Here is a 56,838-nt window from a genome sequence, read left to right as displayed (position 1 = left end):
GCGGCTTGCGGCTCGACGCTTGCAGCTTGCCTTCGATCGCATCCATCAGCAGGCCGCCGATGTCGGTGCCGAAGGCATTGTCGATTTCGCGGATGCAGGTCGGGCTGGTGACGTTGATTTCGGTAAGGTGCTCGCCGATCACGTCCAGGCCGACGAACAGCAGGCCTTTTTCGCGCAAGGTCGGGCCGACCTGGGCGGCGATCCAGCGATCCTTGTCGGTCAACGGACGAGCTTCGCCACGACCACCGGCCGCGAGGTTGCCACGGGTTTCGCCCTGGGCCGGAATCCGCGCCAGGCAGTAATCCACCGGCTCGCCGTCGATCATCAGGATGCGCTTGTCGCCGTCCTTGATCGCCGGCAGGTAGGCCTGACCCATGATCTGCTGGGCGCCGAGGGCGGTCAGGGTTTCCAGGATCACCGACAGGTTCGGATCGCCGGCGCGATGACGGAAGATCGAGGTGCCACCCATGCCGTCCAGCGGCTTGAGGATCACGTCGCCATGTTTGGCGGCGAATTCACGCAGCACGTCGGCGCGGCGGCTGACTACGGTCGGCGGCGTGCACTGCGGGAACAGGGTGGCGAACAGTTTTTCGTTGCAGTCGCGCAGGCTCTGCGGCTTGTTGACCACCAGCACCCCGGCGGCTTCGGCCTGTTCGAGCAGGTAGGTGGAGTAGACGAACTCCATGTCGAACGGCGGATCCTTGCGCATCAGGATCACGTTCAGGTCGCTCAGCAGCGAATCCTGTTCGGCCCCCAGTTCGAACCATTTTTCCGGGTTGGCGAAGACTTTCAGCGGCTTCATCCGCGCCCGTGCCTGGCCTTCACCCTGATAAAGGTCTTTCTGTTCCATATAGAACAGTTCCCAGCCGCGCTTTTGCGCCGCCAGCAGCATGGCCAGCGAGCTATCCTTTTTATAGGAAATGCTGGCGATAGGGTCCATGACAATCCCGACGCGAACGCTCATTGGGTTTTCCTCGAAAATTGGCTACCGGATCGGTATGAAAAAAGTGCCGCCAGAGTGGCGCCGGGCGGGTTTTCGGTCAAGGAAAAACCCGTCGATAGATTGCGTCTGGAGACTGTGCTAAAAAGGCTCCCAGCCGCGCTGGCCCTTGAGCATCAAGGGTTTCCAGCCATCAGTCATCGCAAAACGGACAAATTGATTCGCAAAGGCGACGGTAGAGCCCCCTTATGGAACAGCAGTCCAGCGCCTTGAAGGTCATGGTGATCGACGACTCGAAAACGATTCGTCGCACCGCCGAGACCCTGTTGAAAAATGCAGGGTGCGAAGTCATCACCGCGATCGACGGTTTTGACGCCCTGGCGAAGATCGCCGACCACCATCCCGGGATCATCTTTGTCGACATCATGATGCCGCGTCTGGATGGTTATCAGACCTGCGCTTTAATCAAGAACAACAATGCGTTCAAGGGCACGCCGGTGATCATGCTGTCGTCCCGGGACGGGCTGTTCGACAAGGCCAAGGGGCGGATTGTCGGTTCCGATCAATTTTTGACCAAGCCTTTCAGCAAGGAAGAACTGCTCGACGCGATTTCGGCCCATGTTCCGGGCTTCGCTGCCGCTTTGCCGCAGTAAGACACGCACAGAGACGCTCGGCCAGCGGGCCCGGTGTCGACAAGAAAAATGGGGAAGACCATGGCACGTATCCTGATCGTCGATGATTCGCCGACCGAAATGTACAAACTCACCGGCATGCTGGAAAAGCACGGGCACGAAGTGCTGAAAGCCGAAAACGGCGCCGACGGCGTGGCCCTGGCCCGTCAGGAAAAACCCGATGCGGTACTGATGGACATCGTCATGCCCGGCCTCAACGGCTTCCAGGCCACCCGTCAGTTGACCAAGGATGCGGAAACCAGCCACATCCCGGTGATCATCATTACTACCAAGGATCAGGAGACCGACAAGGTCTGGGGCACCCGCCAGGGCGCCAAGGACTACCTGACCAAACCGGTCGACGAAGACACGCTGATCAAGACCCTGAACAACGTGCTGGCCGGTTGATCGCGCCGCCATGAGCGAGTCGCTGACCGCGTTCGAACTGTTGTGGCAGATCGACCAGCGCTGTCGCCTGCTGGCGGCGGACCTGCCGTCGCAACCGGCGCGCCAGGATCGCTGGAGCGGCATCGGCTTTCGTCTGGGCGAGCACTGGTACGTCACGCCGATGGGCGAAGTCAGCGAAGTGCTGCCCGAACTGCGTGTCACCCAGTTGCCGGGCGTCAAGCCGTGGGTCAAGGGCGTGGCCAACCTGCGCGGACGGCTGCTGCCGGTCATGGACCTGTGCGGCTTCTTCGGCCATGAGCTGTCACCGATGCGCAAACAGCGGCGGGTACTGGTGGTAGAGCATCAGGACGTGTTTGCCGGGTTGCTGGTCGATGAAGTCTTCGGCCTGCAGCACTTCGAGCAGGACAGTTTCGAATCCGTCTCGATCAGTAAACGGCAAGGCTCCAAGGGCGAGTTCATCAAGGGCTATTTCCGGCGCGAGCAGAACTGGCGGGTGTTCAGCCTGTTTGCGCTGGCGCAGTCACCGAGTTTCATGCACGTCGCGGTTTAACAGGCGAGGACCGATGATCAAAGCAAAAACAGGCAAGCCCGCAGAAGGCTCGCGCAGCCGCTCACAGATCATCGTGCTGTTCATCGCACTGATCGTGTTCATCATGCTGCTGTTCGCCAACTTCGCTTACCTCAACACCCAGGCCAACTACGACAAGCAGTACATCGGCCACGCCGGCGAGCTGCGGGTGCTGTCGCAGCGGATCGCCAAAAACGCCACCGAGGCTGCCGCCGGCAAGGCCGCCGCGTTCAAGCTGTTGAGCGATGCGCGCAACGATTTTGCCCAGCGCTGGGGTTACCTGAAGAAAGGCGACCCGGCCACCGGCCTGCCGCCGGCTCCATCCGTCGTGCGCCCGGAAATGCGCGCCGTGCAGCTGGACTGGGAACGCCTGCTGAAAAACACCGACGCGATTCTCTCCAGCGAACAGACCGTGCTGTCCCTGCATCAGGTGGCCGCGACCCTGGCCGAAACCGTGCCGCAATTGCAGATCGAATACGAAAAGGTCGTGGAAATCCTCCTGCAACGCGGTGCGCCGGCGGCGCAGGTGGCGATGGCCCAGCGTCAGTCGCTGCTGGCCGAGCGGATTCTCGGCGCGGTGAACACCGTGCTTTCCGGCGATGAAAACTCCCAGCAGGCCGCCGATGCCTTCGGTCGCGATGCCGCACGCTTTGGTCAGGTGCTTAACGGCATGCTGCAGGGCAACCCGGCGCTGAAGATCAGCCAGGTCGAAGACCGCGACGCCCGCGCTCGCTTGAGCGAGATTTCCGAACTGTTCCAGTTTGTCTCCGGTTCGGTAGATGAAATCCTCGAAACCTCGCCGGAGCTGTTCAAGGTTCGTGAGTCCGCCACCAACATCTTCAGCCTGTCGCAGACCCTGCTTGACGAAGCCTCGCACCTGGCCAGCCGTTTCGAAAACCTCGCCGGCGGGCGCAATACCGACACCATTGGCGGTTATGTGCTGGGTCTGTTGGCGCTGGCTTCGATCATCCTGATCGGCATGGTCATGGTCCGGGAAACCAACCGTCAGTTGCGCGAGACCGCCGAGAAGAACGAGCGCAACCAGAACGCGATCATGCGCCTGCTCGACGAGATCGAAGACCTCGCCGACGGTGACCTGACCGTGACCGCCTCAGTGACCGAAGACTTCACCGGGACCATCGCCGACTCGATCAACTATTCGGTCGACCAGCTGCGCGATCTGGTCGCCACCATCAACCTCACTGCCGGCCAGGTGGCCGCTGCGGTGCAGGAAACCCAGGCCACCGCCATGCACCTGGCCCAGGCCTCGGAGCATCAGGCCCAGCAGATTTCCGAAGCCTCGACCGCGATCAGCGACATGGCCCAGTCGATCGATCAGGTGTCGGCCAACGCCGCTGAATCCTCGGCGGTTGCCGAGCGTTCGGTGGAGATCGCCAACAAGGGCAACGAGGTGGTGCACAACACCATCCACGGTATGGACAACATTCGCGAACAGATCCAGGACACCGCCAAGCGCATCAAGCGTCTGGGCGAGTCGTCCCAGGAAATCGGCGACATCGTCAGCCTGATCGACGACATCGCCGACCAGACCAACATCCTCGCCCTCAACGCGGCAATTCAGGCGTCGATGGCCGGTGACGCCGGGCGCGGTTTTGCCGTGGTTGCCGACGAAGTGCAACGGCTGGCCGAGCGCTCGTCCGCCGCGACCCGACAGATCGAAACGCTGGTGCGGGCGATCCAGACCGACACCAACGAAGCCGTGATTTCCATGGAGCAGACCACCACCGAAGTGGTGCGCGGCGCGCGGCTGGCGCAGGATGCCGGTGTGGCCCTGGAAGAAATCGAAGGCGTGTCCAAGACACTCGCGGCGCTGATCCAGAGCATTTCCAACGCGGCGCAGCAGCAGACGTCTTCGGCCGGGCAGATTTCCCTGACGATGAACGTGATCCAGCAGATCACCTCGCAGACTTCGTCCGGCTCCACGGCCACCGCCGAGAGCATCGGCAACCTGGCGAAAATGGCCAGCCAGTTGCGTCGCTCGGTGTCCGGGTTCACCTTGCCGGCGGCGCCTGCGCCCGTCGCGGACAAGGCGTGAGGCCTGCGGGCGAGGCAATGTCGAGCGGAGTGGTTATGGGTGACCGGCACGATTACGTGGCCCTCGAATGGGTCAAGGGTGAAATCGCCGAGACGCTGAGGCAGGCGCATCAGGCCATCGAAGCCGTGCTCGACGATCCGCAGTCGGTGCCCGGGCTGGACGAATGCCTGGCCTGCATCCATCAGGTGCACGGCAGCCTGCAGATGGTCGAGTTCTACGGCGCGGCATTGCTCGCCGAAGAAATGGAACACCTGGTCGAAGCGTTGCAGAACGACCGCGTCAGCCACCGCGACGAAGCGCTGCACTTGCTGTTGCAGGCGCTGGGTCAGTTGCCGATCTACCTCGACCGCGTGCAGGGCGCCCGCCGTGATCTGCCGCTGGTGGTGCTGCCGCTGATCAACGACTTGCGCAGCGCCCGGGGCGAAAGCCTGTTGTCGGAAACCAGCCTGTTCAGCCCGCAGTTGCCTGAGCTTGCGCCTTTGGGCGAGGAAACCCTGGCGCTGCTGGAACCGGCGGAGCTGCCGAACGTGCTGCGCAAATTGCGCCAGATGCTGCAAATGGCGCTGGTCGGATTGCTCCGCGAACAGGACGACCAGACGCACCTCGCTTATCTGGCCAAGGTGTTTACCCGGCTTGAAGCACTCAGCGATAACTCGCCGCTGAGCCCGTTGTGGCAGGTCGCTTCGGCGCTGGTCGAAGGCATGCGCGAAGGCCGGATCGCCAACAGCCCGGCCCTGCGCAGCCTGTTCAAGGACGCCGACAAGGAACTCAAGCGCCTGCTCGAACAGGGCATGCCCGGCCTCAACCAGCCGCCACCGCCTGAACTGCTGAAAAGCCTGCTGTTTTATATCGCCAAAGCCGAACATCCCACCGGGCAGATGCTGACCATGAAAGATCGCTACTCCCTGGACGACGCGCTGCCCGACAGCGCGATGGTCGATGAAGAACGCGCGCGCCTGGCCGGCCCCGACCGCGATGCCATGCGCTCGGTGCTCGCGGCGCTGTGCGAAGAGCTGGTGCGGGTCAAGGAGCGCCTCGACCTGTTCGTGCGCAGCGACCGCCAGCACGCTTCGGATCTGGACAGCCTGCTGGCGCCGCTGCGGCAGATCGCCGACACCCTCGCGGTGCTCGGTTTCGGCCAGCCGCGCAAGGTGATCATCGATCAACTGGCGGTGGTGCTGAGCCTTGCGCAGGGTCAGCGCGAGCCGAACGACGCCACGCTGATGGACGTCGCCGGCGCCTTGCTCTACGTCGAAGCGACCCTGGCGGGGATGGTCGGCACAGTCGAGCCGGAGAGCCCGGAAGACTCGCGCCTGCCGACCACCGACCTGACGCAGATCCATCAGATCGTGATCAAGGAAGCACGCATCTGCCTGCAACAGGCCAAGGACATGATCGTCGACTACATCGACGCCGACTGGGATCGCCAGCAACTGCAAAGCCTGCCGGCACTGCTGACCCAAGTTCGGGGCGCGCTGGCGATGATTCCGCTGGCGCGGGCGGCAAGTCTGCTCGAAGCCTGCAACGGATTTATCCGCGAGCATCTGTTGCTCGACCCGCACGAGCCGGGCTGGCAGCAACTCGACAGCCTCGCCGACGCCATCACCAGCCTTGAGTACTACCTCGAACGCCTGACCGACGACCCGCAGGCACCCAGCGAACACTTGCTGGATATCGCGCAGAAAAGCCTCGCCAGTCTCGGCTTCTTTCCTGACGAACAGCCCGGCGAGCCGCATGTGCCGGTGCTCGACGACGTGCTCAGCCCCAGCGAAGCGCTGGTGATGCAGGATTTGCAGGAGCTGGACGACCCGCAGATCGTGCAGTCGTTGGCCGAAGTGCTGGCCAGCCCGGTGTCGGCGGTCAACCCGCCGGCGCTGACCACGCCGGGCAGCCTGCTGCCGCCACCGGCCGATGAAGAACCGGTGGACGACGAGCTGCGCGAAGTGTTCCTCGAAGAGACCGGGGAAGTGCTCGAGGTGCTGAGCGAATACCTGCCGCGCTGGTCTGCCGAGCCCGATGACCGCGCCGCCCTCAGTGAGCTGCGCCGCGGCTTCCATACGCTGAAGGGCAGCGGCCGGATGGTGCGTGCGCTGGTCCTCGGCGAGCTGGCGTGGGCGGTGGAGAACCTGCTCAACCGCGTGCTGGAACACAGCGTCGAACCCGGCCCGGCGGTGCGCCAGTTGCTGGCCGACACGCTGCTGCTGTTGCCGGACCTGATCGCCGAATTCGCCACCAACGGCCAGCGTCAGCGCCACGATGTCGATCAACTGGCGGCCCGCGCCCACGCGCTGGCCAAGGGCGACACGCCGCTGCCGGCCGAAGACGTGGAAGACGTCGCGGCCCTCGATCCGCTGTTGCTGGAGATTTTCCGCAACGAAGCCGAAACCCACCTCGCCAGTCTCAACCGTTTTCTCGATCAGGCTGCCGAGCATGTGCCGTTACAGGCCAGCGACGAATTGCAGCGAGCGCTGCACACCCTCAAGGGCAGCGCCTCGATGGCGGGGGTGTCGCCGGTTGCCGAACTGGCGGCGCCGCTCGATAAGCTGGCCCGGGAATTCAAGGCCCATCAGCTGGCGCTGGATCTGGACGAAGTGGAACTGCTGCTCGAAGCCGAGGGCCTGTTCCGCGTCGGTCTGCGTCAGCTCAAACACGATCCACTGGCGCCGATTGTCGGTGCGCAGTCACTGATCAAACGCACCGAAACCCTGCTCGGCGAGCGTCTGGAATTGATCCTCAATGCCCCGAGCAGTGCGTTGCGGGTCAAGCGCGATCCGCAACTGATCAACAACTTCCTGGCCCAGGGCATGGACATCCTGCTCGACGCCGAAAACCTCTTGCAGCGCTGGCAGCAGCACCCCGGTGAACGTCAGGAACTCAGTGCATTGCTGGATGAGCTGACCACCCTGGGCGAAGGCGCGCACCTCGCAGATCTGCTGCCGGTGGATGTGTTGTGTGAAGCCTTGCTCGACCTGTACGGCGCCGTCGAAGAGAGCAGCCTGGCGGTCAGCGAGCGGTTTTTCCATGAAGCGCAGCAGGCCCACGAAGCGCTGATCAACATGCTCGACGAACTGGCGGCCGGCCAGGAAATCACCCCGCAACCGCAACGCATCCGCGCCTTGCACGAACTGCTCGACGAGAGCCTCGATCCGTCGGCCATGGGCCTGATCCGCAGCGACGGCAGCCGTACTTTGAGCATCCGCGAACTGGGCAGCGCCACTGCCGAACTGCAGCAACACAATGCCGACAGCGGGCCGGACGACGAGATCGTCGAGATCTTCCTCGAAGAGGCGGTCGACATTCTCGACAGCGCCGGGCAAGCCTTGCAGCGCTGGTTGAAGGATCCGGAAAACGGCGCACCGCTGTCGTCGCTGCAACGGGATTTACATACGCTCAAGGGCGGCGCGCGGATGGCCGAGGTGGCAGCCGTCGGTGATCTGGCCCATGAGCTGGAAGGCCTTTACCAAGGGCTGGTGGATCGGCGTTACAGCCACAGCGAAGCTCTGGGTCGGTTGTTGCGCCAGAGCCACGAGCGCCTGGCGCTGTTCCTCGAACAGTTGCAACGGCACCAGCCGCTGGATCCGGCGCAGGACCTGATCGAGGGGATCCGCCGCTTTCGCCAGGGTCCGAGCGCCAGTCCCGAAACGCCATCAGCCACTGTCACGCAGGACGGCCCCGGACACGATCCGGAGCTGCTGGAGATCTTCCTCGAGGAAGGTTTCGACATCATCGAAAACTCCGGTGCCGCGCTGCTGCGCTGGCAGGCCGAGCCCGGCAATCGCCAGGAAGTGGAAACCCTGCTGCGTGACCTGCATACCCTCAAGGGCGGCGCGCGGATGGTGGAAATCGGGCCGATTGGCGACCTCGCTCATGAGCTGGAAAACCTTTACGAAAGCTTGTCCGCCGGCACCCTGCAAGGCAGCGCCGAACTGTTCGCGCTGTTGCAGCGCGGCCAGGACCGCTTGGCGCAGATGCTCGACGCGGTGCGCGCCGGCCAGCCGTGCCCACCGGCAGACCGGTTGATCAGCGCGATCCAGAATTTCAGCCATCCGCTGGTCGTGCAAACCCCGGCGCCCGTGCCGCCGGTGGCGGTCAAGGTCGAGCCTGCCGCCCCGGCGCCCGAGGCCGGGGCGGACATGGTCAAGGTCTCCGCCGAGTTGCTGGATGACCTGGTCAATCTCGCCGGCGAAACCTCGATTTTCCGTGGGCGTATCGAACAGCAAGTCAGCGATGCGCAGACCGCCCTGCACGAGATGGAAACCACCATCGAGCGGATGCGCGACCAGTTGCGCCGGCTCGACACCGAAACTCAGGGACGGATCCTCAGCCGTCAGCAAGTGGACGCCGAACGCCTCGGCTACGAAGATTTCGACCCGCTGGAAATGGACCGCCATTCGCAGTTGCAGCAGTTGTCACGGGCGCTGTTCGAATCCGCTTCCGACTTGCTGGATTTGAAGGAAACCCTCGACCGGCGCACCCACGACGCCGAGAACCTGTTGCAGCAGCAGGGACGGATCAACACCGAATTGCAGGAAGGCCTGATGCGCACGCGCATGGTGCCGTTCGAGCGCATGTTGCCGCGTTTGAAACGCATCGTCCGGCAGGTCGCCGAAGAGTTGGGCAAGGACGTCGCGTTCAGCGTCGGCAACGCCGAAGGCGAGATGGACCGCAACGTCCTCGAACGCATGGCCGCACCGCTGGAACACATGCTGCGCAATGCCGTCGACCATGGTCTGGAGTCCGCCGAAGTCCGGCTGGCGGCGGGCAAACCGGCACAAGGGCAGATCAGCCTCGACCTGTCCCGCGAGGGCGGCGACATTGTGTTCGACATCCGCGACGATGGCGCCGGTGTGCCGCTGGACGCCGTGCGGCGCAAGGCGATCAAGCGTGGCCTGCTGGCGCCGGACGCCGACATCAGCGACCGCGAAGTGTTGCAGTTCATCCTCCAGCCAGGCTTTTCCACGGCCGAGAAAATTACCCAGATTTCCGGGCGCGGCGTGGGCATGGACGTGGTCCACGAAGAAGTCCGGCAACTGGGTGGCACCATGAGCATCGACTCAGTGCCGGGGCAGGGCGTGCACTTCCGCATTCGCCTGCCGTTCACCGTGTCGGTCAACCGTGCGCTGATGGTGCAGTGTGGTGAAGATCAATACGCGATTCCGCTGAACACCATCGACGGCATCGTCCGCGTACTGCCGAATGAACTGGACGGACATTTCCGTCTCGACCCACCGAGTTATCAGTACGGCGGCCAGCGTTATGAACTGTGCTACCTCGGCGAGCTGCTGAAAACCGCTCCCCGGCCAAAACTGTCCGGTCAGAGCCTGCCGGTGCCGGTCTTGCTGGTGCAGTGCAACGACCGGCACATCGCGGTGCAGGTCGACACGATGGCCGGCACCCGCGAAATCGTAGTCAAGAGCCTCGGCCCGCAGTTCGCATCGGTGCAGGGCGTGTCCGGGGCGACAATTCTCGGCGATGGCCGGGTGGTGCTGATTCTCGACCTGCTGGCGCCGATCCGCGCGATGCAGGCGCGGTTGCCGCAGCGTCCGGCCAGTCACGAAATCGAAAGCGAACCGCACAAGCCGTTGCTGGTGATGGTGGTCGACGATTCGGTGACGGTGCGCAAGGTCACCAGCCGCTTGCTCGAACGCCACGGTATGAACGTGCTGACCGCCAAGGACGGGGTCGATGCGATGTTGCTGCTGGAAGAACACATGCCGGACCTGATGCTGCTAGACATCGAAATGCCGCGCATGGACGGCTTCGAAGTGGCGACCCAGGTACGCCACGACGAACGCCTGCAACACCTGCCGATCATCATGATCACCTCGCGCACCGGCCAGAAACACCGCGACCGCGCGATGGCCATCGGCGTCAACGACTACCTCGGCAAGCCGTACCAGGAATCGGTGCTGCTCGAAAGCATCGCCCTGTGGAGCAAAAAACATGCATGAGCGCCAGCACAATCAACGCGCCAGTCAGCTCACCGGGCTGCTGCTGCCGCTGGCGGATCGCAACCTGATCCTGCCCAACGTCGCCGTCGCCGAGCTGATCGACTACCAGTCCAGCGCCTTCGATCTCGACACACCGCCGTGGTATCTCGGTCGGGTGACCTGGCGCGAGCGGCAGATCCCGCTGCTGAGTTTCGAGTCGGCGTGCGGCAACAAGATCGTCATCGGCGAACGGGCACGGATCGTCATCCTCAATGCCCTGGGCGGGCGGCCGGAGTTGAAGTTCATCGCGCTGCTGGTGCAGGGGATTCCGCGCTCGTACAAGCTCGACAGCCAGTTGAGTTATGTCGACGTGCCGCTGTGTGCGCTGGAGCAGGCGGCAGTGCAGGTGGGGGAGCAGGTGGCGAAGGTGCCGGATCTGTTGGCATTGGAGACGTTGTTGGTAGATGCGGGGCTGGTCCACTGATCGTTACGCTCACCGTAACGGTTCGCCACTGCGCTTGATTGATGCCCCTCGAACACACTCCTAAGGTAGCTCCACGACAGCGAACCCCGTGGAGTGAGCATGACAACAACCATTTCCCCCGACTCGCGCTGGACGCGGCGGCGTGACGAGAGGCAGCGGCGCCTCGACAAGGTGCGCGGGCTGGCCGACGGTGCGGTGTTGCCCACCGACAGGATCGTCGCGGCACTCGAAGCGCTGATCCATCCGGGCGACCGTGTGGTGCTGGAGGGCAACAACCAGAAGCAGGCGGATTTCCTCTCGCGCTCTCTGGCCAAGGCCGATCCTGAAAAGCTCCACGACCTGCACATGATCATGCCCAGCGTCGGTCGCTCCGAACATCTCGACCTGTTCGAACGCGGCATCGCCCGCAAGCTCGATTTCTCCTTCGCCGGCACCCAGAGCCTGCGCATCAGCCAGTTGCTCGAAGACGGTCTGCTGGAAGTCGGTGCGATCCACACCTACATCGAACTCTACGCCCGGCTGGTGGTGGACCTGATCCCCAACGTCGTGCTCTCGGCCGGGTTCATGGCCGACCGTGCCGGCAACATCTACACCGGCCCGAGCACCGAAGACACCCCGGCGCTGATCGAACCAGCCGCGTTCAGCGACGGCATCGTCATCGTCCAGGTCAATCAACTGGTGGACGACGTCAGCGAACTGCCTCGCGTAGATATTCCGGCATCGTGGGTGGATTTCGTGGTGGTGGCGGACAAGCCGTTCTACATCGAACCGCTGTTTACTCGCGACCCGCGTCACATCAAGCCTGTGCACGTGCTGATGGCGATGATGGCGATCCGCGGGATCTACGAAAAACACAACGTGCAGTCGCTGAACCACGGCATCGGTTTCAACACCGCCGCCATCGAATTGATCCTGCCGACCTACGGCGAATCCCTCGGCCTCAAAGGCAAGATCTGCCGCAACTGGACGCTCAACCCGCACCCGACGCTGATCCCGGCCATCGAAAGCGGTTGGGTCGAAAGCGTGCATTGCTTCGGCACCGAACTGGGCATGGAAAACTACATCGCCGCCCGCCCTGATGTGTTCTTCACTGGGCGTGACGGCTCGCTGCGTTCCAACCGGATGTTCTGCCAACTGGCCGGGCAGTACGCGGTAGACCTGTTCATCGGCGCGACCCTGCAAGTCGATGGCGATGGTCATTCCTCCACCGTCACCCGAGGTCGCCTCGCCGGTTTCGGCGGCGCACCGAACATGGGGCACGACCCACGCGGTCGGCGCCACGGCACTCCAGCCTGGCTCGACATGCGTCATGACGATTCGCAGCAACCGATGCTCGAACGCGGCAAGAAACTCGTAGTGCAGATGGTCGAGACCTTCCAGGAGGGCGGCAAACCGACCTTCGTCGAAACCCTCGACGCGGTGGAGGTGGCGAAGAAAAGCGGGATGCCGCTGGCGCCGATCATGATCTACGGCGACGACGTCACCCACTTGCTCACCGAAGAAGGCATCGCCTACCTGTACAAGGCGCGCTCGCTGGAAGAGCGTCAGGCGATGATCGCTGCGGTGGCCGGCGTCACTGCCATCGGCCTGCGCCACAATCCGAAAGACACCGAACGCATGCGCCGTGAAGGCCTGATCGCCTTGCCCGAAGACCTCGGCATCCGTCGCACCGACGCCTCCCGTGAATTGCTCGCGGCGAAAAGCGTGGCCGATCTGGTCGAGTGGTCCGGCGGCCTCTACAACCCGCCCGCCAAGTTCAGGAGCTGGTAATGCACGCACTCAACCTGCAACCGAAAACCATCACCCTCGCCGAACGGCTGGCGGATCTGGCCGTGGACGCGCTGATCGACGAAGCCGACCTGTCGCCGAAACCGGCGCTGGTCGACCGGCGCGGCAACGGTGCGCACACCGATCTGCATTTGGGATTGATGCACGCCTCGGCGCTGGCGCTGTGGCCGGCGTTCAAGGAAATAGCCGAAGCCGCGCTCGAGTTCGGCGAGATCGGCTTGCCGCTGCGCGAAGCGATCGGCCGCATCGGCCGGGAAGGCGAGCAAGCGATGCTCATCACCACCCGCGGCGTGAACACCCATCGCGGGGCGATCTGGGCGTTGGGCCTGCTGGTCACGGCGGCTGCGCTGGACACCAAATCCACCAGTGCCAGCGCCGTCACTCTGCGCGCTGCGCGTCTGGCATTGCTCGATGACCGTTATGCGCCGCGTCCGCTGAGTCATGGCGCGCAAGTCGCCCAACGCTACGGCGCCCGCGGTGCCCGCGAAGAAGCGCAACTCGGCTTCCCGTCCGTGGTGCAACGCGGCCTGCCGCAGCTCAAACGCAGCCGCGCCACCGGTCATGGCGAACAGAACGCTAGGCTCGACGCCTTGCTCGCAATCATGACCGACCTCGCCGACACCTGCGTGCTGTACCGCGCCGGCGAACCGGGTCTGCACGCCATGCAGCACGGCGCCCAGGCAGTGCTCGACGCCGGTGGCAGCGCCAGCCTTACCGGTCGCCGCCGCCTGCACGAACTGGATCAACAACTCATCGCATTGAATGCCTCGCCCGGTGGCGCCGCCGACTTGCTCGCCGCCACTCTGCTGCTTGATCGAATCGAGCGCGACGGCATCCTTCAGGGAGCGTTTTGATGGAAACCTTATCCTTTGAATTCCCCGCCGGGCAGCCGCCGCGTGGTCGGGCTCTGGTCGGTTGTGTCGGTTCCGGTGATCTCGAAGTGCTGATCGAACCGGGCCTGGCCGGCAAGCTGACGATCAATGTGCAGACCTCGGTCAATGGCGCCGAGCAGCGCTGGCAGCATCTGTTTGCGCGGATGTTCGACGGCACCACACCGCCAGCGATGGCCATCGATATCCACGACTTCGGCGCGACCCCGGGCGTGGTGCGTCTGCGTCTGGAGCAAGGCTTCGAGGAGCTCGGCCATGACTGACACCTCGGCACTTTTGCACAAACATTCGTTCGTCGAACTCGGCGCACGGCAGCGGGCGAAAGCCTTGCTCGACGCCGACACCTTCCGCGAACTGCTCGACCCGTTTCAACGCGTCATGTCGCCGTGGCTGGAACGTCAGGGCGTGGTGCCGCAGGCCGATGACGGCGTGGTGATCGCCAAGGGCCGCCTCGATGGTTTGCCGGTGGTGATCGCGGCGATTGAAGGCGCGTTTCAGGGCGGCAGCCTCGGCGAAGTCGGCGGCGCGAAGATCGCCGGCGCGCTGGAACTGGCCGCCGAGGACAACCGCAAAGGCATTCCGACCCGCGCCATCCTGCTGCTGGAAACCGGCGGCGTGCGCTTGCAGGAAGCCAACCTCGGGCTGGCGGCGATTGCCGATATCCACGCGGCGATTGTCGATCTGCAGCAGTACCAACCGGTGGTCGGCGTGGTGGCCGGCAGCGTCGGTTGCTTTGGCGGGATGTCGATTGCCGCCGCGCTGTGCAGCTATTTGCTGGTGACCCAGGAAGCACGCCTCGGCCTGAACGGCCCGCAGGTGATCGAGCAGGAAGCCGGGATCGAGGAATACGACTCCCGCGACCGGCCCTTCATCTGGAGCCTGACCGGTGGAGAGCAACGTTTCGCCAGTGGCTTGGTGGACCGCTATGTCGCCGATGACGTGGCGCAGATTCGCCAGCAGATCGGCGAGTTGCTGCAACAAGGCTTGCCGGCGCAACCGCGCAGTCAGCGGGCCGAGTGGTTCCTGCAACGCCTGACGAGCCTGGACACTGACAAGCAAATCGAGCCTTCGGTGGTTCGCGATCTGTATCAAGGAGAGCGCTCATGAGTGGTTATTCCGTGCGCGGTTTGAACTGGTTCAACGCCTTGAGCGCTGGCGCGAATGTGGTTGAAGGTTTGCCGCCATCGCTGAGGGTTGCCGACGGGCCACTTGGACGCTTTATCGCCGTGGTCGCCGATCCGCAAAACCGTTTCCCTCGCGCTCGCAATGGCGAAGTCGGTTTGCTCGAAGGCTGGGGGCTGGCGAAGGCTGTGGATGACGCGATCACCGCTGACCGTGACAGAACGCAAAAGCGCCCACTGATCGCCATCGTCGATGTGCCGAGCCAGGCCTACGGTCGCCGCGAAGAAGCCCTCGGCATTCATCAGGCTCTGGCCGGTGCGGCGGACGCTTATGCCCGCGCGCGTCTGGCCGGGCATCCGGTGATTGCGCTGCTGGTGGGCAAGGCCATGTCCGGGGCGTTTCTCGCTCACGGATATCAGGCCAATCGCTTGATCGCCCTGCGTGATCCGGGGGTGATGGTGCATGCGATGGGCAAGGCGTCGGCGGCGCGGGTGACCTTGCGCAGCGTTGAAGAACTGGAAGCCCTGGCGTCCAGCGTGCCGCCGATGGCCTATGACATCGACAGCTACGCCAGCCTCGGATTGCTCTGGGAAACCCTGTCGGTGCAGCAGATCGAACAGCCGACGGCGGAGGATCTGGCGCGAGTCAGCGAATGCCTGAAGCAAGCCATCGGCGATATTTCGGCGACTGATTTGAGCAATCGTCTCGGCGCGAAAAATCGCGAAGCCTCCAGCCGTGTACGTGAATTGCTGAGGGCGCAGTGGTGAACACGCCTCTGGCCCACGACCTGCTGTGGGGCATGACGCCAGCGCAGTTGCCGGCGGATGCGCCGCAGTGGGCGATTGATTCGCTGGCTGCCGGGCAACCGGTGGTGGTGCGGCGGGCGTTGAGTGAAGACGGATGCGTGGCGGTGGGCGTGCGCGGTCTGTTGCGCGAGCAGCGTTTGGCGGCGTTCATGGCGATCGATTCGATTGCCTGCCGGGTCAGTCCGGAAGCGCTTTGTCAGGTCGAGAGCGAACGTGATTTGCCGGTCATGCACGCGCTCCGGCAACTGCGGCCGGTGCTCGATGATTGCGGCTGGATCTGGGGTGTCAGTGGCAGTGCCGGGTTTGAATTGGCGAGCGGGTTTGCAGCCATGCACGAGGCCAGTGATCTCGATCTGATCCTGCGTACGCCACAACTCATCACCCGTAATCAGGCACGTAAATTGATCGCGGTTTTCGATCAGGCGATCTGCCGGGTCGACCTGCAATTGCAGACACCATTCGGTGCCGTTGCCCTGCGCGAATGGGCCGGAAATGCTTCGAGGGTGCTGCTGAAACACGCCCATGAAGCCTGTCTGGTGTCTGATCCGTGGAACCCGCAGGAGCAGGCAGCGTGAGCAGCCTGCTGGTGTTTCCCGGTCAGGGCGCGCAGCAGCCCGGCATGCTCCAGCGTTTGCCTCGGGAAACGCTGATCGAGGCCAGCGATGTGCTCGGTGAAGATGTCTTGCGGCTGGATTCCAGCGAAGCGTTGCGCAGCACCCGAGCGGTTCAGCTCTGCCTGCTGATCGCCGGGGTCGCAGCCTCGCGGCAGTTGTTGCAGGGCGGACTCACCGCCGATTACGTCGCCGGTCTGTCCATCGGTGCCTACCCGGCAGCGGTGGTCGCCGGAGCGTTGCGCTTCAGCGATGCGTTGCATCTGGTCAGCCTGCGCGGCGAGTTGATGCAGCAGGCTTATCCACAGGGCTTCGGCATGACCGCGATCATCGGCCTGCAATTATCCACAGTCGAAACGCTGCTGGCACAGGTGCACGGCGCAGAAACACCGGTGTACCTGGCCAACATCAACGCCGATAACCAGGTGGTGATTGCCGGCAGTGACCAGGCGATGCAAGCGGTCGCCGAGCTGGCGCGCGGTCGTGGCGCCGGTCTGGCAAAACGTCTGGCGGTCAGCGTGCCGTCGCACTGCCCGTTACTGGATGAGCCTGCGCAAACCCTCGCCGAAGCGTTCGCCAGGGTAGAACTGAAAACACCGAAAATCGCTTACCTGAGCGGCAGCCGCGCAAGGCCTGTGACCCAGGTAGAAGCGTTGCGCGACGACCTCGCCTTCAACATGTGCCGCGTGGTGGACTGGCGCGGCACCGTGCAAAGCGCTTACGAGCGCGGCGTACGTCTACAGATCGAACTGTCGCCCGGTGCGGTGCTGACCGGGCTGGCGCGCCGGGTGTTCGAACAGGGGACTGTCACTGCCTTCGACAGTGCCCGGCTCGACACCTTGCAGGCGCTGTTGCGTGAAGAGGAGGGCCGACGACCCTAAATCACCGACTCAGGCTTCGAACAACAAAAACAATTCGACGATGCACTTTGAGGACTACAACAATGATTATTTACGGTGTGGCGCTGCTGGCGATCTGTACGCTGGCAGGGGTGATCATGGGTGACCTGCTCGGCGTGCTGCTGGGGGTCAAATCCAACGTCGGCGGGGTCGGCATCGCCATGATCCTGTTGATCTGCGCGCGGTTGTGGATGCAGAAACGCGGCGGCATGACCAAGGATTGCGAGATGGGCGTCGGCTTCTGGGGCGCCATGTACATTCCGGTGGTGGTGGCTATGGCCGCGCAACAGAACGTCGTCACCGCCCTGCACGGCGGCCCGGTGGCGGTGCTGGCGGCGATCGGTTCGGTGGTGGTCTGTGGCTGCACGATTGCCTTGATCAGCCGCACCCACAAGGGCGAGCCATTGCCCGACGAACCGGCGGAAATCTCCCCGGTCGGCACGCCGGTAGGAGGTCGCTGATATGTGGGATCTCATTGAAAAAGGTCTGGAACACAACGGTCTGATCACCGCGTTCGCCTTCGTCGGCGTAATCATGTGGGTCTCGGTGATTCTCTCCAAACGCCTGACCTTCGGGCGGATTCACGGCTCGGCGATTGCCATCGTCATCGGCCTGGTGCTGGCCTGGGTCGGCGGGACGATGACGGGCGGGCAGAAGGGGCTGGCGGATCTGACGCTGTTCTCCGGCATCGGTCTGATGGGCGGCGCGATGCTGCGGGATTTCGCGATCGTTGCCACGGCGTTTGAAGTGCAGGCGACCGAGGCGAAGAAGGCCGGGATGATCGGCGTGATTGCGCTGCTGCTGGGCACGATCCTGCCGTTCATTGTCGGCGCGTGCATGGCTTACGCGTTCGGTTATCGCGATGCGGTGAGCATGACCACCATCGGCGCCGGTGCGGTGACTTACATCGTCGGGCCGGTGACTGGTGCGGCGATTGGCGCGACGTCGGATGTGATGGCGCTGTCGATTGCCACCGGGTTGATCAAGGCGATTCTGGTGATGGTCGGCACGCCGGTGGCGGCGCGCTGGATGGGCCTCGACAATCCGCGCTCGGCGATGGTGTTCGGCGGGCTGGCTGGGACCGTGAGTGGCGTGACGGCGGGGCTGGCGGCGACGGATCGGCGGTTGGTGCCTTATGGGGCGTTGACCGCGACCTTCCACACCGGACTTGGGTGCCTGCTTGGGCCATCGCTGCTGTTCTTCATCGTTCGCGGGATTGTTGGCTGAACGTCAAAAGCCCCTCACCCTAACCCTCTCCCGGAGGGAGAGGGGACCGACCGAGTTGGATGGGTCAGCTTTATCGACCTGAAATTTCCGTGTCGAACTCAGGACTCGAAACCGATGGAGATCTGCTCCCTTTCCCCCTCGCCCCCTTGGGGGAGAGGGCTGGGGTGAGGGGGTAAGCTTTTGATCTGCTTTTAATCACACCGCCAACTGGCGATTCGCATACATCCGACACTCCGCCAGCAAAGCCAGCAAATTCGGATCCCGCTCTTTTGCCTTCAAAAACACCACCCCGATGTGCTGCTGCAACCGGTACTTCTCCTGCAACGGAATCAGCTTCACCCGGTTCTCGTACACCGCCGCAATCCTCCCCGGCAGCAACGCGTAACCGACCCCGGAACTGACCATGCTCAGCAGGGTGAAGATGTCGTTGACCTGCATCGCTACCTTCGGCTCGAACCCCGCCTGCCGGAACACTCGGATGCCGTCCTGGTGGGTGGCGAAGCCTTGGGTGAGGGTGATGAAGGTTTCGTCGCGCACCTCCGCCAGATCCACTTCGCTGCGTTGGGCGAAGCGGGAATCGGCCGGGGTGGCGAGGAAGATGTCGTCGGAAAACAGCGGAATCTGCTCGCAGTCCGGGTCGTTGACGGTGTCGTCCAGCGACACCAGGATCGCGTCGACTTCCATGTTTTTCAGCTTGTAGAGCAGGTCGATGTTCGAGCCGAGGATCAGGTCGATGTTGAGTTCGCTGCGGCGGATCTTCAAACCCATGATCAGCTGCGGCACGGTTTTCACTGTCAGCGAATACAGCGAGCCGAGCTTGAAGCGCTCGGCCGAGAACCCGGCGGCTTCGCGGGTCAGGCGCACGCTTTCGACTACGTCCTGAATCAGTTTCTGCGCCCGCTCTTCGAGCACGTAGGCACTCTCCAGCGGCGTCAGGTTGCGTCCTTCGTGTTTGAACAACGGGCAGCGCAGGGCGCTTTCCAGCGAATGGATCGCGCGGTGCACGCTGACGTTGCTGGTCTGCAACTCGGCGGCGGCGCGGGCGAGGTTGCCGGTACGCATGAAGGCGAGGAACACCTCGAGTTTCTTCAGGGTCAATTCTTCGTCGATCAGCATGGCGCGGACTCTTCTTGGTATCGGTCGATTGTGCCCAAATATCAGGACAGACGCAGGCCCGCGTTGAACGGAAACATTGCGCTTTTACGCTCAAGGCCCGAGCCTTGCGTGTTGCGGTAACGAAATCGAGGTGTGCGACACATGTATCACGGAGAAAAACTGAACGCCTGGACGCATCTGGTCGGTGCGGTAGCGGCGTTTGTCGGAGGCGTCTGGATGCTGGTGATCGCCAGCCTCGACGGCAGCCCGTGGAAGATCGTCAGCGTGGCGATTTACGCCTTCACCTTGCTGGTGCTCTACAGCGCGTCCACCGTTTACCACAGCGTGCGCGGGCGCAAGAAAGCGATCATGATGAAGGTCGATCACTTTTCGATCTACTTGCTGATCGCCGGCAGTTACACGCCGTTCTGCCTGGTGACTTTGCGCGGGCCGTGGGGCTGGACGTTGTTCGGGATTGTCTGGGGGCTGGCGCTGATAGGCATTCTGCAAGAGATCAAGCCGCGCTCGGAGGCGCGGATCCTGTCGATCGTGATCTACGCGGTGATGGGCTGGATCGTGCTGGTGGCGGTAAAGCCGCTGATAGCAGCGCTCGGGACGGCGGGGTTTGCCTGGCTGGCCTCGGGCGGTGTGCTGTACACCGTGGGGATCATCTTTTTTGCCCTTGATCACCGGTTGCGACATGCCCACGGGATCTGGCATCTGTTCGTGATCGCCGGGAGCCTGCTGCATTTTGTGGCGATTCTGTTTTACGTCCTTTAAGCGCCCATCAGCCGACCGAGTTGTTCGCCGGCGCGCTGACTGAAGATCTGCAGCAAATCATTCAGCGTATGTGGCGGTGGTTCGGTGGCGCGAGTCACCGCGTACAGCGTGATCGGCAGCGGCGGGGCGAGAGGGCGGATAGTGGTGGTGGCCGATGAGGCACCCAGCGCGGTGAACGGATCGATCACCGCGACCCCGGCGCCGGACTCCACCATCGCCCGCGCCAGCGAATACGTCTGCACGGCAATCCGCACACGCGGCGGTGGCTCGACCGCTTCGAGATAACTATCGAGGCGGGCGGCCAGCGGGTCGGCGCTGGACAGCCCGATCAGCGGCGCTCCCGCCAACGCCATCAGCGGCAACGGCTGACCGGCATCTTCCTCCGGCCAATAACCTCTCGGTGCCAATGCCACCAGAACTCCCGAGGCCAACGCCTGGGCCTTCAGCCCCGGATGGTCCGGCAACTGCAACGTCAGCGCCACGTCCACTTCGCGCATCAGCAGGTTCTGCATCAACTCGCGGCTGTGGGCGCTCGACAGTTCGCAGGCGATGTCCGGGAATTGCGCGGTCCACTGCTGGATCGCCGGCGGCAGCAACGACAGCGCCAGCGCCGGGGTCGCGCCGATCCGCAGGCTGTGGCCGGGTTCGCGGCGCAGGCTCTGGGCCAGACGCCGCACGCCTTGCAGGCTTTCGGTGACCTTATCGACTTCGCGCTCCAGCTCCAGCGCTTCCGGGGTTGCCTGCAACTTGCCGCGCACCCGCAGAAACAACGGAAAGCCCAGTTGCTGCTCGGCGTGCTGTAGCACCTTGGTCACCGCCGGTTGCGAGACATGCAGCAGCTGCGCAGCGGCACTGACCGAGCCGGTCTGGCGAATGGCCTGGAAAATCTCGATATGACGAAGGCGCATGATGATCCCATAACCTTTGTTTATAGGCCTGGCATCTTTATTCATTGTTCGGCGCCTGTCACCTCACCCTAACCTCGGCCTCGTCTTCAAGAACGATTAAGGACGGACATGGCTCAGCGTGTGTGCATCATCGGCGGTGGCGTGATCGGGTTGGCAACGGCCTGGGCGCTGGTGCGCGACGGTTTCGAAGTGACAGTGGTCGAGGCGCGGCAGGCGCTGGGCAGCGAAACCAGTTTTGCCAACGGCGGCCAGTTGTCCTATCGCTACGTCGCGCCGCTGGCCGATGCCGGCGTACCGTTGCAGGCAATCGGCTGGATGCTGCGCGGCGACTCACCGCTGAAGCTGCGGCCGCGCCTGGACCCGGCGCAGTGGCGCTGGATGGCCTCGTTTCTCGCCGCATGCCGCACCTCGGTCAACCGCGAAAACGCCGCGCATCTGTTGCGTCTGGCGTTGTTCAGCCAGAGCACCCTGAAACGCTGGCGCGAGGACGACGGGCTGGTCGGTTTCAACTGGCGGCGCAACGGCAAACTGGTGACCTTTCGCAACGCCGCCAGCTTCGAGCATGCACGCAAAGGCCTCGCCGATCCGCAGCAACAGCAGGTGTTGTCCGCCGCCGAATGTGCGCTGCTGGAACCGGCACTGGCCGATGCGCCGTTTGTGGGCGCGATCTACACGCCGGATGAAGAAGTCGGCGACTGTCACGGATTCTGCCAACAGTTGGCGGCGCGATTGAAGGCGTCGGGTCGCTGCGAGTTTCACCTCGGTCAGGCAGTCACCGGCATTCTTCACAGCCACGGCGTCGTCACGGCGATTGAGCTTGGTGACGAAACCCTGCCGGTCGAACAGCTGGTGATCGCCGCCGGCCATCGCAGCCCGTTGCTGGCGCTTCCCGGCCTGCGCCTGCCGTTGTACCCGCTGAAGGGCTACAGCCTGACCGTGCCGATCGGCGACGAGCATCGAGCACCGGACGTGAGCATCACCGACTACGACCGCAAGATCGTCTACGCGCGTATCGGCGAACAACTGCGCGTAGCGGCGATGGTCGACATCGTCGGTTTCGACCCGGCGGTGGATCCTGAGCGGCTGGCGCTGATCAAACGTCAGGCGCGCGACACCTTTCCCGACGCCGGCAACTACGACGCGGCCGTGGAGTGGGCCGGCATGCGCCCGGCCACCCCCACCGGCGTTCCGCTGCTGGGCGCCACGGCGTATCGCAATCTGTGGCTCAACCTCGGCCACGGCGCGCTGGGTTTCACCCTGGCCTGCGGCAGCGGGCAGTTGCTCAGCGAACTGATCGGCCAGCAGCGCACATCCATTGATCTGCACGGGTTCAATCCCCGTGCGGCGTGACGGTTTCTGCTAAAACACCCCACCCACAACGGAGAATAACAATGCAAAAAATCACGTTGCTCGGCTGCACTCTGGCGCTGGTTTTCGGCGCTCAGGCGCAGGCCAATGAAGTGCCGCTGACCGGTACGCTCGGCAAGATCGCCAGCACCAACAGCATCACCCTGGGTTATCGCGATGCGTCGGTGCCGTTCTCGTATGTGGGCGATCACACCGGTCAGCCGATGGGGTATTCGGTGGAACTGGCGGACAAGATCGTCGAGCGCATCCAGCAGCAACTGGCGTTGCCGGAGCTGAAGGTGAAGTACAACCTGGTGACGTCGCAGACGCGGATTCCGCTGGTGCAGAACGGCACGGTCGACCTTGAATGCGGCTCCACCGGAGTGACCGCCGAACGGCAGAAACAGGTCGCGTTTTCCTACGGTTTCATCTACGTCAAAGGGCAGCTGCTGACCGCCAGGGACAGCGGCATCCACAGCTTCGACGACCTGCGCGGCAAGAACGTGGTGACCACCGCCGGCACCACTAACGAGCGTTATCTGAAGAGCTACAACCTCGACCACAAACTGAAAATGTTCGTGATTAGCGCCAAGGATCACGGCGAGGCGTTCCAGATGCTGCAATCGGGACGCGCGGCGGCGTTCTACATGGACGATGCGCTGCTTTACGGCGAACGGGCCAAGGCGCGCGATCCGCACAACTGGGTCGTGGTGGGGGAGGAGCAGTCGCGGGAAATCTACAGCTGCATGGTGCGCAAGGATGATCCGCAATTTCTCGCGCTGGTCAACGGTGTGCTGGCCGACCTGTACAGCTCGGGGGAGATCAACGGGATCTACCGCAAGTGGTTCGAACAGCCGATCCCGCCGAAGGGCCTGAACCTTGAGTTCCCGATGACCAGCGAACTCAAGGCAATCATTGCCAGACCAACCAGTGATCCGGTGCAGTGACGGGTTAGAAATCACCCCACAGTTGCTGCGCCACCGCCAGCGCCACAACCGGCGCAGTCTCGGTGCGCAGCACGCGCGGGCCGAGGCGGGCGGCGTGGAAACCGTTGGCCTTGGCTTGCTCGACTTCGGTGTCGGACAGGCCGCCTTCGGGGCCGATCAGGAACGCCAGGGTCGATGGTTTGGCATGGCTGACCAGCGGCTCGGCCACCGGGTGCAGCACCAGTTTCAGTTCGGCTTGCGTCTGTTTCAGCCAGTCGGCCAGCAACAGTGGTGGATGAATCACCGGTACTCGCGAACGACCGCATTGCTCGCAAGCGCTGATCGCCACCTGACGCCAGTGCAGCAGGCGTTTGTCGGCGCGTTCGTCCTTGAGGCGGACTTCGCAGCGCTCGCTGAAGATCGGGGTGATTTCAGTCACGCCCAGCTCGGTGGCTTTCTGGATTGCCCAGTCCATCCGCTCGCCCCGGGACAGGCCCTGGCCGAGGTGGATTTGCAGCGGTGATTCGACCTGACCGGCGAACTGCTCGTCGATTTGCACCACCACGCGTTTCTTGCCGACTTCCACCAGCGATCCGCGAAACTCGTGGCCGGAGCCGTCGAACATCTGCACCGCATCGCCCTCGGTCATGCGCAGCACGCGGCTGATGTAATGCGCCTGGGCTTCCGGCAGTTCGTGTTCGCCGGTGCTGAGCGGGGCGTCGATAAAGAAGCGGGACAGTCTCATTTCGGGTCTCTCTGATTAGATCGTTCCCACGCTCCGCGTGGGAATGCAGCTCGGGACGCTCTGCGTCCCAAGAGCGGACGCAGAGCGTCCGGTGAGGCATTCCCACGCAAACGGTTCGACGCCTCGACGTGGGAACGAGCCTTCAACTCAAGTAAGTTAGATCAGCCCGGATCACGGAACCCGGGATGGAAATCCTTCGGCACCGCCACACTGACGCTGTCACGGGTGGCGATGTCGATGCCTTCGCTGGCGACTTCGGCGAGGAAGTCGATCTGCTCCGGGGTGATCACGTACGGCGGCAGGAAATACACCACGCTGCCCAGCGGACGCAGCAACGCGCCACGCTCCAGCGCATGCTGGAACACCTTCAGACCGCGACGTTCCTGCCACGGATAAGCCTCTTTCGTGGCTTTGTCCTTGACCATCTCGATCGCCAGGACCATGCCGGTCTGACGCACTTCCGAAACATTCGGATGATCCACCAGATGCGCTGTCGCCGACGCCATGCGCTGGGCCAGCGCCCGGTTGTTCTCGATCACGTTGTCCTGCTCGAAAATATCCAGGGTCGCCAATGCCGCCGCACAGGCCAGCGGGTTGCCGGTGTAGCTGTGCGAATGCAGGAAGGCACGCAGGGTCGGGTAATCGTCGTAGAAGGCGCTGTACACCTCGTCGGTGGTCAGGCACGCCGCCAACGGCAGATAACCGCCGGTCAGGGCTTTCGACAGGCACAGGAAGTCCGGGCGGATGCCGGCCTGCTCGCAGGCGAACATCGTCCCGGTGCGGCCGAAGCCGACGGCGATTTCGTCGTGAATCAGATGCACGCCGTAACGGTCGCAGGCTTCGCGCAAAAGCTTGAGATAGACCGGGTGGTACATGCGCATGCCGCCGGCGCCCTGGATCAGCGGCTCGACGATCACGGCAGCGACGCTGTCGTGGTTCTCGGCCAGCGTCTGTTCCATGGCCGCGAACATGTTGCGCGAATGCTCTTCCCAGCTCATGCCCTGCGGGCGCAGGTAACAATCCGGGCTCGGCACCTTGATGGTGTCCATCAGCAGGGCTTTGTAGGTTTCGGTGAACAACGGCACGTCACCGACCGCCATCGCCGCCATGGTTTCGCCGTGATAGCTGTTGGTCAGGGTCACGAAGCGCTTCTTGTTCGGCTGGCCGCGGTTGAGCCAGTAGTGAAAGCTCATTTTCAGCGCGACTTCGATGCAGGACGAACCGTTATCGGCGTAGAACACCCGGTTCAGGCCTTCCGGCGTCATCTTCACCAGACGCTCGGACAGCTCGATCACTGGCTGATGGCTGAAACCGGCCAGAATCACGTGTTCCAGCTGATCGACCTGATCCTTGATGCGCTGGTTGATGCGCGGGTTGGCGTGGCCGAACACGTTGACCCACCAGGAGCTGACCGCATCCAGATAACGCTTGCCTTCGAAGTCTTCCAGCCAGACGCCTTCACCGCGCTTGATCGGAATCAGCGGCAGCTGTTCGTGGTCTTTCATCTGGGTGCAGGGATGCCACAGCACCGCGAGATCGCGTTGCATCCACTGGTTGTTCAAGCCCATGTTCAGTCTCCTCGAGGCGGCTCGCGTCAGGCGCGGGCAAACAATCGCGCAAGCCTATGCAATGCGTCGCGCCGGGACAACCCATTGTGTCGATTGAGCTACTTTGTATGGGCCGATAGACGTCGCTGGCGGCGTTTTGATGGCTGACGTATTCTTCGCGGTTCTTTGGGTCGTCTGACCCGCAAAACTGCATTTTCCTACGTGTTTATCCGGAGTTCGCTGAATGTCTGTCGGTTGGCTGCGCGCCTGTGCGCTAGTGGTGTTGGGGCTGTTTAGCGTTACGGCGCTGGCCAAGGATAAAACCGCAATCGTGATCGGCGGCGGCCTGTCGGGCCTGACGGCGGCTTACGAACTGCAGAACAAGGGCTGGCAGGTCACGCTGCTCGAAGCCAAACCGAGCCTGGGCGGTCGCTCGGGCATGGCCACCAGCGAGTGGATCGGCAACGACAAGACTCAACCGGTGCTGAACAAATACGTATCGACCTTCAAGCTGAACACCACGCCGGCGCCTGAATTCGTACGGACTCCGGGTTACCTGATCGACGGCGAGTATTTTTCCGCCGCCGACCTGACCGCCAAACAGCCTGCCACGGCCGAAGCGCTCAAGCGCTACGAGAAAACCCGTGACGATCTGGCGCGCTCGATCGACGATCCGCAGAACCCGGCGGCGACCAACACCCTGCACGCTCTGGACCAGATCAACGTCTCGAGCTGGCTCGACAAGCAGAACCTGCCGGCCACCGCACGTCAGCTGATCAACCAGGACATCCGCACCCACTACGACGAGCCTTCGCGCCTGTCGCTGCTGTACTTCGCACAGCAGAGCCGGGTGTATCGCGGCGTGTCCGACCGTGACCTGCGCGCTTCGCGTCTGGTCGGTGGCAGCCCGGTGCTGGCTCAGGCCTTCGTCAAACAGCTGAAAACCATCAAGACCAACTCGCCAGTATCTGCCATCACCCAGGACAAGGACGGCGTGACCGTCAAGGTCGGCAGCGTTGGCTACCAGGCCGATTACGTTGTGCTGGCGGTGCCGTTGCGCGCCCTCAACAAGATCCAGCTGACTCCGGCGCTGGACGCCCAGCACCTGGCCGCGATCAAAGGCACCAACTACGGCTGGCGCGACCAGATCATGCTGAAGTTCAAGACGCCGGTATGGGAAAGCAAGGCGCGGATGTCCGGCGAGATCTATAGCAACACCGGCCTGGGCATGTTGTGGATCGAGCCGGCTCTGAAGGGCGGCGCGAACGTGGTGATCAACCTGTCCGGCGACAACGCCCGCGTCATGCAGGCCTTCGGCGACAAGCAGATGGTCGATCAGGTGCTGATTCGTCTGCACACGTTTTATCCACAGGCCCGTGGCTCGTTCACCGGTTATGAAATCCGTCGCTACAGCACCGATCCATCGACCGGTGGTTCCTACCTGGCCTTCGGCCCTGGCCAGATCAGCAAATTCTGGCGCCTGTGGGAGCGTCCGCTGCAGCGCGTAGCGTTTGCCGGCGAACACACCGACACCTTGTACCCGGGCACGCTGGAAGGCGCACTGCGCACCGGTCAGCGCGCGGCCAGTCAGGTTGAAGACCTGGCGGCGGGCAAATCCTTCGAACCGGCCAAAGTCGGCCCGGCAGCAGCCACCGCCGCAGCGGCAGGTGCAGCGGGTGCGGCAGTGGCGGCGAAGAAAGGCAACTTCTTCACCAACCTGTTCGGCGGTTCGGACGACGATAAGAAACCGGAACCGGTAAAAGCGCCAGAGCCGGCACCTGCTCCAGCCGCCCCAGCGCCTGCACCGACCCCGGCTCCTGCGCCAGCCCCGGTGGAAGCACCGAAGCCAGCAGTTCCGGTAAAAGCCGAGCCAGCCAAGAAAGCGGCAGCCAAGCCAGCAGCGAAGAAACCGGCGGCGAAGACCGAAGCGAAAAAAGCTCCGGCCAAACCAGCGGCGAAAAAAGCTGAACCGGCGAAGCCAGCGGCTAAACCGGCGGCAACCACCGAGACCAAAGCGCAGTAAGGCTTTGCGGTAAATGAAAAAGCGCGGCTTTCAGGCCGCGCTTTTTTTTGCCCGTGATTCACAACATCCCGCCACACTTTTGTCTTTAATCTTTCCTTAACTCCCCTGTTCAAGACTCTTGATCGTATTTCTCGATATTTCAAAGCGAAATTTTCCGCTTTAATTCGATAGATAACTCGCTAGTCTTGGTTCGCAGTTCTCACAGGATTTGGGCAATGCAGCTACGTAACTCTTCTTCGCGCTACGGTTGGGTCAGCATCTTCATGCACTGGGGCGTGGCGCTGGTGGTCTTCGGGCTGTTCGCGCTGGGTCTGTGGATGGTGGGGCTGGATTACTACAGCACCTGGCGCAAAGACGCGCCGGATCTGCACAAGAGCATCGGTCTGGTGCTGCTGGGTGTGATGGTGTTGCGGGTGTTGTGGCGCTTTGTCAGTCCACCGCCGCCAACGTTGCAAAGCTACAGCCGCATGACCCGCATCGGTGCGAAGTTTGGCCATGGGTTCCTCTACCTTGCGCTGTTCGCCGTGATGATTGCCGGTTACCTGATTTCCACCGCAGACGGTGTCGGGATCCCGGTGTTTGGCCTGTTTGAAGTTCCTGCACTGGTTTCCGGACTACCGGATCAGGCAGATACCGCCGGTGTGATTCATCTCTGGCTGGCATGGGCGCTGGTAATTTTTTCCGGCCTTCATGCGTTGGCAGCATTGAAGCACCACTTTATCGATCGTGATGCGACCCTGACACGAATGCTGGGACGCAAAGCCTGATGTTCAACCTCGACTCCAAAGGAAAACAAAGCATGTTGAAAAAGACTCTGGCCGCTCTGGCAATCGGCTCTGCCGTCCTGTCCGCCAACGTGATGGCCGCTGACTACGTGGTTGACAAAGAAGGCCAGCACGCCTTCGTCGACTTCAAGATCAGCCACCTGGGCTACAGCTTCATCACCGGTACCTTCAAGGACATCGATGGCAAGTTCAGCTTCGACGCTGCCAAGCCTGAAGACAGCAAGATCGAGTTCAACGTGAACACCGCCAGCGTGTTCACCAACCACGCCGAGCGCGACAAGCACATCGCCAGCGCTGACTTCCTGAACGCCAGCAAGTTTGCCAAGGCGACCTTCGTCTCCACCAGCGTCAAGTCCACCGGTGCCAACACCGCTGACGTGACCGGCGACCTGACCATCCTGGGCGTCACCAAGCCAGTGGTCGTGAAGGCGACCTTCCTGGGCGAAGGCAAGGATCCATGGGGTGGCTACCGTGCCGGCTTCGAAGGCACCACCACCATCAAGCGTTCCGATTTCGGCAAGCAGAAAGACCTGGGCCCGAAGTCCGACGCGGTCGAGCTGTACGTTTCGTTTGAAGGTGTGAAAGCGAAGTAATTTTCGCCGGCCACACAAAAACGCCCCCGGTCTTGCGATCGGGGGCGTTTTTTATTGCCCGCCGTAATTCTCGTCTCGGCGGCCTGCAAAAAAAATGCCCCGGTTTTCAGGCCGGGGCATTTTTCATTGCGGTGGAAAACTCAGCGATTGCGGGTCAGCAAGGCCGGTTTTTCACCGCGTGGGCGGCTTGGCAGTTGATCCAGCTGCTCAGGCGTCGGGAAGCGGTCGGCTTTCGATTCCTTGTGCATGATCTTCGGCCCGCTGCTGCGCGGGTTCTGCACGGCCGGTTCAGCGCGTTGCTGATCGTCACGGGCCGGGCGGCGGTTGCGCGGGTTTTCGTCGCGACGACCCTGGCCGTCACGCGGTGCACCGTTGCGTGGGCCGCTGCGCTTGCCTGGCGGGGTGCCGGTGCTCGAACCGTTGCTGTTGCGCGGGCCGTTCTGGCGACCTTGCGACTGACCGCCGCGGGGTGCGCCCGAACCTGCGCCTTGCGCCGGAGCGCCTGGACGACGGTTGCGACCACCGGCCGGAGCCTGCTTCGGCACGTAATCGACGCGGTTACCGAAGTTATCGATATCGTCGTCGAGGAATTCGTCCGGAGCACGGTCAGCAGCGGCGCGTGGCGGCTGGCTTGGCTGGCGCTGTTCGCGGGCCGGGGTGCCTTCACGCGGCTTTTGTTGACGGGCTGGAGGCTCGCCACGATCGCCGGCCGGTTTTTCCTTGCCCTTGTCTTTGCCTTTGTCTTTACGACCGCCGCCACCGCCGCCGCCATTCGGGCCGTCGCCGCGTGGGCCACGGGCATTGCGCGGGTTGCGCATGTCCGGACGCTCACGGGCTTCGGGCTTCTCGGCCTCGATGGTGCTGGCATCGAAGCCCATCAGGTCGCCGTCGGCGATTTTCTGCTTGGTCATGCGTTCGATGCTTTTCAGCAGTTTTTCTTCGTCCGGTGCGACCAGCGAGATCGCCTCGCCCGAACGACCGGCACGGCCAGTGCGGCCGATACGGTGCACGTAGTCTTCATCGACGTTCGGCAGTTCGAAGTTGACCACGTGTGGCAACTGGTCGATGTCCAGACCGCGCGCCGCGATGTCGGTGGCAACCAGGATGCGCACTTCACCGGCCTTGAAGTCGGCCAGAGCTTTGGTGCGGGCGTTCTGGCTCTTGTTACCGTGGATCGCTACAGCCGGCAGGCCGTGCTTGTCCAGGTACTCGGCCAGACGGTTGGCGCCGTGCTTGGTGCGGGTGAACACCAGCACCTGTTCCCACGCGCCGGCGGTGATCAGGTGGGCCAGCAGCGCACGCTTGTGGCTGGCTGGCAGGCGGAATACGCGTTGTTCGATGCGCTCGACTGTGGTGTTCGGCGGCGTCACTTCGATGCGTTCCGGGTTGTGCAGCAGCTTGCCGGCAAGATCCGTGATGTCTTTGGAGAAGGTCGCCGAAAACAGCAGGTTCTGACGCTTGGCCGGCAGACGCGCGAGGACTTTCTTCACGTCGTGAACGAAGCCCATGTCGAGCATGCGGTCGGCTTCGTCGAGCACGAGGATTTCAACGTGGGACAGATCGACGCTGCCCTGGCCGCACAGGTCGAGCAGACGACCCGGGCACGCAACGAGGACGTCCACGCCACGGGACATGGCCTGAACCTGCGGGTTCATGCCGACGCCGCCGAAGATGCAGGCGCTGACGAATTTCAGGTCACGGGCGTAGATCTTGAAGCTGTCGTGAACCTGGGCCGCGAGTTCGCGGGTCGGGGTCAGGACCAGCACGCGCGGTTGGCGCGGGCCGTGACGCTGGGATTTGTCCGGGTGGCCGTTGGGGAACAGCCGCTCCAGGATCGGAAGGGCGAAACCGCCGGTTTTACCGGTACCTGTCTGTGCCGCAACCATCAGGTCGCGACCTTGCAACACGGCGGGAATGGCCCGCTGTTGCACCGGAGTAGGCTCGGTATAGCCCGCATCTTCGATAGCGCGGACCAAAGCCTCGGAGAGACCGAGGGAAGCAAAGGACATGAGTAATCCTGTTTCAGTTAGGGCTTGGCCCAATGGGAGTCTTGCCTGGCGCGAATGGCGTTTAAGAGGACGCAATCCCGTCCGGTCCTGCTGCGGTTCCGAAGGCACGTCCGGAGCGCTCGCGCGGGCTGAAAAGCTGCGCTGTAGCGGGTCGGGAGGCCTGTTACGGTTCCGGGCGTCCGGGCGTGAGCCTGGCGGGAACGCCGGAGTATAACAGAGCAATCACTGCGCGCCGCTTTCCTGCTGCTCAACGGTTTTGCCGCTGGCGGTTGCACTGCCCAGTGGCGCCGTCAGGGCGGGGGCCGCGCCGTAGCGGGCGCTGAGCTCGGTATAGGCCGGTTCGCGCTTGAAACGCTTGAGTTCGGCGCCGAAGCGCTGCACCAGCAAATCCATCCCGGCATTGCGCCGCACGGCCAGAAACTGGCTCTGGCGGCTGATGACCGTGGGGTTTTCCGTGATCTTGTCGCGAATGCCCAGTTCATCGAGCAAATGCTGACCCACGCGGCGATCAGTGATCAGCAGGTCGATGCGCCCGCGCACCAGTTTGCCGAAATTGGCTTCGTGGGTCGGGGCCGGCTCGCGGGTGAACAGCGTCGATTCGCGAAAGTCGGGGCTGTACAGATAGCCCGGCGAGGTGCCGACCGTCAGGCCTTTGAGGTCTTCAAGGCTGTGAAAAGGGTGCGGACGCTCGTTGGCGTAGAACATCACGAACTCGACGTCCGACAGCGGTTCGCTAGGGTAGAGCAGGGTGGCGTCGCGTTCGTCGCTGTGGAAGATGTCCAGCGCGCCGTCGGCCTGGCCGGTTTCGAGCATCGACAGGCAGCGTTTCCAGGGCAAAAACTGCCATTCGACTTCGATGCCCAAGCGCTTGAATACGATGGCGGTGGTTTCGTAGTCCAGCCCGAGATTCTTGCCGCCTTGTTCATAGACATACGGTGCCCATGGCTCGGTGACAATGCGCAACTTCTCGCCCCGAGCAGCGAAGCTCAGGCAAGTAAACAGCAAAACGCTCAGCAACTGGACAATGACAGGCATGGCCTGAGGTTAGTACGCGAATCGCCTGATGAGAAGCTCTGGCATGCATGTTTAACGCTGCAAGCGAAGAGTTTCGATGCGATGCCGCTATTTGCCGGATGAATTGAGCAGGTGCTGATGAATTGTCGTGTAGCGCGAGCCCAGAACCAGTCTGACCAGTCTTCTGCTGAACCATTCTTCCAGCAAATGCTGACAAACTTTCTTGCCAATCCTTTCCTGCTGGTTTTTCAGTGCCTTTTCCCACCACACCGGTGCGCAGGCCTGGTCGAATTCGTTGGGGTGCTTATAGCAACCGTAGAGAATTTCGCGAATGAACTGGCGAAGGTGCGCGGGCAGCATCAGGGTGATGACTTTGTACAGCATGCGCTGCATACGTGGCGGACGTGGCAGTCGCGCGGAAACGAGACGGGTGTCATCCAGTGCAGCCTGACAGGTCGGGTTGTCGCCATGCTTGGCGACCCAGGCCTGAACCTTGGCCCTGAACAGCTGCTTGCGGCTCCAGTAGTGATGAATCAGGTCCGGACACTTCTTGATGTCCAGTGTGCGATAGGCTGCCACTGACAGGCAGAACTCTTCCAGGGTGTAGGCACCTTGGGCGAGCGGGAACAGCTCGTCGATCAGCGCAATCGAGCGATCAAGCACTTGCGCATCTTGGCGATGCAGGCCGATGACGCCAGAGTTGAGCAGCATCATTTGATCGTCAGCCAGGCCTCTCTCCAGCAGGGTTTTCGACAGAGCGCTGTAGAGCAGGTTTTCCTTGTTGGTGCCGTATTGCAAGTAGTAGTCATTGCACAGCAGCGTGCCGGGTTGCACCCGTTCGAACAGTTTGACTGGCGAGCAATGAAAAAAAGTGTCGGTGTCGATCAGCAAGGCTGTCTCGGACTCTTCGAGCACCGTTCGCAAGGCAACGTGTTTGGTGCGGAAGTGGTAGCCGTGAGGTTCGCTCCAGCGCTGACGGGTGGCAGCATCGAGGGGACGCACTCGTACCGGGAGTTTTTCGTAAGGCTGCGGATTGTCACTGAACACCTGGATATCAATCGTCACATCTGGTGATTCACGAAGCCAGGCCAGGGCACTCGCGATGCTGAACACGGCTTCCTGGTGATAGGTTTCAGAGCCAAAAACCAGGTAGACGAGTTGAGGGCGTGGGTTCGAAGAATCGCAGATCATTGACGACAACATTCCATTGGTACTTTTAAATGTAAAAAGGCCCTCTGAAGAGGGCACTTTTTACTGTCTTGAATCGTTTAGCGCGGCAACTTCAGATTATTCCAGATCGCCAGGCTCGGTTCCGCCTGGTTCATGGAATAGAAGTGCAGGCCAGGCGCGCCGCCTTGCAGCAGGCGTTCGCACATCTCGCTGACGACCTGTTCACCAAAGCGCTGAATGCTCTGGCTGTCATCGCCGTAGGCTTCCAGTTGCTTGCGGATCCAGCGCGGGATTTCCGCACCGCAGGCATCGGAGAAGCGTGCGAGTTTGCTGTAGTTGGTGATTGGCATGATGCCCGGAACGACCGGAATGTCCACGCCCAGCGCCTGCAACCGGTCGACAAAGTAGAAGTAGCTGTCGGCGTTGAAGAAGTACTGGGTGATCGCGCTGTCGGCGCCGGCACGGGCCTTGCGCACGAAGTTGGCGAGATCGTCTTCGTAGTTGCGCGCTTGCGGATGCATCTCCGGGTAGGCGGCGACTTCGATGTGGAAATGATTGCCGGTTTCCTCACGAATGAATTCAACCAGTTCATTGGCGTGACGCAGTTCGCCGCTGGTCATGCCCATGCCGGACGGCAGATCACCGCGCAGGGCGACGATGCGCTTGATGCCGGCAGCCTTGTAATCGTTCAGCAGGCCGCGCAGGTCGTCCTTGCTGTCGCCGACGCACGACAGGTGCGGGGCGGCGGGGATTTTGACTTCGCTTTCCAGCTGCAGAACGGTGTTCAGCGTGCGGTCACGGGTCGAACCGCCCGCGCCGTAGGTGCAGGAAAAGAAGTCAGGGTTGTAGGTGGCCAACTGACGGGCAGTGGCGAGCAGTTTTTCATGCCCAGCATCGGTCTTGGTCGGGAAGAACTCGAAGCTGTAGCGACGTTCTTGGGACATGGAGGAAGCCTCCAGTTACGAGCGGCAAGCTACAAGCTGCGAGAGAAGCGGAGGTGCGCTGATCTCTCGTGCGTGAAACCTGCTGCCTGAAACTGTTCTGAAATAGGGGCAGAGCTCTCAAGCTTCGTACGGCAAGTCCGGCTTTTGACCTTGCTTGCCGCTTGAAGCTTGTAGCTCGCAGCTGCTCTTGTCTTAGTAGCGGTAAGCGTGCGGCTTGAACGGGCCTTCGACGGTCACGCCGATGTAGTCAGCCTGTTGCTTGGTCAGTTGAGTGACCACGCCGCCGAAGCCGCGGACCATTTCCAGGGCCACTTCTTCGTCGAGTTTCTTCGGCAGTACTTCAACGGTCAGACGCTCGGCTTTCTGGGCTGGCGACAGGTCGGCGTACTTCTGGCCGAACAGGAAGATCTGCGCCAGAACCTGGTTGGCGAACGAACCGTCCATGATGCGGCTTGGGTGACCGGTAGCGTTGCCCAGATTCACCAGGCGGCCTTCGGCCAGCAGGATCAGGTAGTCGTCGTTCTGAGCGTCGAAAGCGCCCGGGCCGGTACGGTGGATCTTGTGTACCTGTGGCTTCACTTCTTCCCATGCCCAGTTCTTGCGCATGAAAGCGGTGTCGATTTCGTTGTCGAAGTGACCGATGTTGCAGACAACGGCGCGCTTCTTCAGGGCTTTGAGCATGTTTGCGTCGCAAACGTTGACGTTACCGGTGGTGGTCACGATCAGGTCGATCTTGCCCAGCAGCGCTTTGTCGATGCTTGCTTCAGTACCATCATTGATACCGTCGATGAACGGCGAAACCAGTTCGAAACCGTCCATGCAAGCTTGCATGGCGCAGATCGGGTCAACTTCGGAAACCTTGACGATCATGCCTTCCTGACGCAGGGACTGGGCCGAGCCCTTGCCCACGTCACCGTAACCGATGACCAGCGCTTGCTTGCCGGACAGCAGGTGGTCGGTGCCGCGCTTGATGGCGTCGTTCAGGCTGTGACGGCAGCCGTACTTGTTGTCGTTCTTGGACTTGGTCACCGAGTCGTTGACGTTGATGGCCGGGATTTTCAGCTCGCCTTTGGCCAGCATGTCCAGCAGGCGGTGCACGCCGGTGGTGGTTTCTTCGGTCACGCCGTGGACGCGGTCCAGAACCTGTGGGTATTTCTTGTGCAGCAGCTCGGTCAGGTCGCCGCCGTCGTCGAGGATCATGTTGGCGTCCCATGGCTGGCCATCTTTCAGGATGGTCTGCTCCAGGCACCACTCGTACTCTTCTTCAGTCTCGCCTTTCCAGGCGAAAACCGGGATGCCGGCAGCGGCGATGGAAGCAGCAGCCTGATCCTGAGTCGAGAAGATGTTGCAGGACGACCAGCGCACTTCGGCACCCAGGGCAACCAGGGTTTCGATCAGCACGGCGGTCTGAATGGTCATGTGGATGCAGCCGAGGATTTTTGCGCCTTTCAGCGGCTGCTCGGAAGCGTACTTGCGGCGCAGACCCATCAGGGCCGGCATTTCCGACTCGGCGATGATGGTTTCGCGACGGCCCCAGGCAGCCAGGGACATGTCGGCAACTTTGTAATCGTTAAAATCTGCAGGCGTGATAACAGCGCTCATGAAGAGCCTCCATTCGTAATGTATGCGAATGGGCGCCGTTGTGCGTTTAGTGTCCGGCCTGAGCCGGTCAACGCCCCATCCGAGCCTGACAGGTTGAACCTGCTGCAGCGCCCCTCGGACAGGTGGCGGGAAAACGGTATCAAGTGAAGGTTACCGTTTTGAAACGGGGGCGATTATAGCCGTCTAGACTGATCTTCCAAAGGGTTTCTGTCGGCCAGATGAAGATCGCCAATCGCGACCATAGTAGAAGCCTCATGGAGCATGACCGCTCAGTCTGCCAAGATGGCGCCATCATTCGGCAAGACGCTCAGGAGTGAAGATGAATTTCCACACCCGCAAGTGGGTAAAACCCGAAGACCTCAACCCTAACGGCACTCTGTTCGGCGGCAGCCTGCTGCGCTGGATCGACGAAGAAGCGGCGATCTACGCCATCGTTCAACTGGGTAACCAGCGCGTGGTGACCAAGTACATTTCCGAAATCAACTTCGTCAGCGCCTCGCGCCAGGGCGACATCATCGAGCTGGGCATCACCGCCACTGAGTTCGGCCGCACCTCGATCACCCTGACCTGCGAAGTGCGCAACAAGATCACCCGCAAGAGCATCCTGACCGTCGAGAAAATGGTCTTCGTCAACCTCGGCGAAGACGGCTTGCCGGCGCCGCACGGGCGAACCGAGATCAGGTATGTCAAAGACCAGTTCAAGGATGACGTGCCCGTTACCGAGTAATCGCGTCACACCGGCGAACGGAAGCCGAGCGGCGCGTGTCGTAGCCTTATGACCCCGCCACCGGTTTCCCGCCATGACCACACCTACAGACGGCAAGACCCCCGATCTCTCGGCCAAGGAACAACACGAAGTCGAGAAAAACCAGCCGCCCCGCGCGGCGGTTCTGCATGAAATCATCCGCAAACAGGGCGACCAGGAACTGGAGCGCAGCATCGCCGCGTTGTGGTGGTCGGCGCTCGCGGCCGGGCTGACCATGGGCCTGTCGCTGATGGGCATGGGCCTGCTCAACTCGCGTCTGCCCGAGGGCGATGAATTCAAGGTGATTGCCAGCTTCGGCTACTGCGCAGGCTTTCTCGCGGTGATCCTCGCCCGCCAGCAACTGTTTACCGAAAACACCCTGACTGCCGTGCTGCCGGTGATGACCAAGCCGACCCTGGCCAATTTCGGTCGGTTGATCCGGCTCTGGACAGTGGTGCTGTTCGGCAACCTGTGCGGGACGATTCTGGTGGCCTATGTGATGCTCGAACTGCCGATTTTCGACAGCAAGACTGACGAGGCCTTCCTCGAAATCGGCCGCAAGGTCATGGAGAACCACGCGAGTCAGATGTTTGCCAAGGGCATCGTTTCCGGCTGGATGATCGCCACCATGGTCTGGATGATTCCGTCCATGGAGAGCGCGAAGATGTGGATCATCATCCTCATCACCTATCTGATGGCACTGGGCGATTTCACTCACATCGTGGTGGGGTCGGCGGAGGTGTCGTATCTGGTGTTTGCCGGCGAGTTGCCGTGGAGTGATTTCTGGGCGGTGTTTGCCGGGCCGACCCTGGCGGGCAACATCATCGGCGGCAGTTTCATCTTCGCCCTGATCAGTCATGCGCAGATCCGCAGTGAAAGCGGCGCTCCGAAAGAGTCTGCGGATCAGGCCGAAAAGCCCGATCCGCAGCAGATCAAGAAATGATCAGTGGTGCGCGGGCTCGGCAGCGGTTGCCGGCTCGTCGCGCGTTGCGTGCTTGACCAGTTTGCCGATGGTCAGGCCCTGCAACAGGATCGATGACAGCACCACGATGTAGGTGATGCTCAGCAGCAGATCGCGCTCCGGGCCCAGCGGCAGGGCCAGTGCCAGTGCCACCGAAACACCGCCGCGCAAACCACCCCAGGTAAGGATCCGGATAGTGCCGCGCGGCACGGTGCGCCAGCGGCGCAACAGGACGATGGCCGGGGCCACGGTGAGCAGGCGCGACAGCAGAATCGCCAGCGCCAGCAGACTTGCTGCCGCCACGTGCAACCAGTTGAACGGCAGCAGCAACAGCTCCATCCCGATCAGCGCGAACAGCAGCGCGTTGAGCATGTCGTCGAGCAATTCCCAGAAACCGTCCAGGTATTTGCGCGTCATGTCGTTCATCGCCAGGTTGCGACCGAGGTTACCGATGATCAGACCGGCGACCACCATCGCAATCGGTGCCGAGACGTGCAGCTCGGTGGCCATCGCTGAACCGCCAATCACCAGCGCCAAAGTCAGCATGACTTCGATCTGGTGCTGCTCGATGCTTTTGATCATCAGGTACACCAGATAACCGATCAGCCCGCCGAACAGCACGCCGCCGATGGCTTCGTGGGCAAACAGCATGGCCGTGGCGCCGACGGTCGGGGTTTCGCCCAATTGCGCGATGCCCAGCAGCACGGTGAACACCACCACGGCGGTGCCGTCGTTGAACAGCGATTCGCCGACGATGGTGGTCTTCAGCGGCTTCGAGGCATTGGCCGTACGCAGCACGCCGAGTACCGCGATCGGGTCGGTCGGGGAAATCAGCGCGCCGAACAACAGGCAGTAGAGGAAGCTCACGTGCCAGCCGAACAGGGCAAAAATGTAATAGGCGAGGCTGCCGATCACGGCGGTGGCGATCAGTACGCCGAAGGTCGCCAGCAGGCCGATGGGCCAGCGGTAGCTGCGCAGGTCGTTGAGGTTCACGTGCAACGCACCGGCGAACAGCAGGAACGAGAGCATCCAGTTCATCAGCAGATCGCCGAAGTCGATCTGGCCGATCAATTGCTGCACGCGCTCTTCGAGGCCGGGGTAGCCGAGCAGGCTCAGGCCTTGCAGCAACAGGGAAAACATCAGTGCGGTAACCATCACGCCGATGGTCGGAGGCAGGCCGATGAAGCGGAAATTCACAAAGGTGAGGAGGGTGGTGAGGCAGATGAAAGCGGCGACGAGTTCAAGCATCCGGGGTCCTTTGGATGGGGGTGGAAAGACAGCGCGCCCGTTCATGGACGCAAGGGTTGGATGGGCTGACGCCGGGTGGGGACACAATTGTGTCCCCCGGGAAAATCAGCCGGACACATTGACCGCAGCGACACCCCGACGTTGCAGGTAGATGAAAAACAGCGCCGTCAGCACGGTCAGCACACCCACCAGCGCGCCCGTCCAAGGCAAGTCCGCCAGGTCCGCGCCGCTGGCCACCACCAGCCCGCCAATCCAAGCACCGGCGGCATTGCCGAGGTTGAACGCGCTCTGGTTCAGGGTCGAACCGAGGTTCGGTGCTTCATGCGCCTGATCGATGATCAGCAGTTGCAGGATCGGGCACAGGGCGAAGGCAAAAATCCCCCACAGCACCAGCGTGATCGCCGCCGGAACCACCGAGCGACTGGTCTGGCTGAACGCCGCCAGAATCACTACCACCGCCAGTGCGACACCCACCAGCGACGGCAACAGACGGCTGTCGGCCAGGCGCCCGCCGAGCATGCTGCCGCCGGTCAGACCGACGCCGAACAACAGCAGCATCACCGTCACGCCGTGAGGGCTGACGCCGGTGATGTCCTGCAGAATCGGCGCGATGTAGGTGAACACGCTGAACAGACTGGTGGACGCCAGCACGCTCATGCCCAGCGCCAGCAACACGTTGACCTTGCCCAGCACCTTGAACTCGCTGGCGAGGTTGGCCTTGTCCATCGGGATGTGTTTCGGCAACCACAGCCATTGGGCGAGGGCGGCGATCACACCGATCACCGAGACCGCCCAGAAGGTCGAGCGCCAGCCGGCGTACTGGCCGAGCGCAGTGCCCAGCGGTACGCCGAGAACGTTGGCCAGGGTCAGACCGGTGAACATCATCGCAATCGCCTGCGCCCGTTTGTTCGGCGCGACCAGCCCGGCGGCCACCACCGAACCGATGCCGAAGAACGCGCCGTGGCACAGCGCGGTGACCACTCGCGCGGCCATCAGCGTTGCGTAGTTCGGCGCCAGTGCGCACAGCACGTTGCCGAGGATGAACATCAGCGTCATGCCCAGCAACGTGGCCTTGCGCGGCATGTTGGCGGTGCCGATCGCCAGGATCGGCGCACCGAACACTACGCCCAGGGCGTAGCCAGTGATCAACAGGCCAGCGTGGGGAATGCTCACCGCGAGGTCGCGAGCGACATCGGGCAGCAGGCCCATGATGACGAATTCAGTGGTGCCGATGCCGAAAGCGGCAACAGCGAGTGCAAGCAAGGCGAGTGGCATGCGCAAGGTCTCTGTCGGTAGTCTTGACGCTTTGATCAGGCATACGCAGGCCGGCGACCGGTCTCGGACGAGAACGGGGCAGGCAGGAATTATTGGAATTTATCTGTGCGCAACTGAGTGCGGCGTGGTCGCTTGCAGTATAAACAGCTGCTGACACATCGCGAATCAATAATCTGGCTAATTGGCTCAGGCTCAACAACAAGAATCAAGGAGTGGCACGTGCTGGCGACAGCTCTGGTGTTGGTGGCGGCGCTGTTGCACGCAGCGTGGAATACGTTGATCAAGTTCAGCGCCGAGCGGCTGCTGGTGGTGGCCTGCATGGACACCGTGGCGCTGTTGTTCGTCGCGCTGGCGTTCCCTTTCATCAGCCTGCCACCGCCGGAAATCTGGCCTTGGATTCTGGCGTCGGCGGCGTTCGAGCTGCTCTATCGTTATCTGCTCATCCAGGCCTATCGGGTCGGCGATCTGGGGCTGGTCTATCCGTTGATGCGCGGATTGTCGCCGCTGGTGGTGCTGGCGCTGACCCTGATCTTCGCCGGTGAAGTGCTGACCACCCAGCAGATCTTCGGGATCCTGCTGATCCCGCTGGGCATGGCTTGCCTGCTCTGGCAGGGCGGCGGCGGGAAACACTTGCCGTGGTCGATGCTGCCGGTGGTGGCGCTGATCGGCTTGTGCATCGGTTGCTACACCTACATCGATGGCCAGGCGCTGCGGCGCTGGTCGCATCCGCTGGATTACCTGGTCTGGGTCACGCTGCTCAGTGCCTGGCCTTTCCCGATGCTGGCGTGGGTGGCCAAGCGTCCGGCGTTCAAGCTGTTCTGGCGCGAGCAATGGAAGCTGGGACTGGCGGTCGGGTTCTGCGTGTTGTTCAGCTACGCTCTGGTGCTGTGGGCGATGCAGTTGGGCTCGATTGCCGAAGCGGCGGCGTTGCGTGAAATCAGCGTGATTCTGGTGGTGCTGTTCGGTATGCGTTACCTGAAAGAACCTTTCGGCCGGCCGCGGCTCTTAGCCTGTGGGCTGGTGCTGATCGGCATGCTGGTGATGAAGTTCTGAGCGCCCGGCAACTCTAAAACTCGAAAGAAGGACGGTGTTATGACGGTGGCTTTGTGGTGTGTGTTGATCGCGATCTTTCTGCCCTATCTGTGCACCGTCGTGGCCAAGGCCTCGGGTGGTTTCAGACTGCGGGACAATCATGATCCCCGGGACTTTCTGGACAGCGTGGATGGCGTGGCGCGCCGTGCCCATGCGGCGCAACTGAACAGTTTTGAAGTGACCCCGGCGTTTGCGGCGGCGGTGATCGTCGCGCACCTGGTGGGCACGGCAGAGCTGGTGACGGTCAATGTGCTGGCGGTGCTGTTCATCACCAGTCGCCTGCTTTACATCATTTGCTATCTGGCGGACTGGGCGGCTTTGCGCTCGTTGGTCTGGTTTGTCGGGATGGTGCTGATTGCCAGCTTCTTCTTCGTTTCGGTCTGAACCTGAAAAGATCGCAGGCTGACGAGGCCTGCGATCTTTTGCATTGTACTTACGGCTTGTCGGCCACCTGCGGTACTTGCGGCAGTGCCGCGCCTTTTGGCCAGAGCATCCAGATCTGCCCTTGCTGTTTCATGTCGCCGGCCAGTTGTCCGGCGGCATCGCCGGTGCCCCAGAACAGATCCGCACGAACTTCGCCGGCAATCGCGCCGCCGGTGTCCTGCGCGGCCACCGGGCGTACCAGTGCCGTGCCGTCCGGGCGGGTGGTCGACAGCCACAACAGGCTGCCCAGCGGAATCACCTTGCGGTCCACAGCCGCGCTGTAACCGGCGGTCAGCGGCACATTCAACGAGCCGCGCGGGCCTTCGTTGCTGTCCGGGTTGCGGGTGAAGAACACGTAGCTCGGGTTGCTCGCCAGCAGTTCCGGAATGCGTGACGGGTTGGCCTTGGCCCAGTTGCTGATCGCACCCATGGTCACTTCTTCTTTTTTCAGCTCGCCCTGTTCCACCAGCCAGCGGCCGATCGGCCGGTACGGATGACCGTTCTGGTCGGCGTAGGCGATGCGCAGCTGGCGACCGTCATCGGTCTGGATCCGCCCCGAACCCTGAATCTGCAGGAATTGCAGGTTCATCGGGTCGGTCAGCCACGCCACGACCGGCGCCTTGACGCCCTGGCTCTCGATGGTCGCCGCGTCGTCGTAAGGCTTGAGCACGCGACCTTCGAGGCGGCCGCGCAGGCGCTTGCCTTTCAGTTCCGGGTAAATGCTGTCCAGCGACACAATGATCATGTCTTCGGGCACGCCATACACCGGCACGTTGGCGGTGGCGGTTTGCGTCAGGCTGCCGGGATAGACCGGTTCGTAATAGCCGGTGATCAGACCGTTGGGGTTGTCGTTCTCGGCGCGAAGGCCGAAGACGTCGAGGTTCTGCTTGAGGAACGTGCGAATGTCGCCGGCTTTTTGCGGCACGTTGGCGGCTGCCGCACAGGTCGCGCCCCAGACCGGGTCAGCCTTGAGCCGAGTGCAGGCGCTGCGCCACGAACCGAAACCGGCCACCAGATCGCTATCGGAAACCGCAGGCAGGGCTTCCCAGGTGGCGCTGGAGTACGTGGCCAGGGCGTGGGTTTTCGGCTTGGCGCTGTCGCCACCGGTGCAGCCTGCGAGGATCGCCAGCAGCGGGAGGGTCGCGATGAGCGGATGACGCCAGGCCTTGAAACGGCTGTTCATGGAGGATTTCCTGTGCCGGTTGCAGAAGTGCTCCATGCGCTCAAGCAACCCTTATTGTTAATAGGGCTATTGGTGTTTGGCGGTGACCCGAGGATACTGGCCGCCGATTTCCGTGACCTGAAGCCACCATGACTCTTAAAAGAATTTCTGTTGTATTGCTGGCCTGTCTGACCTTGTCCGCCTGTGGCGGTGTCGACCCGAATTCCCCGCTGGGTCAGCGCAAGGCGATCTTCAAGCAGATGCTCAAGACCGGCGAAGACCTGGGTGGCATGCTGCGCGGACGCATTGCCTTCGACGGGCCGAAATTTGCGGAAGGTGCGGTCAAGCTCGATGCGTTGTCCCATGAGCCGTGGAAACATTTCCCGCAGGTGCGTGAGGAAGATCACACCAGCGCCAAGGACGATGTCTGGCAGAAACAGGCCCGCTTCCAGGAAATGGCCCGCACGCTTGAGGCGGCCACCGGTGAACTGGTGATCGCCAGCAAGGTTCAACCTTACAAGGCCAGCAACCTGGGGCCGGCCGTGCAGAAAGTCGAAGATGCCTGCAGTGCCTGCCATAAAGAGTTTCGCGACCACTGATGTTCAAGGGATCACGGTTTTTGGCTGTGATCCCCGGCTTTCTTACTTGTCGAGTTCGTCCAGCGCGTCCTGCAATTCCTTGCGCGATTCGGCGAGCTTGTTCTTGCGCTTGTCGATCTTCTCCGGATCGCCTTTCTTCATGGCCTTGTCCAGATCAGCCTGACGCTTGCTCACTTCGTGCTTGGCGTCGAGCACCTTGTTTTCGCGTTCTTTCTTCAGGCCGGCGTCGGTGCAGTGCTCGGTGACTTCGCGCAGGGCGGTTTCGAGGCCGGCCTGCTGGTCGGCGTTGCCGCGGGACTTGGCCTGTTCGATCTGGTTGATGATGCCCTGCTTCTTGGCGGCACAACCGGTCAGGCCCGGCGCGTCTTCGTCGGCCATCACGGGGGCGGCGAGGACTGCGCAGAATGAAAGCAGGGCGAGCGGTGCGAGAAATTTCATAAAAGCTCCATGTGCAAAGGCAATCGGGTCGGTGAAGCACTGCGCTGTTGGAGCGCTCCGGCGGACATTGGGTTCCCGGCGGGCCGGGGATTGCGTGTTCAGAAGCCGTCGACGCCGGCGGCTTGCAGGGTTTCACTCAGGGCCAGTACCTGCGGGTCACGAAAAAAGGCGCTCAATTGCGCCGCGCGACCCGGGCCGATTCCGGCTTCTGCCTGCCATTGTTCGGTGTTGCGTTGTGCCAGCGCCTGCCATGAATCGGCGAGTGTTGCCTGACCGGTCGGTGGCAGCCCCAGGGCTTTGAGCCACTGCAGGAACGGCCGTTGGCGGGCGCTGTGAAAACTGTGCAGCAGGCGGGCACTGCTGCGCTCGCCGAGACCGGCAATGTTAGCAAGCTCCGGCCCGTCGAGGGTCAACCAATCCAGCAGGCTGTTCAGGCGGCCTGTTTCCAGAAGTTTCTCCCAGGTGCCGCGACCGACATGCGGTAGGGCGAGACCTTGCTTGCCGCTCAGCCAGGTGAGGCGTGCGAGGAACTGGCTTTCGCAGCCTGGCGTCGGTTGCCAGCAGCTCAGGGCGTGAAAGTCGCTGGCGAGCGGAATGGTCAAATCGGCGCGTTCGGTACTCCGCAGTACCACGCTGTCGAGGCGCGGGATCGTCAGCCCGGCCAGGCTGATTGCGACCTGATCGCCGGGCCGAATGTCCAGCTCCTGCCAACGCCTGAGCGAACTGACGCTGACCCGTTTGATCTGCCGGTCATCGAGCATAACCGGCGACAGTTCAAGCACCGGCGTAATGCGCCCGGTGCGGCCGATCTGGAAGTTCACCTTGCGCACATCAGCCAGTGCCTGGGCGAAAGGGTATTTCCAGGCGACGGCCCAGTAGGGCGGACGAGCCTGCCAGCGTTCGGCGGGCGGTCGCAGGCTCTGGCGCAGAACCACTCCGTCCGTGGCGAATGGCAGTGGCGAGCGATACCAGTGATCGCGCCAGTGTTGCGCGTCGTTCAGGCTGGCGACGGCCTGGGTGTAGGGCTCGGTGGTGGGAAAACCGAACTGCGTCAGCGCCGCGATTCGCTCCGGCAAGTCCTTCGGCCCTTGCGGCCAGTCCCAGACAAACAGCCCGATGCCGGCGGCGTGTTCCGCGTCGAGATCCTTGCGCCCCAGCAGCCCGGCCACGGTGGCTCGAGCATTGGCGCTGCCGGCACGTGCCTGCATGTGTCCGTTCAAGCGCCAGTAGAGTTCGCCTTGCACCAGCAGATCCTGCGGTTGCGTCAGCTGTTGCGGAATGGCTCCGATCTTTTTTGCAGATGCCGTCCAGTCCTGCCCGCGAACGCCATCCCCGCGACTGATTGCCTGATGCAATAGGCCGTCGCGATAGATCAGGGTGACCGCCACGCCATCGACCTTGGGTTGCACCCATACGTTTTGGCGGTCGCGCAGCCAGGTCGCGATGTCCGCCGCGTCATGAAGTTTGTCCAGGCCAGTGTGAGCGACCGGGTGCGCAACCGGGCCTGATGCTGTGCGCAACGGCTCGGGCGGTGAAGGAAGTTTGAAGCACCGGCGCCATTGGTTCAGGCGCAAGCGGGACTGATCGTAGAGCTCATCGGCGATCACCGAGCGGCCTTCGCGATGATAGGCGTCGTCCCAGCGGTCGATCTGTTGCTGCAGGGCGACGACTTCGCTCGAAGCCCGGGCGGCGGTCCAGTCGGGGCAGTCGGCAGCGAAGGTGTTGAGGTGGAAAAACGGCAGGAAAAACAGAAACAGGCGCAGTGTGGCAAGCATTGTGAGCGTCCTTGCTCAGAGAGATACCTGAAGGCTAGCCGGGATTTTGAAGTGGGCCGGGCGGCTGTTTTACCGGTTGTTTCGCGGCCATGAAAAAGCCCCGCACGGCGAACCGTGCGGGGCTTCTCGTACCGCCAGGAAAATTACAGGCCGGCGGCGGAACGCAGAGCGTCGGCGCGGTCGGTTTTTTCCCAGGTGAACGTGGAGAAGGTGTCTTCGCCAACAGTCTTGGTCTGCGGAGCACGGCCGAAGTGGCCGTAGGCTGCGGTTTCCTGGTACATCGGGTGCAGCAGGTCCAGCATGGTGGTGATCGCGTATGGACGCAGGTCGAACACTTCGCGGACCAGTTTGATGATCTTGTCATCGCTGATCTTGCCGGTGCCGAAGGTGTTCAGCGAGATCGAAGTAGGCTGGGCCACACCGATCGCGTAGGAAACCTGGATCTCGCAACGCTCGGCCAGGCCGGCAGCCACGATGTTCTTGGCAACATAACGGCCAGCGTAGGCAGCCGAACGGTCAACCTTGGATGGATCTTTACCGGAGAACGCGCCACCGCCGTGACGGGCCATGCCGCCGTAGCTGTCGACGATGATCTTGCGACCGGTCAGACCGCAGTCACCTACCGGGCCGCCAATGATGAACTGGCCGGTCGGGTTGATGTGGAACTGGGTGTCCTTGCTCAGCAGTTCGGCAGGCAGCACGTGCTTGACGATCAGCTCCATCACGCCTTCGCGCAGGTCCTTGTACGACACTTCAGGGTTGTGCTGGGTCGACAGAACAACAGCGTCGATACCCACAACCTTGCCGCCTTCGTAACGGCAGGTCACTTGGGACTTGGCGTCCGGACGCAGCCAAGGCAGCAGACCCGATTTACGGGCTTCGGCCTGACGCTGAACCAGTTGGTGCGAGAAGGTGATCGGTGCCGGCATCAGCACGTCGGTTTCGTTGCTGGCGTAACCGAACATCAGGCCCTGGTCGCCGGCGCCCTGATCTTCAGGCTTGGCACGGTCAACGCCCTGGTTGATGTCAGGGGACTGCTTGCCGATGATGTTCATCACGCCGCAGGTAGCGCCGTCGAAGCCGACTTCGGAGCTGGTGTAACCGATGTCGCAGATCACGTCACGAACGATCTGCTCCAGGTCGACCCAGGCGCTGGTGGTCACTTCACCGGCAACGATGGCCACGCCAGTCTTGACCAGGGTTTCCACGGCAACGCGTGCGTGCTTGTCCTGGGCGATGATGGCGTCCAGCACTGCATCGGAAATCTGGTCGGCGATTTTGTCCGGATGTCCTTCAGACACGGACTCGGAGGTGAAGAGGGAGTATTCGCTCATCTCGATGTTTTCCTGAATTTACCGATGGTGAGTGTCGCCAGCCGGTCGCTGAAAATGGCGAACCTGGATCTGGAAACCATTACGTAAGCCTACATAGAGGCTTTCCCCGGGAACGAGTCCCGCAGCGGTGGCCCAACGGGCCAGATCGTCCTGTTCAAACCCCAACCACAGATCACCGCAGGCCTCCCTGGCCCAACTCTGGTTGTGGCTACATAACTCTGTCACGAGCAGGCTACCGCCCGGTTGCAGCAGGCTGGCCATGTGCTTGAGCGCTTCGGCCGGCGCGGCGAAATGGTGCAACACCATGTTCAACACCACGCAATCGGCCTGAAGGCTCACGCCATTCAATGCATCGGCCAATTGCAGGCTGACGTTAGCCAGCTGTTCACGTTCACATACCTGACGGGCCAGTTCGAGCATCGCCGCGCTGTTGTCCAGTGCGGTTACGGTGCCGAAGCGACGCGCCAGTTCCGGCAGGAAAGCTCCATCGCCGGGGCCGACTTCAATGGCCGTGGCAGCGCCATTGAAGTTCAGTTTGTCGAGCAGGGCCAGCACGCTTTCACGGTACTGCGGCAGGCCGGCAATCAAATCCTGCTGGGCGCGGAATTTCTCTGCGATCCGGGCGAAAAAGTCCTGGCTGTTGGCCGCACGTTGCCCGTGAACCTGTGCGATCCGGGTTTCCACGTCAGCCGGCAGCGCCAGATTGTCGACTTCTTCTAACAATGCCGCGTGCAACTTGCCGCCCAGCAACTCGGTGTGGGGCAGGGCGCGGCGATAGAACACCGCATTGCCTTCGCGGCGAGTCGCCACCAGATCCGCCTGCGCCAGCACTTTAAGGTGATGGCTCATGCCGGACTGGCCGATATCGAAAATCTGCGCCAGTTCCAGTACGCCGAACGAGTCGTTGGCCAGGGCGCGCAATACATTCAGCCGCAGCGGATCGCCGCCGGCCTTGCACAGGGCCGCCAGCTCGTCGCAATCGTCATGGCGAATGGAAGGCACGCGTAAGTTCATAGGGCTGGCAGTCTAGTGACGGCCTGAAGGCATCGCAAGGTCTATATCAAAAAGTTTTGATATTGCTCGATGGATGGCGCATTCGATTGCACTTCTCACCGCCCGGTTAACTCTACAAACGAACAGCGGAAAGGTTTCACCAACCGAAACCGGTGTTATCCATTGGAAAAACGCCTCCGGATGACTATCTGTCATTGCCCCGAGGCGCTCGGGTGAGGGAAAATGCCCTCCTTTTTTCCGTTTCAATCTATTCACACCCAGGAGATCAGCGATGCCTAGCCGTCGTGAGCGTGCCAACGCCATTCGTGCCCTCAGCATGGATGCCGTGCAAAAAGCCAACAGCGGCCATCCCGGTGCCCCTATGGGTATGGCAGATATCGCCGAAGTGCTTTGGCGCGACTACCTCAAGCACAACCCGAGCAATCCATCGTTCGCCGACCGTGACCGCTTCGTGCTGTCCAACGGCCACGGCTCGATGTTGATCTACTCGCTGCTGCACCTGACCGGCTACGACCTGTCGATCGACGACCTGAAGCAATTCCGTCAACTGCACAGCCGTACCCCGGGCCACCCGGAATTCGGTTACACCCCGGGCGTTGAAACCACCACCGGCCCGCTGGGTCAGGGCCTGGCCAACGCCGTGGGCTTCGCCCTGGCAGAAAAAGTACTGGGCGCGCAGTTCAACCGTCCTGGCCACAACATCGTCGACCACCACACCTACGTGTTCCTGGGTGATGGCTGCATGATGGAAGGCATTTCCCACGAAGTCGCTTCCCTGGCCGGCACTCTGGGCCTGGGCAAGCTGATCGCCTTCTACGATGACAACGGCATTTCCATCGACGGCGAAGTCGAAGGCTGGTTCACCGACGACACGCCGAAGCGTTTCGAATCGTACAACTGGCAAGTGATCCGCAACGTTGACGGTCACGACCCGGAAGAGATCAAGACCGCCATCGAGACCGCTCGCAAGAGCCCGTTGCCGACCCTGATCTGCTGCAAGACCACCATCGGTTTCGGTTCGCCGAACAAGCAAGGCAAGGAAGATTGCCACGGCGCCCCGCTGGGTGACGCGGAAATCGCCCTGACCCGTCAGGCGCTGAACTGGAACCACGGTCCGTTCGAAATCCCGGCCGACATCTATGCCGAGTGGGATGCCAAGGAAAAAGGCCGCGCCGCCGAAGCCGAGTGGGATCAGCGTTTCGCTGCTTACTCCGCCGCGTTCCCGACCGAAGCCAACGAACTGATCCGTCGCCTGAGCGGCGAGCTGCCGGCCGACTTCTCCGAGAAGGCCGATGCCTACATCGCCGACGTTGCGGCCAAAGGCGAAACCATCGCCAGCCGTAAAGCCAGCCAGAACGCCCTGAACGCGTTCGGCCCGCTGCTGCCGGAAGTGCTGGGCGGTTCGGCTGACCTGGCCGGTTCCAACCTGACCCTGTGGAAAGGCTGCAAAGGCGTCAGCGCCGAAGACGCCAGCGGCAACTACATGTACTACGGCGTGCGCGAATTCGGCATGACCGCCATCATGAACGGCGTTGCCCTGCACGGCGGTCTGGTCCCTTACGGCGCGACCTTCCTGATGTTCATGGAATACGCCCGCAACGCAGTGCGCATGTCCGCTCTGATGAAGCAGCGTGTGATCCACGTCTACACCCACGACTCCATCGGTCTGGGCGAAGACGGCCCGACGCACCAGCCGATCGAGCAACTGACCAGCCTGCGCAGCACGCCGAACCTCGACACCTGGCGTCCAGCCGATGCCGTTGAATCGGCCGTGGCCTGGAAAAACGCGCTGGAGCGCAAGGACGGCCCTTCGGCGCTGATCTTCTCGCGTCAGAACCTGCAGCACCAAACCCGTGATGCCGGCCAGATCGCCGACATCCGTCGTGGTGGTTACGTGCTGAAGGACTGCGCAGGCGAGCCTGAGCTGATTCTGATCGCCACCGGTTCGGAAGTCGGTCTGGCCGTTCAGGCCTACGACAAACTGACCGAGCAGGGCCGCAAGGTGCGCGTGGTTTCCATGCCATGCACCAGCGCGTTCGACGCTCAGGACGCCAGCTACAAGCAATCGGTCCTGCCGTTGCAGGTTGGCGCACGTATCGCGATCGAAGCGGCCCATGCCGACTTCTGGTTCAAGTACGTGGGTCTGGAAGGTCGCGTGATCGGCATGACCACCTACGGCGAATCGGCTCCGGCTTCGGCACTGTTCGAAGAGTTCGGCTTCACCCTGGAAAACATCCTGGGTCAGGCTGAAGAGCTGCTGGAAGACTGATCCAGATCAGGTGTCGTCTTAACTGACGCCATCGCGGGCAAGCCCGCTCCCACATGGGCGATGTAGATCCCTGTGGGAGCGGGCTTGCCCGCGATGGCGGTCGGTCAGGCAACATCGCTTTGACTGATACACCACGGTAATCGAGAACCCCATGCCTCAACCGCGTCCCTACAAAGTTGCACTCAACGGCTACGGCCGGATTGGTCGTTGCGTCTTGCGTGCGTTGTTCGAGCGAGGCGAGAAGGCCGGGTTTGAGATTGTCGCGATCAACGATCTGGCCGACATGGCCAGCATCGAATACCTGACACGCTTCGACTCCACTCACGGCCGGTTTCCGGGCGAGGTGAAGGTCGACGGCGATTGTCTGCATATTAATGGCGACTGCGTGAAGGTCCTGCGCAGTGCCACTCCCGAAGGCATCGATTGGGCGTCGCTGGGCGTCGATCTGGTGCTCGAATGCTCCGGCGCCTGGCACACCCGCGCAGACGGCCAGCGTTTCCTCGACGCCGGCGCGCCGCGTGTGCTGTTTTCGCAGCCGATGGCCAGCGAGGCGGATGTCGACGCCACCATCGTTTACGGCGTCAATCAGGATTGCCTGACCGGCGACGAACTGCTGGTGTCCAACGCCTCCTGCACCACCAACTGCGGCGTGCCGCTGTTGCGTCTGCTGGATCAGGCGGTCGGCCTGGATTACGTGTCGATCACCACGATTCACTCGGCGATGAACGATCAGCCGGTGATCGACGCCTATCACCACGAAGACCTGCGCCGCACCCGTTCGGCGTTCCAGTCGGTGATCCCTGTGTCCACCGGTCTGGCGCGTGGTATCGAGCGCCTGCTGCCGGAACTTGCCGGGCGAATTCAGGCCAAAGCCGTACGCGTGCCGACGGTCAACGTGTCCTGCCTCGACATCACGATGCAGACCGCGAGCGACACCGACGCCGGCGAGGTCAACCGGATCCTGCGCGACGCCGCCACCAGCGGCCCGCTCAAAGGTCTGTTGGCCTACACCGAATTGCCTCACGCAAGCTGTGATTTCAACCATGACCCACATTCGGCCATCGTCGATGCCAGTCAGACCCGCGTTTCCGGCCCACGGCTGGTGAACATCCTGGCCTGGTTCGACAACGAATGGGGTTTTGCCAACCGAATGCTGGATGTTGCAGAGCACTATCTGCAAACAGCGACTTCAAAAAAACCGTAGGAAGTGCGACCCATGACCGTGTTGAAGATGTCCGACCTCGATCTGCAAGGTAAGCGCGTATTGATCCGCGAAGACCTCAACGTCCCAGTCAAGGACGGTGTTGTCACCAGCGATGCGCGTATCCTGGCTTCGCTGCCGACCATCAAGCTGGCCCTGGAAAAAGGCGCGGCCGTGATGGTCTGCTCGCACCTGGGTCGTCCGACCGAAGGCGAATTCTCCGCCGAGAACAGCCTCAAGCCTGTCGCCGATTACCTGAGCAAGGCTCTGGGCCGCGAAGTGCCGCTGGTGGCTGATTACCTGGGCGGCGTTGACGTCAAGGCCGGCGACATCGTGCTGTTCGAAAACGTGCGCTTCAACAAGGGCGAGAAAAAGAACGCCGACGAACTGGCCCAGCAATACGCTGCCCTGTGCGACGTGTTCGTGATGGACGCTTTCGGCACCGCTCACCGCGCCGAAGGTTCGACCCACGGCGTCGCCAAGTTCGCCAAAGTCGCCGCTGCCGGCCCGCTGCTGGCCGCTGAACTCGACGCACTGGGCAAAGCCCTGGGCGCCCCGGCCAAGCCGATGGCGGCCATCGTTGCCGGTTCCAAGGTCTCGACCAAACTCGACGTGCTGAACAGCCTGAGCCAGATCTGCGATCAACTGATCGTCGGCGGCGGCATCGCCAACACCTTCCTCGCTGCGGCCGGTCACCCGGTTGGCAAGTCGCTGTACGAGCCGGACCTGCTGGACACCGCTCGCGCCATCGCCGCCAAGGTCAGCGTGCCGCTGCCGGTCGACGTGGTGGTTGCCAAGGAATTCGCTGAAAGCGCTGAAGCGACCGTGAAACTGATCGCAGACGTCGCTGCCGACGACATGATCCTCGATATCGGCCCGCAAACCGCGGCCAACTTCGCCGAACTGCTGAAGTCGTCGAAAACCATCCTGTGGAACGGCCCGGTCGGCGTGTTCGAATTCGACCAGTTCGGCAACGGCACCAAAGTGCTGGCCGAAGCCATCGCCGAAAGCGCGGCGTTCTCGATTGCCGGTGGTGGCGACACCCTGGCGGCCATCGATAAATATGGCGTGGCGGAAAAGATCTCCTACATTTCCACCGGCGGTGGCGCGTTCCTCGAATTCGTCGAGGGCAAGGTGCTGCCGGCCGTTGAAGTCCTGGAAAGCCGGGCCAAGGCCTGAGGCCGCCCGATTGGCCAGGCAAAGGAGTGTTCAGATGGTCAAGTCGTTAGCGCTGTTGTTGCTGACCGGTACGCTGGCGGCCTGCGGGAGTAACCCGAAGGCCGAGCCAACACCGGCACCCGGCGAGGCACAGAAAGGCTGCTACCAGGCCGACTGGCAGGCCGAAACCAACCCGGTGCTGAACAAGCGCTCGGGCCCGGACGGTCTGGACAAATACGAGACGCAAACCCCGGCCAAGGAACATGGTTGTCCTTGACCGGTCTGACTCTTTAACTCAGGGCCGGCGGCTTGCGCTGCCGGTCGAGGAACACGGATGAAAGGCTTGATCGCCGTTGCGGCACTGGGATTGTTGGGTGGTTGCGCGCAGTGGAACCCGTTCCAGTCATCCGCACCTGTGGATAACTGGACCACCTGGACCTGCGACAGCCAGGCCAAGGTGCTGTGGCGCTTCACCGATGCCGCCCGCAAGGAAGTCGATGTGCGCCTGGGAGGCGGTGATCAGGTCTATCGCCTGAAAGAAGAGCCGGGCGCCTCGGGCGCGCTGTACAGCGACGACATGCTGGCGTTTCACATCAAAGGTGAGGAGGGCCTGGTCTACTGGGTCGCCACCAATGATCTGATCGGTCGGGGCTGCAAAGCCGAATAAAACAGAATTTGCTTTATCGAATCACCAGGCCGGGCCTCAACCCCCGATCTGCAATCACTTGAATAGCCGCCGCCGCTCCGGCAGGCTGGCACGATTAACGACCCAAACCGGGAGAGACACACACAATGGCACTTATCAGCATGCGCCAGATGCTGGACCACGCAGCCGAGTTCGGCTACGGCGTTCCAGCCTTCAACGTCAACAACCTTGAGCAGATGCGCGCCATCATGGAAGCCGCTGACAAGACTGACTCCCCGGTGATCGTCCAGGCTTCGGCCGGTGCCCGCAAATACGCCGGCGCCCCGTTCCTGCGTCACCTGATCCTGGCGGCAATCGAAGAATTCCCGCACATCCCGGTGTGCATGCACCAGGACCACGGCACCAGCCCTGACGTCTGCCAGCGCTCGATCCAGCTGGGCTTCAGCTCGGTGATGATGGACGGCTCCCTCGGCGAAGACGGCAAGACCCCGACCGACTACGAATACAACGTCCGCGTGACCCAACAAACCGTCGCCATGGCTCACGCCTGCGGCGTTTCGGTTGAAGGCGAGCTGGGCTGCCTGGGTTCGCTGGAAACCGGCATGGCCGGTGAAGAAGACGGCATCGGCGCCGAAGGCGTTCTGGATCACAGCCAGATGCTGACCGACCCGGAAGAAGCCGCTGACTTCGTCAAGAAGACTCAGGTTGATGCCTTGGCCATCGCCATCGGCACCAGTCACGGCGCCTACAAGTTCACCAAGCCACCTACCGGTGACGTGCTGGCGATCGACCGCATCAAGGAAATCCACAAGCGCATCCCGAACACCCACCTGGTGATGCACGGTTCCTCGTCGGTTCCGCAAGAGTGGCTGGCGATCATCAACCAGTACGGCGGCGACATCAAAGAAACCTACGGCGTACCGGTTGAAGAAATCGTCGAAGGCATCAAGCACGGCGTGCGCAAGGTCAACATCGACACCGACCTGCGTCTGGCATCCACCGGCGCCATGCGTCGCCTGATGGCCACCAACCCGAGCGAGTTCGACCCACGTAAATTCTTCGGCGAAACCGTGAAGGCGATGCGTGATGTATGTATCGCTCGTTACGAAGCTTTCGGTACTGCCGGCAACGCTTCGAAGATCAAGCCGATCTCGCTGGAAAGCATGTATCAGCGTTATCTGAAGGGTGAGTTGAACGCCAAGGTCAATTGAGACTGGGTGTTGAACTGATTTGAAAGAAACCCGCCGTGAGGCGGGTTTTTTTTGCCTGGAGTTTTATCAAGCAGTCGACTGACGTAAGGCGCTTGAAATGTCACCCATAACGGACATAATCGATTCCAGATTATAAAAAGTCCCATATGGGTGACATTTATGCTGCTCCCCAATCCCGCTGTTTTCGGTGAAAGAATTCGGCAATTGCGTCGGGCCAAAGGCTACAGCCAAGCGATATTGGCCCACAGAGCCAAATGCAGCCGCAAAACCATCATTGACCTTGAGGCCGGCGAGAATGTCGCGCTCTACACCGCGTTCAGGGTGCTGGCAGCGCTGGGCATGGCGCTGGAAATTGTTGATAACCGCATTGACCTCAAATCCCTGGCCGATCTGGTAGAGCACGATGAGTAAAGTCAAAAGGCTCAACGTCACCACGCCGCAAGGCTTCGCTGGTGCGCTGTCCAAGGGATCGCAGTTTTCCTTTGTTTATGAAACCGCCGATGCAACAAGGGAAGTCTCACTTGTCATGCCCTATGACCCGACGCCCTCGGTGAGCAACGTGCTGCATCCGATCTTCGATATGAATGTGCCTGAAGGGTTTCTGGCGGATCAGATCAAGCGCCGGATGGCCAAGCACATGCAAGTCGATGAGATGCGCCTGTTATCGGTCATCGGCGGGAACCAGATCGGACGCCTCACCTACCAGAATCCGATAGAAACTCCGGTATCCGTGCGTGCGCAAGTTGGATTGCAGGAGATCCTGTCTGCCGATGTTTCGCAGGGCGTTTTCGAGTTTCTGGTCGACACCTATTTCGAGTCGGGCATTTCAGGTGTACAGCCCAAAGTGCTGGTTCCGGACCTGGACAAGCTCACCGGCAATCGAAAAACCATGCTCAGCTCCGACCTGATCGTCAAATCAGGCGCGGATGAGTACGCACATCTGGCTCAGAACGAGTTTCTCTGCTTGGAAGCGGCTCGCATCGCCGGACTTGAAACACCGCCGTTCTGGTTGTCCGAAAACGGCGATTTGTTTGTGATGGAGCGTTTTGACCTGACCGAGGCCGGTCGCCTCGGGTTCGAAGACATGGCGGTTCTGTTGGGACTAAATAAGGATCCCCATGACAACTACAAGTATTCGCAGAGCTACGAAACTCTCGCGGCCGTGATTGGCCAGGTCTGTCGGCATGGTGATGCGCTTCGGGAGTTGGAGCGTTTTTTCGCTTCGGTCTGCCTTTCGGTCATGGTTCGAAACGGCGATGCGCATCTGAAGAACTTCGGCGTGATTTATACCCATCCAGAAGCTCTGGAAACTGTGCAATTGGCTCCCGTTTTTGATGTCACCACCACAACGGTCTACGAAAACTACAGTCCCAAATCAGGCCGTTCCTTGGTTGATCGCACGTTGGCAATCAAGATGAACAAGGTGAAAACCTATCCGGATCGCCAGCAACTGATCGAGTTTGGTCGCAAGCATTGTTCAGTGGAGAAGCCAGCCTTGATCATCGAGCGTATTGCTGAGGCGATGACTCAAGCGTTGGCGAATCATCAGGGGCGAGTGAATGGCGAGTTGTTTGCAGATCTGCAGCGGGAATGGGATGCGGGGCGGGTAGTGGCGTTGAATGACTCCGTCGGCTCAGGAATGAAGCGAAAGCCAGTCGGTACGACGCGTATTTGATACCTGTCGGCTGAGTTAAAACTAAAGTAAAGCGGGAGGGCAGATTTATTTAATCGATCAGCAGATAAATAAATCTGTCCCCTTTGTTTTGCCCTTTGTTTTGTCGCCTTAAGGTTTTAGCCAATTACTTCAGCGATCAAATCGAATACTGTTTCAATTCCCCAGTCAGTCCAGTCAAAACTCCATCTCGGCGCGGGATCAAGTGTCCAAGTTAGAACGATTGGGTATGCCGGATCCATCCCATATTCTCGAAGCAGTTTCGTGTCGTCGGCTAATGGGAATTTTTTGGCAGCGGGAATCCTTGCTGATGGATGAACGATAGCTGGGCTGTCTGTAGTAACTGCAACCAAGCAATTGGTCATATAAAAAGATTGGATTGTTTTCGAATACAGGTCCTTTGAAATGTGATTGCTTGTTGTAAAGTTTGAATAAAAAATTTTGTCGATGGCTCTAAATAACCTCGGGGTTCCGGTGGGGTCACCGGCATCTGAAGTAATTCCGATATCGATAGAGCCTTTGTAATAGGCAAGGACGAGTTTCGCAATTTCATCTATTGTATAGTTGTTCATGTCCAACTTAGCTTGGCAATGAATGGCTAGGTTTGGGTGGAGGACGCTGTATATGTCAAAAGTTTCGAAGGCCGCGCTGCCGTCGAACCCATAAGATCTTCCTGTCATAAGGTTCTCGAACGCTGCAAAGCTAATTAGATGTCTGTCGATTCTCA

General features: G+C 61.8%; 52 protein-coding genes and 1 riboswitch (1 of these 53 only partly in view). Of the genes, 34 read left to right on the top strand and 18 right to left on the bottom strand.

The features are described 5' to 3' along the window. On the bottom strand, positions 1–964 hold the 5' portion of the coding sequence (gene gshB / locus EIY71_RS18055; RefSeq protein WP_085746688.1) for a glutathione synthase. It extends 8 nt beyond the left edge of the window; the window shows 964 of its 972 coding nt (coding positions 1–964); it begins with the start codon at positions 962–964; its stop codon lies off the left edge, out of view. A 224-nt stretch (positions 965–1,188) separates the two neighbouring features. Here gshB and pilG point away from each other — a divergent pair, with 224 nt between their 5' ends. The 15 genes from pilG (at position 1,189) to madM (ending at position 18,400) form a co-directional block, all read left to right on the top strand. After that, a complete protein-coding gene (pilG, locus tag EIY71_RS18050) occupies positions 1,189–1,593 on the top strand; it encodes a twitching motility response regulator PilG (protein WP_007953330.1) in 405 nt (134 codons plus the stop codon). A 60-nt stretch (positions 1,594–1,653) separates the two neighbouring features. Continuing rightward, a complete protein-coding gene (pilH, locus tag EIY71_RS18045) occupies positions 1,654–2,019 on the top strand; it encodes a twitching motility response regulator PilH (protein WP_007953328.1) in 366 nt (121 codons plus the stop codon). 10 nt (positions 2,020–2,029) lie between these two features. After that, the gene (locus EIY71_RS18040) at positions 2,030–2,569 is read left to right on the top strand and encodes a chemotaxis protein CheW (RefSeq protein ID WP_007953327.1); all 540 of its coding nucleotides are present in this window, start codon (positions 2,030–2,032) and stop codon (positions 2,567–2,569) included. A gap of 13 nt (positions 2,570–2,582) precedes the next feature. Next, a complete protein-coding gene (locus EIY71_RS18035; protein ID WP_085746687.1) occupies positions 2,583–4,643 on the top strand; it encodes a methyl-accepting chemotaxis protein in 2,061 nt (686 codons plus the stop codon). Between the two features lie 35 nt (positions 4,644–4,678). Continuing rightward, complete coding sequence (locus EIY71_RS18030) at positions 4,679–10,594, top strand: Hpt domain-containing protein (RefSeq protein WP_134022572.1); 5,916 nt, start codon at positions 4,679–4,681, stop codon at positions 10,592–10,594. Further along, a complete protein-coding gene (locus tag EIY71_RS18025; RefSeq protein ID WP_085608864.1) occupies positions 10,587–11,057 on the top strand; it encodes a chemotaxis protein CheW in 471 nt (156 codons plus the stop codon). The genes EIY71_RS18030 and EIY71_RS18025 overlap by 8 nt, the downstream gene beginning before the upstream one ends. Positions 11,058–11,156: 99 nt before the next feature. Further along, positions 11,157–12,827 (top strand): malonate decarboxylase subunit alpha, encoded by a 1,671-nt coding sequence (gene mdcA, locus EIY71_RS18020; protein ID WP_134022570.1) that lies wholly within the window; start codon positions 11,157–11,159, stop codon positions 12,825–12,827. Next, positions 12,827–13,699: a triphosphoribosyl-dephospho-CoA synthase gene (locus EIY71_RS18015; protein ID WP_134022568.1), complete on the top strand. Its 873-nt coding sequence runs from the start codon at positions 12,827–12,829 to the stop codon at positions 13,697–13,699. The genes mdcA and EIY71_RS18015 overlap by 1 nt, the downstream gene beginning before the upstream one ends. Then, positions 13,699–13,998 carry a malonate decarboxylase subunit delta gene (locus EIY71_RS18010; protein ID WP_102716724.1) on the top strand — a complete coding sequence of 100 codons (300 nt, stop codon included), beginning with the start codon at positions 13,699–13,701 and terminating at the stop codon, positions 13,996–13,998. Before EIY71_RS18015 ends, EIY71_RS18010 begins: the two co-directional genes overlap by 1 nt. Next, the gene (locus EIY71_RS18005; protein WP_134022566.1) at positions 13,991–14,842 is read left to right on the top strand and encodes a biotin-independent malonate decarboxylase subunit beta; all 852 of its coding nucleotides are present in this window, start codon (positions 13,991–13,993) and stop codon (positions 14,840–14,842) included. The genes EIY71_RS18010 and EIY71_RS18005 overlap by 8 nt, the downstream gene beginning before the upstream one ends. Next, positions 14,839–15,624: a biotin-independent malonate decarboxylase subunit gamma gene (gene mdcE / locus EIY71_RS18000; RefSeq protein WP_134022564.1), complete on the top strand. Its 786-nt coding sequence runs from the start codon at positions 14,839–14,841 to the stop codon at positions 15,622–15,624. The genes EIY71_RS18005 and mdcE overlap by 4 nt, the downstream gene beginning before the upstream one ends. Then, positions 15,618–16,238 (top strand): malonate decarboxylase holo-ACP synthase, encoded by a 621-nt coding sequence (locus EIY71_RS17995; protein ID WP_085746680.1) that lies wholly within the window; start codon positions 15,618–15,620, stop codon positions 16,236–16,238. The genes mdcE and EIY71_RS17995 overlap by 7 nt, the downstream gene beginning before the upstream one ends. Continuing rightward, entirely contained in the window at positions 16,235–17,155 is a 921-nt protein-coding gene (gene mdcH / locus EIY71_RS17990) for a malonate decarboxylase subunit epsilon (protein ID WP_085746679.1), read from the top strand. The genes EIY71_RS17995 and mdcH overlap by 4 nt, the downstream gene beginning before the upstream one ends. 62 nt (positions 17,156–17,217) lie before the next feature. Next, positions 17,218–17,634, top strand: coding sequence for a malonate transporter subunit MadL (gene madL, locus EIY71_RS17985; protein ID WP_007953315.1), 417 nt, complete (start codon positions 17,218–17,220; stop codon positions 17,632–17,634). 1 nt (position 17,635) lies between these two features. Beyond that, the gene (gene madM / locus EIY71_RS17980; protein WP_007953314.1) at positions 17,636–18,400 is read left to right on the top strand and encodes a malonate transporter subunit MadM; all 765 of its coding nucleotides are present in this window, start codon (positions 17,636–17,638) and stop codon (positions 18,398–18,400) included. 195 nt (positions 18,401–18,595) lie between these two features. Here the strand turns inward: madM and EIY71_RS17975 are convergent, their stop codons facing one another. Continuing rightward, on the bottom strand, positions 18,596–19,516 hold the full coding sequence (locus EIY71_RS17975; RefSeq protein WP_064600041.1) for a LysR substrate-binding domain-containing protein: 921 nt from the start codon (positions 19,514–19,516) through the stop codon (positions 18,596–18,598). Between the two features lie 141 nt (positions 19,517–19,657). On the opposite strand from EIY71_RS17975, the gene EIY71_RS17970 reads away from it, so the two are divergent. Further along, positions 19,658–20,275 (top strand): hemolysin III family protein, encoded by a 618-nt coding sequence (locus EIY71_RS17970; protein ID WP_085746678.1) that lies wholly within the window; start codon positions 19,658–19,660, stop codon positions 20,273–20,275. On the opposite strand, the gene EIY71_RS17965 is transcribed toward EIY71_RS17970, so the two are convergent. Next, positions 20,272–21,183, bottom strand: a complete 912-nt coding sequence (locus tag EIY71_RS17965) for a LysR family transcriptional regulator (protein ID WP_134022562.1) — start codon at positions 21,181–21,183, stop codon at positions 20,272–20,274. The two genes, EIY71_RS17970 and EIY71_RS17965, sit on opposite strands and share 4 nt — an antisense overlap. Before the next feature lie 108 nt (positions 21,184–21,291). On the opposite strand from EIY71_RS17965, the gene EIY71_RS17960 reads away from it, so the two are divergent. Together EIY71_RS17960 and EIY71_RS17955 are read left to right on the top strand one after the other, a co-directional pair. Beyond that, positions 21,292–22,533, top strand: coding sequence for a D-amino acid dehydrogenase (locus EIY71_RS17960; protein ID WP_134022560.1), 1,242 nt, complete (start codon positions 21,292–21,294; stop codon positions 22,531–22,533). 41 nt (positions 22,534–22,574) lie between these two features. Next, positions 22,575–23,477, top strand: a complete 903-nt coding sequence (locus EIY71_RS17955) for a transporter substrate-binding domain-containing protein (RefSeq protein ID WP_085746675.1) — start codon at positions 22,575–22,577, stop codon at positions 23,475–23,477. A 4-nt stretch (positions 23,478–23,481) separates the two neighbouring features. Here the strand turns inward: EIY71_RS17955 and EIY71_RS17950 are convergent, their stop codons facing one another. Together EIY71_RS17950 and EIY71_RS17945 are read right to left on the bottom strand one after the other, a co-directional pair. Beyond that, the gene (locus EIY71_RS17950; protein ID WP_085746674.1) at positions 23,482–24,201 is read right to left on the bottom strand and encodes a 16S rRNA (uracil(1498)-N(3))-methyltransferase; all 720 of its coding nucleotides are present in this window, start codon (positions 24,199–24,201) and stop codon (positions 23,482–23,484) included. A gap of 161 nt (positions 24,202–24,362) precedes the next feature. Beyond that, complete coding sequence (locus EIY71_RS17945) at positions 24,363–25,769, bottom strand: adenosylmethionine--8-amino-7-oxononanoate transaminase (protein ID WP_007953301.1); 1,407 nt, start codon at positions 25,767–25,769, stop codon at positions 24,363–24,365. 223 nt (positions 25,770–25,992) lie between these two features. Here EIY71_RS17945 and EIY71_RS17940 point away from each other — a divergent pair, with 223 nt between their 5' ends. From EIY71_RS17940 to EIY71_RS17930, 3 genes are all read left to right on the top strand, one after another. Next, positions 25,993–27,771, top strand: coding sequence for a flavin monoamine oxidase family protein (locus tag EIY71_RS17940; RefSeq protein WP_085746672.1), 1,779 nt, complete (start codon positions 25,993–25,995; stop codon positions 27,769–27,771). 215 nt (positions 27,772–27,986) lie between these two features. Beyond that, on the top strand, positions 27,987–28,538 hold the full coding sequence (locus tag EIY71_RS17935) for a cytochrome b (protein ID WP_007959675.1): 552 nt from the start codon (positions 27,987–27,989) through the stop codon (positions 28,536–28,538). Between the two features lie 32 nt (positions 28,539–28,570). Then, the gene (locus tag EIY71_RS17930) at positions 28,571–29,149 is read left to right on the top strand and encodes a YceI family protein (RefSeq protein WP_045121911.1); all 579 of its coding nucleotides are present in this window, start codon (positions 28,571–28,573) and stop codon (positions 29,147–29,149) included. Between the two features lie 140 nt (positions 29,150–29,289). Here EIY71_RS17930 and EIY71_RS17925 read toward each other — a convergent pair whose 3' ends face one another. From EIY71_RS17925 to ahcY, 5 genes are all read right to left on the bottom strand, one after another. After that, on the bottom strand, positions 29,290–31,158 hold the full coding sequence (locus EIY71_RS17925) for a DEAD/DEAH box helicase (RefSeq protein WP_134022558.1): 1,869 nt from the start codon (positions 31,156–31,158) through the stop codon (positions 29,290–29,292). 222 nt (positions 31,159–31,380) lie between these two features. Continuing rightward, entirely contained in the window at positions 31,381–32,193 is an 813-nt protein-coding gene (locus tag EIY71_RS17920; RefSeq protein ID WP_134022557.1) for an ABC transporter substrate-binding protein, read from the bottom strand. 87 nt (positions 32,194–32,280) lie between these two features. Further along, a complete protein-coding gene (locus tag EIY71_RS17915) occupies positions 32,281–33,363 on the bottom strand; it encodes a hypothetical protein (protein WP_085746669.1) in 1,083 nt (360 codons plus the stop codon). Between the two features lie 77 nt (positions 33,364–33,440). After that, entirely contained in the window at positions 33,441–34,286 is an 846-nt protein-coding gene (gene metF / locus EIY71_RS17910) for a methylenetetrahydrofolate reductase [NAD(P)H] (RefSeq protein ID WP_134022555.1), read from the bottom strand. Between the two features lie 192 nt (positions 34,287–34,478). Then, entirely contained in the window at positions 34,479–35,888 is a 1,410-nt protein-coding gene (gene ahcY, locus EIY71_RS17905; protein ID WP_007961892.1) for an adenosylhomocysteinase, read from the bottom strand. 23 nt (positions 35,889–35,911) lie between these two features. After that, positions 35,912–36,010, bottom strand: a riboswitch (S-adenosyl-L-homocysteine riboswitch). Between the two features lie 197 nt (positions 36,011–36,207). Between ahcY and EIY71_RS17900 the strand changes: the two genes are divergently transcribed. Then, positions 36,208–36,615 (top strand): acyl-CoA thioesterase, encoded by a 408-nt coding sequence (locus EIY71_RS17900; protein ID WP_011336338.1) that lies wholly within the window; start codon positions 36,208–36,210, stop codon positions 36,613–36,615. 73 nt (positions 36,616–36,688) lie between these two features. After that, entirely contained in the window at positions 36,689–37,576 is an 888-nt protein-coding gene (locus EIY71_RS17895) for a formate/nitrite transporter family protein (RefSeq protein ID WP_102685756.1), read from the top strand. Here the strand turns inward: EIY71_RS17895 and EIY71_RS17890 are convergent, their stop codons facing one another. Together EIY71_RS17890 and EIY71_RS17885 are read right to left on the bottom strand one after the other, a co-directional pair. Beyond that, positions 37,577–38,842, bottom strand: coding sequence for a sodium:proton antiporter (locus EIY71_RS17890; protein ID WP_085667394.1), 1,266 nt, complete (start codon positions 38,840–38,842; stop codon positions 37,577–37,579). Positions 38,843–38,947: 105 nt separating this feature from the next. After that, the gene (locus EIY71_RS17885) at positions 38,948–40,117 is read right to left on the bottom strand and encodes an MFS transporter (protein WP_007959692.1); all 1,170 of its coding nucleotides are present in this window, start codon (positions 40,115–40,117) and stop codon (positions 38,948–38,950) included. Between the two features lie 219 nt (positions 40,118–40,336). On the opposite strand from EIY71_RS17885, the gene EIY71_RS17880 reads away from it, so the two are divergent. Further along, positions 40,337–41,170: an EamA family transporter gene (locus tag EIY71_RS17880; protein ID WP_085746666.1), complete on the top strand. Its 834-nt coding sequence runs from the start codon at positions 40,337–40,339 to the stop codon at positions 41,168–41,170. Between the two features lie 39 nt (positions 41,171–41,209). Next, positions 41,210–41,593, top strand: a complete 384-nt coding sequence (locus EIY71_RS17875) for an MAPEG family protein (protein WP_085746665.1) — start codon at positions 41,210–41,212, stop codon at positions 41,591–41,593. Between the two features lie 49 nt (positions 41,594–41,642). On the opposite strand, the gene EIY71_RS17870 is transcribed toward EIY71_RS17875, so the two are convergent. After that, a complete protein-coding gene (locus EIY71_RS17870) occupies positions 41,643–42,815 on the bottom strand; it encodes a murein transglycosylase A (protein WP_085746664.1) in 1,173 nt (390 codons plus the stop codon). Positions 42,816–42,943: 128 nt separating this feature from the next. Between EIY71_RS17870 and EIY71_RS17865 the strand changes: the two genes are divergently transcribed. Continuing rightward, positions 42,944–43,393 (top strand): cytochrome c, encoded by a 450-nt coding sequence (locus EIY71_RS17865; protein WP_007959696.1) that lies wholly within the window; start codon positions 42,944–42,946, stop codon positions 43,391–43,393. 42 nt (positions 43,394–43,435) lie between these two features. Here the strand turns inward: EIY71_RS17865 and EIY71_RS17860 are convergent, their stop codons facing one another. The 4 genes from EIY71_RS17860 to EIY71_RS17845 all read right to left on the bottom strand — a co-directional run bounded on the left by EIY71_RS17860 (position 43,436) and on the right by EIY71_RS17845 (position 47,954). Then, positions 43,436–43,831, bottom strand: coding sequence for a DUF1090 domain-containing protein (locus EIY71_RS17860; protein WP_007959697.1), 396 nt, complete (start codon positions 43,829–43,831; stop codon positions 43,436–43,438). 98 nt (positions 43,832–43,929) lie between these two features. Then, on the bottom strand, positions 43,930–45,606 hold the full coding sequence (gene ligB, locus EIY71_RS17855; protein ID WP_134022553.1) for an NAD-dependent DNA ligase LigB: 1,677 nt from the start codon (positions 45,604–45,606) through the stop codon (positions 43,930–43,932). A gap of 143 nt (positions 45,607–45,749) precedes the next feature. Then, complete coding sequence (gene metK / locus EIY71_RS17850) at positions 45,750–46,940, bottom strand: methionine adenosyltransferase (RefSeq protein ID WP_027610621.1); 1,191 nt, start codon at positions 46,938–46,940, stop codon at positions 45,750–45,752. Positions 46,941–46,958: 18 nt separating this feature from the next. Further along, entirely contained in the window at positions 46,959–47,954 is a 996-nt protein-coding gene (locus EIY71_RS17845; RefSeq protein ID WP_129972219.1) for a metalloregulator ArsR/SmtB family transcription factor, read from the bottom strand. 271 nt (positions 47,955–48,225) lie between these two features. Here EIY71_RS17845 and tkt point away from each other — a divergent pair, with 271 nt between their 5' ends. From tkt to EIY71_RS17805, 8 genes are all read left to right on the top strand, one after another. Further along, entirely contained in the window at positions 48,226–50,223 is a 1,998-nt protein-coding gene (tkt, locus tag EIY71_RS17840; RefSeq protein ID WP_085608891.1) for a transketolase, read from the top strand. A 151-nt stretch (positions 50,224–50,374) separates the two neighbouring features. After that, positions 50,375–51,427 (top strand): erythrose-4-phosphate dehydrogenase, encoded by a 1,053-nt coding sequence (epd, locus tag EIY71_RS17835; RefSeq protein WP_039767974.1) that lies wholly within the window; start codon positions 50,375–50,377, stop codon positions 51,425–51,427. Between the two features lie 12 nt (positions 51,428–51,439). Then, positions 51,440–52,603, top strand: coding sequence for a phosphoglycerate kinase (locus EIY71_RS17830; protein ID WP_011336326.1), 1,164 nt, complete (start codon positions 51,440–51,442; stop codon positions 52,601–52,603). A 34-nt stretch (positions 52,604–52,637) separates the two neighbouring features. Further along, entirely contained in the window at positions 52,638–52,859 is a 222-nt protein-coding gene (locus EIY71_RS17825; RefSeq protein ID WP_007959706.1) for a hypothetical protein, read from the top strand. A 57-nt stretch (positions 52,860–52,916) separates the two neighbouring features. Then, a complete protein-coding gene (locus EIY71_RS17820) occupies positions 52,917–53,249 on the top strand; it encodes an MliC family protein (RefSeq protein WP_011336325.1) in 333 nt (110 codons plus the stop codon). Between the two features lie 125 nt (positions 53,250–53,374). After that, positions 53,375–54,439, top strand: a complete 1,065-nt coding sequence (fba, locus tag EIY71_RS17815; RefSeq protein WP_007959708.1) for a class II fructose-bisphosphate aldolase — start codon at positions 53,375–53,377, stop codon at positions 54,437–54,439. A gap of 159 nt (positions 54,440–54,598) precedes the next feature. Continuing rightward, positions 54,599–54,850, top strand: coding sequence for a helix-turn-helix transcriptional regulator (locus EIY71_RS17810; RefSeq protein ID WP_085746662.1), 252 nt, complete (start codon positions 54,599–54,601; stop codon positions 54,848–54,850). Continuing rightward, the gene (locus EIY71_RS17805; RefSeq protein WP_085746661.1) at positions 54,843–56,114 is read left to right on the top strand and encodes a type II toxin-antitoxin system HipA family toxin; all 1,272 of its coding nucleotides are present in this window, start codon (positions 54,843–54,845) and stop codon (positions 56,112–56,114) included. The genes EIY71_RS17810 and EIY71_RS17805 overlap by 8 nt, the downstream gene beginning before the upstream one ends. Positions 56,115–56,230: 116 nt before the next feature. Here EIY71_RS17805 and EIY71_RS17800 read toward each other — a convergent pair. After that, a partial coding sequence (locus EIY71_RS17800) for a hypothetical protein (RefSeq protein WP_218568799.1) occupies positions 56,231–56,838 on the bottom strand: 608 nt, incomplete at its 5' end.

Source organism: Pseudomonas sp. CH235, from assembly GCF_004368175.1.
Lineage (GTDB): Bacteria > Pseudomonadota > Gammaproteobacteria > Pseudomonadales > Pseudomonadaceae > Aquipseudomonas > Aquipseudomonas paraglycinae.
Note: the sequence above shows the minus strand (reverse complement) of the source record. Positions and strands in the feature narration are given on the sequence as shown.

Bases quoted from the DNA above. Each gene is read 5' to 3' on its own strand.
- EIY71_RS17935 (WP_007959675.1), top strand. From the start codon at position 27,987: ATGCAGCTACGTAACTCTTCTTCGCGCTACGGTTGGGTCAGCATCTTC.
- EIY71_RS17960 (WP_134022560.1), top strand. From the start codon at position 21,292: ATGGCTCAGCGTGTGTGCATCATCGGCGGTGGCGTGATCGGGTTGGCA.
- EIY71_RS17900 (WP_011336338.1), top strand. From the start codon at position 36,208: ATGAATTTCCACACCCGCAAGTGGGTAAAACCCGAAGACCTCAACCCT.
- EIY71_RS17825 (WP_007959706.1), top strand. From the start codon at position 52,638: ATGGTCAAGTCGTTAGCGCTGTTGTTGCTGACCGGTACGCTGGCGGCC.
- EIY71_RS17920 (WP_134022557.1), bottom strand. From the start codon at position 32,193: ATGCCTGTCATTGTCCAGTTGCTGAGCGTTTTGCTGTTTACTTGCCTG.
- mdcE (WP_134022564.1), top strand. From the start codon at position 14,839: ATGAGTGGTTATTCCGTGCGCGGTTTGAACTGGTTCAACGCCTTGAGC.
- fba (WP_007959708.1), top strand. From the start codon at position 53,375: ATGGCACTTATCAGCATGCGCCAGATGCTGGACCACGCAGCCGAGTTC.
- EIY71_RS17955 (WP_085746675.1), top strand. From the start codon at position 22,575: ATGCAAAAAATCACGTTGCTCGGCTGCACTCTGGCGCTGGTTTTCGGC.
- EIY71_RS17890 (WP_085667394.1), bottom strand. From the start codon at position 38,842: ATGCTTGAACTCGTCGCCGCTTTCATCTGCCTCACCACCCTCCTCACC.
- EIY71_RS17860 (WP_007959697.1), bottom strand. From the start codon at position 43,831: ATGAAATTTCTCGCACCGCTCGCCCTGCTTTCATTCTGCGCAGTCCTC.
- EIY71_RS18010 (WP_102716724.1), top strand. From the start codon at position 13,699: ATGGAAACCTTATCCTTTGAATTCCCCGCCGGGCAGCCGCCGCGTGGT.
- EIY71_RS17805 (WP_085746661.1), top strand. From the start codon at position 54,843: ATGAGTAAAGTCAAAAGGCTCAACGTCACCACGCCGCAAGGCTTCGCT.
- EIY71_RS17865 (WP_007959696.1), top strand. From the start codon at position 42,944: ATGACTCTTAAAAGAATTTCTGTTGTATTGCTGGCCTGTCTGACCTTG.
- ahcY (WP_007961892.1), bottom strand. From the start codon at position 35,888: ATGAGCGCTGTTATCACGCCTGCAGATTTTAACGATTACAAAGTTGCC.
- EIY71_RS18025 (WP_085608864.1), top strand. From the start codon at position 10,587: ATGCATGAGCGCCAGCACAATCAACGCGCCAGTCAGCTCACCGGGCTG.
- EIY71_RS17975 (WP_064600041.1), bottom strand. From the start codon at position 19,516: ATGCTGATCGACGAAGAATTGACCCTGAAGAAACTCGAGGTGTTCCTC.
- EIY71_RS17930 (WP_045121911.1), top strand. From the start codon at position 28,571: ATGTTGAAAAAGACTCTGGCCGCTCTGGCAATCGGCTCTGCCGTCCTG.
- EIY71_RS18035 (WP_085746687.1), top strand. From the start codon at position 2,583: ATGATCAAAGCAAAAACAGGCAAGCCCGCAGAAGGCTCGCGCAGCCGC.
- EIY71_RS17885 (WP_007959692.1), bottom strand. From the start codon at position 40,117: ATGCCACTCGCCTTGCTTGCACTCGCTGTTGCCGCTTTCGGCATCGGC.
- EIY71_RS17915 (WP_085746669.1), bottom strand. From the start codon at position 33,363: ATGATCTGCGATTCTTCGAACCCACGCCCTCAACTCGTCTACCTGGTT.
- EIY71_RS18030 (WP_134022572.1), top strand. From the start codon at position 4,679: ATGGGTGACCGGCACGATTACGTGGCCCTCGAATGGGTCAAGGGTGAA.
- pilH (WP_007953328.1), top strand. From the start codon at position 1,654: ATGGCACGTATCCTGATCGTCGATGATTCGCCGACCGAAATGTACAAA.
- EIY71_RS17820 (WP_011336325.1), top strand. From the start codon at position 52,917: ATGAAAGGCTTGATCGCCGTTGCGGCACTGGGATTGTTGGGTGGTTGC.
- EIY71_RS17925 (WP_134022558.1), bottom strand. From the start codon at position 31,158: ATGTCCTTTGCTTCCCTCGGTCTCTCCGAGGCTTTGGTCCGCGCTATC.
- EIY71_RS17895 (WP_102685756.1), top strand. From the start codon at position 36,689: ATGACCACACCTACAGACGGCAAGACCCCCGATCTCTCGGCCAAGGAA.
- EIY71_RS17965 (WP_134022562.1), bottom strand. From the start codon at position 21,183: ATGCGCCTTCGTCATATCGAGATTTTCCAGGCCATTCGCCAGACCGGC.
- metK (WP_027610621.1), bottom strand. From the start codon at position 46,940: ATGAGCGAATACTCCCTCTTCACCTCCGAGTCCGTGTCTGAAGGACAT.
- madL (WP_007953315.1), top strand. From the start codon at position 17,218: ATGATTATTTACGGTGTGGCGCTGCTGGCGATCTGTACGCTGGCAGGG.
- pilG (WP_007953330.1), top strand. From the start codon at position 1,189: ATGGAACAGCAGTCCAGCGCCTTGAAGGTCATGGTGATCGACGACTCG.
- EIY71_RS17970 (WP_085746678.1), top strand. From the start codon at position 19,658: ATGTATCACGGAGAAAAACTGAACGCCTGGACGCATCTGGTCGGTGCG.
- EIY71_RS17830 (WP_011336326.1), top strand. From the start codon at position 51,440: ATGACCGTGTTGAAGATGTCCGACCTCGATCTGCAAGGTAAGCGCGTA.
- EIY71_RS18040 (WP_007953327.1), top strand. From the start codon at position 2,030: ATGAGCGAGTCGCTGACCGCGTTCGAACTGTTGTGGCAGATCGACCAG.
- mdcA (WP_134022570.1), top strand. From the start codon at position 11,157: ATGACAACAACCATTTCCCCCGACTCGCGCTGGACGCGGCGGCGTGAC.
- EIY71_RS17870 (WP_085746664.1), bottom strand. From the start codon at position 42,815: ATGAACAGCCGTTTCAAGGCCTGGCGTCATCCGCTCATCGCGACCCTC.
- madM (WP_007953314.1), top strand. From the start codon at position 17,636: ATGTGGGATCTCATTGAAAAAGGTCTGGAACACAACGGTCTGATCACC.
- EIY71_RS17950 (WP_085746674.1), bottom strand. From the start codon at position 24,201: ATGAGACTGTCCCGCTTCTTTATCGACGCCCCGCTCAGCACCGGCGAA.
- ligB (WP_134022553.1), bottom strand. From the start codon at position 45,606: ATGCTTGCCACACTGCGCCTGTTTCTGTTTTTCCTGCCGTTTTTCCAC.
- EIY71_RS17940 (WP_085746672.1), top strand. From the start codon at position 25,993: ATGTCTGTCGGTTGGCTGCGCGCCTGTGCGCTAGTGGTGTTGGGGCTG.
- EIY71_RS17875 (WP_085746665.1), top strand. From the start codon at position 41,210: ATGACGGTGGCTTTGTGGTGTGTGTTGATCGCGATCTTTCTGCCCTAT.
- EIY71_RS17845 (WP_129972219.1), bottom strand. From the start codon at position 47,954: ATGAACTTACGCGTGCCTTCCATTCGCCATGACGATTGCGACGAGCTG.
- EIY71_RS18005 (WP_134022566.1), top strand. From the start codon at position 13,991: ATGACTGACACCTCGGCACTTTTGCACAAACATTCGTTCGTCGAACTC.
- EIY71_RS18015 (WP_134022568.1), top strand. From the start codon at position 12,827: ATGCACGCACTCAACCTGCAACCGAAAACCATCACCCTCGCCGAACGG.
- tkt (WP_085608891.1), top strand. From the start codon at position 48,226: ATGCCTAGCCGTCGTGAGCGTGCCAACGCCATTCGTGCCCTCAGCATG.
- EIY71_RS17810 (WP_085746662.1), top strand. From the start codon at position 54,599: ATGCTGCTCCCCAATCCCGCTGTTTTCGGTGAAAGAATTCGGCAATTG.
- epd (WP_039767974.1), top strand. From the start codon at position 50,375: ATGCCTCAACCGCGTCCCTACAAAGTTGCACTCAACGGCTACGGCCGG.
- EIY71_RS17945 (WP_007953301.1), bottom strand. From the start codon at position 25,769: ATGGGCTTGAACAACCAGTGGATGCAACGCGATCTCGCGGTGCTGTGG.
- metF (WP_134022555.1), bottom strand. From the start codon at position 34,286: ATGTCCCAAGAACGTCGCTACAGCTTCGAGTTCTTCCCGACCAAGACC.